This is a genomic window from Paraburkholderia sp. IW21 (genome assembly GCF_041321145.1).
Lineage (GTDB): Bacteria > Pseudomonadota > Gammaproteobacteria > Burkholderiales > Burkholderiaceae > Paraburkholderia.
This window is the reverse complement of the sequence record NZ_JBGGWA010000011.1, coordinates 113,950-170,946: the sequence shown is the minus strand read 5'-3', so window position 1 is coordinate 170,946 and position 56,997 is coordinate 113,950. Positions and strand designations below refer to the sequence as shown.

General features: G+C 63.0%; 52 protein-coding genes, 1 pseudogene and 1 riboswitch (1 of these 54 only partly in view). Of the genes and pseudogenes, 20 read left to right on the top strand and 33 right to left on the bottom strand.

Annotation, left to right across the window (positions count from 1 at the left end; genetic code table 11):
- Positions 1–906, top strand: partial view of an FUSC family membrane protein gene (locus ACAX43_RS24755; protein WP_370711135.1) — the 3' end only. 1,566 nt of this gene lie to the left of the window's left edge; the window shows 906 of its 2,472 coding nt (coding positions 1,567–2,472); its start codon lies off the left edge, out of view; its stop codon occupies positions 904–906.
- Positions 907–921: 15 nt separating this feature from the next.
- Here the strand turns inward: ACAX43_RS24755 and ACAX43_RS24750 are convergent, their stop codons facing one another.
- A complete protein-coding gene (locus ACAX43_RS24750) occupies positions 922–1,134 on the bottom strand; it encodes a hypothetical protein (RefSeq protein WP_370711034.1) in 213 nt (70 codons plus the stop codon).
- Between the two features lie 86 nt (positions 1,135–1,220).
- Positions 1,221–1,703 carry an Lrp/AsnC family transcriptional regulator gene (locus tag ACAX43_RS24745; RefSeq protein ID WP_370711033.1) on the bottom strand — a complete coding sequence of 161 codons (483 nt, stop codon included), beginning with the start codon at positions 1,701–1,703 and terminating at the stop codon, positions 1,221–1,223.
- A 213-nt stretch (positions 1,704–1,916) separates the two neighbouring features.
- On the opposite strand from ACAX43_RS24745, the gene ACAX43_RS24740 reads away from it, so the two are divergent.
- Entirely contained in the window at positions 1,917–2,486 is a 570-nt protein-coding gene (locus tag ACAX43_RS24740; RefSeq protein WP_370711134.1) for a cysteine dioxygenase, read from the top strand.
- Between the two features lie 18 nt (positions 2,487–2,504).
- Here the strand turns inward: ACAX43_RS24740 and ACAX43_RS24735 are convergent, their stop codons facing one another.
- From ACAX43_RS24735 to ACAX43_RS24720, 4 genes are all read right to left on the bottom strand, one after another.
- Positions 2,505–5,117 carry a mechanosensitive ion channel family protein gene (locus tag ACAX43_RS24735; RefSeq protein WP_370711032.1) on the bottom strand — a complete coding sequence of 871 codons (2,613 nt, stop codon included), beginning with the start codon at positions 5,115–5,117 and terminating at the stop codon, positions 2,505–2,507.
- Between the two features lie 189 nt (positions 5,118–5,306).
- A complete protein-coding gene (locus ACAX43_RS24730; RefSeq protein WP_370711031.1) occupies positions 5,307–5,951 on the bottom strand; it encodes an NAD(P)-dependent oxidoreductase in 645 nt (214 codons plus the stop codon).
- A 145-nt stretch (positions 5,952–6,096) separates the two neighbouring features.
- Complete coding sequence (locus ACAX43_RS24725; protein ID WP_370711030.1) at positions 6,097–6,552, bottom strand: Rrf2 family transcriptional regulator; 456 nt, start codon at positions 6,550–6,552, stop codon at positions 6,097–6,099.
- A gap of 87 nt (positions 6,553–6,639) precedes the next feature.
- Positions 6,640–7,116 (bottom strand): hypothetical protein, encoded by a 477-nt coding sequence (locus ACAX43_RS24720; RefSeq protein ID WP_370711029.1) that lies wholly within the window; start codon positions 7,114–7,116, stop codon positions 6,640–6,642.
- Positions 7,117–7,501: 385 nt separating this feature from the next.
- On the opposite strand from ACAX43_RS24720, the gene ACAX43_RS24715 reads away from it, so the two are divergent.
- Positions 7,502–7,828: a hypothetical protein gene (locus ACAX43_RS24715; RefSeq protein WP_370711028.1), complete on the top strand. Its 327-nt coding sequence runs from the start codon at positions 7,502–7,504 to the stop codon at positions 7,826–7,828.
- Here the strand turns inward: ACAX43_RS24715 and ACAX43_RS24710 are convergent.
- The gene (locus ACAX43_RS24710) at positions 7,815–9,572 is read right to left on the bottom strand and encodes an ATP-binding protein (RefSeq protein ID WP_370711027.1); all 1,758 of its coding nucleotides are present in this window, start codon (positions 9,570–9,572) and stop codon (positions 7,815–7,817) included. The two genes, ACAX43_RS24715 and ACAX43_RS24710, sit on opposite strands and share 14 nt — an antisense overlap.
- A gap of 52 nt (positions 9,573–9,624) precedes the next feature.
- Here ACAX43_RS24710 and ACAX43_RS24705 point away from each other — a divergent pair, with 52 nt between their 5' ends.
- Positions 9,625–9,993: a hypothetical protein gene (locus tag ACAX43_RS24705; RefSeq protein WP_370711026.1), complete on the top strand. Its 369-nt coding sequence runs from the start codon at positions 9,625–9,627 to the stop codon at positions 9,991–9,993.
- A complete protein-coding gene (locus ACAX43_RS24700) occupies positions 9,981–11,183 on the top strand; it encodes an ammonium transporter (protein ID WP_370711025.1) in 1,203 nt (400 codons plus the stop codon). Before ACAX43_RS24705 ends, ACAX43_RS24700 begins: the two co-directional genes overlap by 13 nt.
- Before the next feature lie 21 nt (positions 11,184–11,204).
- On the opposite strand, the gene ACAX43_RS24695 is transcribed toward ACAX43_RS24700, so the two are convergent.
- Entirely contained in the window at positions 11,205–11,552 is a 348-nt protein-coding gene (locus ACAX43_RS24695; protein ID WP_370711024.1) for a DUF190 domain-containing protein, read from the bottom strand.
- 111 nt (positions 11,553–11,663) lie between these two features.
- A riboswitch (Fluoride riboswitch) is annotated at positions 11,664–11,725 on the top strand.
- Positions 11,726–11,803: 78 nt separating this feature from the next.
- Between ACAX43_RS24695 and crcB the strand changes: the two genes are divergently transcribed.
- The 5 genes from crcB to ACAX43_RS24670 all read left to right on the top strand — a co-directional run bounded on the left by crcB (position 11,804) and on the right by ACAX43_RS24670 (position 21,771).
- On the top strand, positions 11,804–12,184 hold the full coding sequence (gene crcB, locus ACAX43_RS24690) for a fluoride efflux transporter CrcB (protein ID WP_370711023.1): 381 nt from the start codon (positions 11,804–11,806) through the stop codon (positions 12,182–12,184).
- A gap of 511 nt (positions 12,185–12,695) precedes the next feature.
- Positions 12,696–13,532 carry an IclR family transcriptional regulator gene (locus tag ACAX43_RS24685; RefSeq protein WP_370711022.1) on the top strand — a complete coding sequence of 279 codons (837 nt, stop codon included), beginning with the start codon at positions 12,696–12,698 and terminating at the stop codon, positions 13,530–13,532.
- 361 nt (positions 13,533–13,893) lie between these two features.
- Positions 13,894–15,291: an MdtA/MuxA family multidrug efflux RND transporter periplasmic adaptor subunit gene (locus ACAX43_RS24680; RefSeq protein WP_370711021.1), complete on the top strand. Its 1,398-nt coding sequence runs from the start codon at positions 13,894–13,896 to the stop codon at positions 15,289–15,291.
- Between the two features lie 18 nt (positions 15,292–15,309).
- Positions 15,310–18,444 (top strand): MdtB/MuxB family multidrug efflux RND transporter permease subunit, encoded by a 3,135-nt coding sequence (locus tag ACAX43_RS24675; RefSeq protein ID WP_370711020.1) that lies wholly within the window; start codon positions 15,310–15,312, stop codon positions 18,442–18,444.
- Positions 18,445–18,447: 3 nt separating this feature from the next.
- Positions 18,448–21,771, top strand: a complete 3,324-nt coding sequence (locus ACAX43_RS24670; RefSeq protein ID WP_370711019.1) for an efflux RND transporter permease subunit — start codon at positions 18,448–18,450, stop codon at positions 21,769–21,771.
- A 46-nt stretch (positions 21,772–21,817) separates the two neighbouring features.
- On the opposite strand, the gene ACAX43_RS24665 is transcribed toward ACAX43_RS24670, so the two are convergent.
- From ACAX43_RS24665 to ACAX43_RS24655, 3 genes are all read right to left on the bottom strand, one after another.
- Positions 21,818–22,282 (bottom strand): hypothetical protein, encoded by a 465-nt coding sequence (locus tag ACAX43_RS24665; protein WP_370711133.1) that lies wholly within the window; start codon positions 22,280–22,282, stop codon positions 21,818–21,820.
- A 106-nt stretch (positions 22,283–22,388) separates the two neighbouring features.
- A complete protein-coding gene (locus tag ACAX43_RS24660; RefSeq protein ID WP_370711018.1) occupies positions 22,389–22,952 on the bottom strand; it encodes a peroxiredoxin in 564 nt (187 codons plus the stop codon).
- Between the two features lie 189 nt (positions 22,953–23,141).
- Positions 23,142–24,479 (bottom strand): EAL and HDOD domain-containing protein, encoded by a 1,338-nt coding sequence (locus ACAX43_RS24655; protein WP_370711017.1) that lies wholly within the window; start codon positions 24,477–24,479, stop codon positions 23,142–23,144.
- 295 nt (positions 24,480–24,774) lie between these two features.
- On the opposite strand from ACAX43_RS24655, the gene ACAX43_RS24650 reads away from it, so the two are divergent.
- Positions 24,775–26,589, top strand: a complete 1,815-nt coding sequence (locus tag ACAX43_RS24650; protein ID WP_370711016.1) for a putative bifunctional diguanylate cyclase/phosphodiesterase — start codon at positions 24,775–24,777, stop codon at positions 26,587–26,589.
- 91 nt (positions 26,590–26,680) lie between these two features.
- Positions 26,681–28,138: an HDOD domain-containing protein gene (locus ACAX43_RS24645; protein WP_370711015.1), complete on the top strand. Its 1,458-nt coding sequence runs from the start codon at positions 26,681–26,683 to the stop codon at positions 28,136–28,138.
- Positions 28,139–28,174: 36 nt separating this feature from the next.
- Here ACAX43_RS24645 and ACAX43_RS24640 read toward each other — a convergent pair whose 3' ends face one another.
- Entirely contained in the window at positions 28,175–28,591 is a 417-nt protein-coding gene (locus ACAX43_RS24640; RefSeq protein WP_370711014.1) for a TolC family protein, read from the bottom strand.
- A 28-nt stretch (positions 28,592–28,619) separates the two neighbouring features.
- Positions 28,620–29,999, bottom strand: coding sequence for an EAL and HDOD domain-containing protein (locus tag ACAX43_RS24635; RefSeq protein WP_370711013.1), 1,380 nt, complete (start codon positions 29,997–29,999; stop codon positions 28,620–28,622).
- Between the two features lie 266 nt (positions 30,000–30,265).
- Here ACAX43_RS24635 and ACAX43_RS24630 point away from each other — a divergent pair, with 266 nt between their 5' ends.
- From ACAX43_RS24630 to ACAX43_RS24620, 3 genes are all read left to right on the top strand, one after another.
- Positions 30,266–31,009, top strand: coding sequence for an acetoacetate decarboxylase (locus tag ACAX43_RS24630; protein WP_370711012.1), 744 nt, complete (start codon positions 30,266–30,268; stop codon positions 31,007–31,009).
- Between the two features lie 328 nt (positions 31,010–31,337).
- Complete coding sequence (locus ACAX43_RS24625) at positions 31,338–32,138, top strand: acetoacetate decarboxylase (RefSeq protein ID WP_370711011.1); 801 nt, start codon at positions 31,338–31,340, stop codon at positions 32,136–32,138.
- Between the two features lie 21 nt (positions 32,139–32,159).
- A complete protein-coding gene (locus ACAX43_RS24620; RefSeq protein ID WP_370711010.1) occupies positions 32,160–32,561 on the top strand; it encodes an SDR family NAD(P)-dependent oxidoreductase in 402 nt (133 codons plus the stop codon).
- A 65-nt stretch (positions 32,562–32,626) separates the two neighbouring features.
- Here ACAX43_RS24620 and ACAX43_RS24615 read toward each other — a convergent pair whose 3' ends face one another.
- The 11 genes from ACAX43_RS24615 to ACAX43_RS24565 all read right to left on the bottom strand — a co-directional run bounded on the left by ACAX43_RS24615 (position 32,627) and on the right by ACAX43_RS24565 (position 44,487).
- Positions 32,627–33,421, bottom strand: a complete 795-nt coding sequence (locus tag ACAX43_RS24615) for an ABC transporter substrate-binding protein (protein ID WP_370711009.1) — start codon at positions 33,419–33,421, stop codon at positions 32,627–32,629.
- Positions 33,422–33,692: 271 nt separating this feature from the next.
- A complete protein-coding gene (astE, locus tag ACAX43_RS24610) occupies positions 33,693–34,745 on the bottom strand; it encodes a succinylglutamate desuccinylase (protein ID WP_370711008.1) in 1,053 nt (350 codons plus the stop codon).
- A complete protein-coding gene (astB, locus tag ACAX43_RS24605; RefSeq protein WP_370711007.1) occupies positions 34,729–36,069 on the bottom strand; it encodes an N-succinylarginine dihydrolase in 1,341 nt (446 codons plus the stop codon). Before astB ends, astE begins: the two co-directional genes overlap by 17 nt.
- Positions 36,070–36,078: 9 nt before the next feature.
- A complete protein-coding gene (gene astD, locus ACAX43_RS24600; protein ID WP_370711006.1) occupies positions 36,079–37,542 on the bottom strand; it encodes a succinylglutamate-semialdehyde dehydrogenase in 1,464 nt (487 codons plus the stop codon).
- Between the two features lie 2 nt (positions 37,543–37,544).
- Positions 37,545–38,582 carry an arginine N-succinyltransferase gene (gene astA, locus ACAX43_RS24595; protein WP_370711005.1) on the bottom strand — a complete coding sequence of 346 codons (1,038 nt, stop codon included), beginning with the start codon at positions 38,580–38,582 and terminating at the stop codon, positions 37,545–37,547.
- Positions 38,579–39,637, bottom strand: coding sequence for an arginine/ornithine succinyltransferase subunit alpha (gene aruF / locus ACAX43_RS24590; RefSeq protein WP_370711132.1), 1,059 nt, complete (start codon positions 39,635–39,637; stop codon positions 38,579–38,581). The genes astA and aruF overlap by 4 nt, the downstream gene beginning before the upstream one ends.
- A 54-nt stretch (positions 39,638–39,691) precedes the next feature.
- Positions 39,692–40,927: an aspartate aminotransferase family protein gene (locus tag ACAX43_RS24585; protein WP_370711004.1), complete on the bottom strand. Its 1,236-nt coding sequence runs from the start codon at positions 40,925–40,927 to the stop codon at positions 39,692–39,694.
- Between the two features lie 180 nt (positions 40,928–41,107).
- Positions 41,108–42,157 (bottom strand): GlxA family transcriptional regulator, encoded by a 1,050-nt coding sequence (locus tag ACAX43_RS24580; protein WP_370711003.1) that lies wholly within the window; start codon positions 42,155–42,157, stop codon positions 41,108–41,110.
- 49 nt (positions 42,158–42,206) lie between these two features.
- Positions 42,207–42,998 (bottom strand): ABC transporter ATP-binding protein, encoded by a 792-nt coding sequence (locus tag ACAX43_RS24575; protein ID WP_149672778.1) that lies wholly within the window; start codon positions 42,996–42,998, stop codon positions 42,207–42,209.
- A gap of 79 nt (positions 42,999–43,077) precedes the next feature.
- Complete coding sequence (locus ACAX43_RS24570) at positions 43,078–43,791, bottom strand: ABC transporter permease (protein WP_370711002.1); 714 nt, start codon at positions 43,789–43,791, stop codon at positions 43,078–43,080.
- 6 nt (positions 43,792–43,797) lie between these two features.
- Positions 43,798–44,487 carry an ABC transporter permease gene (locus ACAX43_RS24565; RefSeq protein WP_370711001.1) on the bottom strand — a complete coding sequence of 230 codons (690 nt, stop codon included), beginning with the start codon at positions 44,485–44,487 and terminating at the stop codon, positions 43,798–43,800.
- Between the two features lie 458 nt (positions 44,488–44,945).
- On the opposite strand from ACAX43_RS24565, the gene ACAX43_RS24560 reads away from it, so the two are divergent.
- Together ACAX43_RS24560 and ACAX43_RS24555 are read left to right on the top strand one after the other, a co-directional pair.
- Positions 44,946–45,284, top strand: coding sequence for a helix-turn-helix transcriptional regulator (locus ACAX43_RS24560; protein ID WP_370711000.1), 339 nt, complete (start codon positions 44,946–44,948; stop codon positions 45,282–45,284).
- A complete protein-coding gene (locus ACAX43_RS24555; RefSeq protein WP_370710999.1) occupies positions 45,274–46,551 on the top strand; it encodes a type II toxin-antitoxin system HipA family toxin in 1,278 nt (425 codons plus the stop codon). Before ACAX43_RS24560 ends, ACAX43_RS24555 begins: the two co-directional genes overlap by 11 nt.
- Before the next feature lie 58 nt (positions 46,552–46,609).
- On the opposite strand, the gene ACAX43_RS24550 is transcribed toward ACAX43_RS24555, so the two are convergent.
- The 8 genes from ACAX43_RS24550 to ACAX43_RS24515 form a co-directional block, all read right to left on the bottom strand.
- Complete coding sequence (locus ACAX43_RS24550; protein ID WP_370710998.1) at positions 46,610–47,563, bottom strand: patatin-like phospholipase family protein; 954 nt, start codon at positions 47,561–47,563, stop codon at positions 46,610–46,612.
- Between the two features lie 21 nt (positions 47,564–47,584).
- Positions 47,585–48,136 (bottom strand): hypothetical protein, encoded by a 552-nt coding sequence (locus ACAX43_RS24545; protein WP_370710997.1) that lies wholly within the window; start codon positions 48,134–48,136, stop codon positions 47,585–47,587.
- Between the two features lie 608 nt (positions 48,137–48,744).
- The gene (locus tag ACAX43_RS24540) at positions 48,745–50,346 is read right to left on the bottom strand and encodes a rhodanese-related sulfurtransferase (protein WP_370710996.1); all 1,602 of its coding nucleotides are present in this window, start codon (positions 50,344–50,346) and stop codon (positions 48,745–48,747) included.
- Between the two features lie 469 nt (positions 50,347–50,815).
- Positions 50,816–51,244 (bottom strand): response regulator, encoded by a 429-nt coding sequence (locus ACAX43_RS24535; protein ID WP_370710995.1) that lies wholly within the window; start codon positions 51,242–51,244, stop codon positions 50,816–50,818.
- 20 nt (positions 51,245–51,264) lie between these two features.
- On the bottom strand, positions 51,265–51,897 hold the full coding sequence (locus tag ACAX43_RS24530; RefSeq protein ID WP_370710994.1) for a response regulator: 633 nt from the start codon (positions 51,895–51,897) through the stop codon (positions 51,265–51,267).
- A 247-nt stretch (positions 51,898–52,144) separates the two neighbouring features.
- A complete protein-coding gene (locus ACAX43_RS24525) occupies positions 52,145–52,717 on the bottom strand; it encodes a bacterioferritin (RefSeq protein WP_370710993.1) in 573 nt (190 codons plus the stop codon).
- A gap of 86 nt (positions 52,718–52,803) precedes the next feature.
- On the bottom strand, positions 52,804–52,965 hold the full coding sequence (locus tag ACAX43_RS24520) for a DUF1328 domain-containing protein (RefSeq protein ID WP_006052455.1): 162 nt from the start codon (positions 52,963–52,965) through the stop codon (positions 52,804–52,806).
- A gap of 90 nt (positions 52,966–53,055) precedes the next feature.
- Positions 53,056–53,232 carry a DUF1328 domain-containing protein gene (locus ACAX43_RS24515; RefSeq protein WP_095418798.1) on the bottom strand — a complete coding sequence of 59 codons (177 nt, stop codon included), beginning with the start codon at positions 53,230–53,232 and terminating at the stop codon, positions 53,056–53,058.
- 219 nt (positions 53,233–53,451) lie between these two features.
- Here ACAX43_RS24515 and ACAX43_RS24510 point away from each other — a divergent pair, with 219 nt between their 5' ends.
- Both ACAX43_RS24510 and ACAX43_RS24505 read left to right on the top strand, forming a co-directional pair.
- The gene (locus ACAX43_RS24510; RefSeq protein WP_370711131.1) at positions 53,452–54,855 is read left to right on the top strand and encodes a sensor histidine kinase; all 1,404 of its coding nucleotides are present in this window, start codon (positions 53,452–53,454) and stop codon (positions 54,853–54,855) included.
- A gap of 235 nt (positions 54,856–55,090) precedes the next feature.
- Positions 55,091–55,225, top strand: a complete 135-nt coding sequence (locus ACAX43_RS24505; protein ID WP_370710992.1) for an entericidin A/B family lipoprotein — start codon at positions 55,091–55,093, stop codon at positions 55,223–55,225.
- A 276-nt stretch (positions 55,226–55,501) separates the two neighbouring features.
- On the opposite strand, the gene ACAX43_RS24500 is transcribed toward ACAX43_RS24505, so the two are convergent.
- Positions 55,502–56,302: a DUF4397 domain-containing protein gene (locus tag ACAX43_RS24500; protein WP_370710991.1), complete on the bottom strand. Its 801-nt coding sequence runs from the start codon at positions 56,300–56,302 to the stop codon at positions 55,502–55,504.
- Positions 56,303–56,662: 360 nt separating this feature from the next.
- Between ACAX43_RS24500 and ACAX43_RS24495 the strand changes: the two are divergent.
- A pseudogene (locus ACAX43_RS24495) lies at positions 56,663–56,926 on the top strand (NADPH-dependent 2,4-dienoyl-CoA reductase); the annotation flags it as partial.
- Between the last annotated feature and the right edge of the window lie 71 nt (positions 56,927–56,997).

Genomic DNA, 56,997 nt, shown 5'->3' with positions numbered 1-56,997 from the left:
GCAATCGATACCGTGGTGGGCTGCGCGATCGCGATTGCGGCGAGCCACCTGTTCCCCTACTGGGAATACCGGTTGATGGGCAAGCTCGTCAATAACATGATCGGTGCGACGCGGCAGTATCTCGAAGCGAGCTGGTGGTGGAGCGGTAAGCCGGCCGCCGCGGTAGTCGCAACGGTGACTGAGGCCGGCGCATTTGCGGCCGCCGCGGCGATGGTGGATCCCGCGATCGAATTCGGCACGCCGGCGGTGGCGGTGGCGAACGCCGGGGCGAACGCTGGAGCACATGCGGCCGCAAGTGCGGGTGCCAACGCGGTAGCAAACACGGCTGCAAGCGCGGGCGCGACCACGGTCGGCAACACGACCGCCAAGCCCGCCAGCGGCGCATCCCCCGCCGCCGCGGCCGCTGCGACCGCGCTCGATCGCGACTACCGCTATCGGCTCGCGCGCAAGAACGTCCATGTGGCATTCGCCAATCTCGGCCAGGCGTTCCAACGCATGATGCTCGAGCCGAAGTCCGCGCAGAAGTTCGTCCCGGAACTGAACGGTCTGCTGGTACGCAGCCACGTGCTCGCCTCGCAAATCACGGTGGCCGCGCCGTTGCTGCGCACCTCCACACAGCGGGCCGACGGGGTCTCGCTACAGCCGTTGCAACGTGCCCTGAGCGTGATCCGCGACAATCTGACCGAAGCCGAAGCGGGTAGCGCGCCGCCTGCCGATCAAGGCGAGCAGACCAAACAATTGACGCGCGAACTGGATGCGATGGTGGTCGAGACGGAGAAGTCGCCGGACTACTCGGCGGAAGCCGTGCATGACATGAAATTGCTCGCCCATCAGTGCAAGCAGATGCTGACGGCGTCCGCGCTGATTCGCAAGGATGCGAGCGTGATTCGCCTGCCGGAAGAGTGAAACGACCGCTTCGTCTTATTGCGCGGCGCCGCTCGCAGGCGCCGCGGCGGTAGCAGCAGCCGCCGCCGCGTCCGATGAAACCGACGGCGCCGGCGTGTTCTGACGGTCGAAATCGCGCTTTTCCGTGATGGCGTTATAGAAGAGCGTGGCGATCACCAACAACACCGCGACCACGATGAAAACAGCAATGCCAAAGGTCGGGTTCTTTTTGCGCGGCGGTTTGTTCATGAGGCGGGCTCGGTTCGCGAGGCAGTCGCGGATAGTGTTTGGGAAGGCGGCATTTTACGCCCACTGAGCTTGCACACGGCTTGCAGTCAGCGCCCCTCCACCACCACCGAAGGCCGCACCGGCAGCGCCGTCGAATATTTGATCTGCTCCATCGCGAAGCTCGAACTCACGTCATAAAGCGGAACGGCCGCGATCAACAGCTTGTAGACGCGATCATAGTCGTCGATATCCGACACCACCACGCGCAGAAGGTAATCCGTTTCGCCACTCATCCGGTACACCTCCACCACCTCCGGAATCTCCTGCACCGCACGGGTGAAGGTCTGCGCCCAGACCTCGGTGTGCTGATTGGTCCGCACCGCGACGAACACGGTCGTACCTACGCCGAGCTTGCGCGCATCGCACAACGCCACCTGGGCGCGAATCACGCCCGCCTCTTTCAGCCGCTGCAGCCGCTTCCAGCAAGGCGTTTGCGACAGATTCACGCGTTGCGCCAGCTCGGCGATCGGCATGGTCGCGTCTTCCTGCAGCAGTTCGAGCAGCTTCCGATCGATGACATCCATTCCCATCGTCACACTCCCATAGGAAATTATTCTACTTTCAAGACTCCCGGGGGAATTATATGGAAACTCTTTCTCCGGGCAAACGGGTATAAATGTGGCTATCCAGAAATAGCCGATAAGCAGCCATGCCGCTGCCCAGCAATCATGAGCCAAGACCTCCGTTCAGCAGCCGTCGACCGTTCCGCCACCCACTCCGCGCAGTTTGCCGGGGCGAATGAAATGCCTTCGCACGTGCACCGCAGCGCGCCGCTCGCGCACCTGTGCGACGCGCTCGACGCGATGTTCGAAGCCTGCGCGAAATTCCCCGAGCCTGCGGATTCGACCTTCTTCGCGCGCAGCATGCGCATCGCGCTGTCCGAAGCAGCGGCGAACCCCGCGTTGCTCACGCCGGCGCAACGCGAAGGCTCCGCTGAAAATTACCGGCGTCATCTGCTGGCCGCCGACCCGCACGGCCGCTACGCGATCGCCGCGCTCGTATGGCTGCCGCGACAGGCAAGCCCCGTGCATGCGCACCACACGTGGTGCGGCTACGCGGTGCTCGACGGCACGCTGAGCGAAACGGTTTTCGAATGGAATGGCGCACAGCACTGTGCGAGTGCCACCCGTACACAAGCGCGCAATACCGGAGCCGTGTCGTTCGTGCGCGGCGGCCGGGGCGGCATTCATCGGCTGGGCAATTGCAGCGACGCGCCCGCCGTCTCGCTGCATATTTACGGTGTCGCAGGCGTGCAGATCGCCACGCATGTCAACGACATCGTGCACGCGGCCGATGCACCGGCGCTTGCCTGACACCCACAGCCAGCCTGATCAGCTTTTGCGGCCCGCTTCGCCTGCCGTGGGAATCTGCGGTGGAATCGACTCGGTCTGCCCGGTCGACGGCGGCGCCGGACGCGGTTCGTGCGACACATCGCGCGCCGCCGCCACTGCAGCATGCGCGGCCCGCGCCGAAGCGCCCGTCTCAGCATGTCCATGTGCTTGCCCATGCGGGCCAGACTCGGGCAGCTGATCGTCGTGCAACGGCTGTCCCTCGCTATCCTTCGACGACGTGTACACGCGCATCTGCGGCACCGGAATCTCAATACCGGCTTCGTCCATTTTGCGTTTAAGCCGCAAATTGAAGGCGCGCGCCACGCTCCATTGCTGCAACGGCCGCGTCTTGATCTGCCCCTTCACGACCATCCAGTTCGGATCGAAACGGTCGAGCCCCCACACCTCGATCGGCCCGAGCATTTCGCGCCGATACCGGAAGTCGGCCATCAGATCGGCGCCGACTTCGCGGATCAGTTGCGTGATCTGATCGACCTCGGTCGAGAACGACATCCGCACCTCGAACACGGCATAGGCGAAGTCGCGCGACAGGTTCTTGACGATCTTGATCTGCGAGAACGGAATCGCGTGAATCGCGCCTTGGCCGTCGCGCAAGCGCACGGTGCGGATCGACAGATGCTCGACGGTGCCAGCGTGACCGCCGTCCACATCAATCCAGTCGCCGACCGAAATCGTATCTTCGATGATGATGAACAGACCCGTGATCAGGTCGGTCACGAGCGACTGCGCGCCGAAACCGATCGCGAGACCGATCACCCCGGCGCCCGCGAGGAGCGGCGTCACATTGATGCCGAGGTTCGCCGCGGTCACGATCCCGGCGATCGTCATGATCGACACAAGCAACACGTTGCGCAGCAGCGGCAGCATGGTGCGTGCGCGCATGCTCGGACTGCGCGACTTATTGCGTGGGCCGCCAGGATTGAGGGCTTCGGTGATCGCCGTATCGACCAGAATCCACAGCAGCCAGGCAATGAACACCGTCGCGATGATCGCCGTCACCGCGTGCGCGATACCTCGCGCCGCGACGTTCTCCTCGACCACTTCCGCGAGCGACAAACCCCACAGACGCGCGGCCAGTTCGAAGAAGATCAACCAGATGAAGAGCGTCAGCAGTGTGCCGAAAAAGCGCAGCAAGCGCGTCAGATAGGGCGAGCGGCGGCGCGTGCGCGCACTGCGCGGGCGCGTCATGCGCAGCACGATGGCCGACAGGAAGAAAGCCAGCACCAGCAACAGCGCGGTCACTACGGAAATTTGCAGCACGTTTTCGCTGGAGCCCGAGCCGCCGAGCGTGGCGACCACCGACGCAGTGGCGAGCACCAGCACGGGGACGTGCCAGAGCGAAGCGAGCACGTCGAAGGCGTCGGTCGCGGCCTTGTGATCGGTGCGCTGCTCATAAGGCCGGTTGCGGATCAGATGGGCGACAGGCCGGCGGAACGCCAGCGCGAAATATCCCGTGAGCACGGCGGCCGTCATATTGGCCGCGGTCGAAATCAGGGCGGCGAGATTCGACCCGAGTTGATGTGCGACGTCGTAGTTGACGGCCGCATCGCCGAGCGCGCCGCATACGCCGACCACGAACAGCACGCGCCGCGCGTGATCGATCAGGAGGCGCACCGCAATCCGCCGATGCCCGGAGCCGAACAGCGAAAACATGATCAGACAGATCGACGAAAACACCGCTCCAGCGACAATCGCATAGGCGACCACCATGCCGAGCGTGCGGCCGAGCGCATCGGGCATGGCGCGCACGAACAGCAGCGCCGCGAGGAAGGCGACGATCCACGGCCCGACACGGCGCAGCGCGAAGATCAGCAGCTCGCGCGTAGTGGGATTCGGGTTGAGGCCGGTGACGATGCCAAAGCGCCGGTATAGCCGGTGCTGCAGGTAGATCAGCGCGCCGGCGCACGCGCCCCAGCCGGCCAGCATCGCAAGCATCGAAAAGGCCACGCGTCCGAAGCTCTCATGCCCCTGGCCGGAAACGATCGTGTAAAGCTCGTTGCCGGCCGCATTGAAACGTCCGCCCCAATAGCGCACCGGCGTGCGGCCCTGATGCACATCGGATTCGAACGATGCGATCCCCGACGCGATCGCGCCGAGCAAGCCGGGACTCGGTTGCGCCGGCGCGGGCGGAGCGACGTTTTGCGAGACCTGGCGCAGCTTTTTGAGCTGGGCGACGAGCGCGGTGCGCTGCCGGTCGTTGTCGAGCGTGGCGATCACGCTGTCGAGCGAGTGCGCCAGTTCTGCCTGACTCGCGGGCGACGGCGCGGACGCCGCCTCGGCTGCCGAGGCGGCCGAGGCGGCAGACGCAGGCGTCGCCGTCGCGCTGTTGATCAGGCTCTGCAGGGCCGGAATGACCGGCGTGCTGGCACCGGCGGCTTGGGCGTTGGCGGGCATCCAGCCGAGGCACAGAACCAGCGTGAGGCAGGCCATGGCCGCCCACGCGCCGAACCACGCCGCGACTTGAGCGCGCGCACGGAGCCGAGCGTCGCATCCGGTATGGCCAGAAGGAAAATGGAAGGCGGCGTGAGTCGCCGGTTGCGCGCCGTTGGACGGCGCGGCCCCGGACTCACGCCGCAACGGGCATGACTGCATGGCGATCCGTAAGAAAACGGGAGACGCCAGTGTAGCCGCAGTTTTGCCGCCCGCGACCGAACATGCGTAACCGATTGTTAGGACGCTTGCGTAGGCTCGGCGATAGAAGAACCCCTTCATCCCCGCTCGGCCGTACGAGGCCCTGCGTCACGCGCGGCGAGGCGCAGGGGCGGGCGTGATCCCTCAAACTCAATAAGCCGCCGTCGCGATCTGACGGACGAAACGGCCTTGCTCCAATTCGTCGACGAACGCAATGGCGTAATCCTCCGCTGAAATGCGGCTATTGCCCTCTGTGTCGGCCAGCAGCGCGTTCGCGCCCGTGCGGAACTTGCCGGTGCGCTCGCCCGGCGCAATCAGCGCGGCAGGCGCGAAAAAAGTCCAGTCGAGGTCGGTGATGCCACGGTAGTAATCGAATGCATCGCGGTGGGCCAGCGCGATCGCTTTGTACGCATCCGGGAAACCGTCCGTATCGACCAGTTGCTTGCCCGCCACGTCGAGCGAACCCGCGCCGCCCACCACCACGAGGCGCTTCAGACCGGCCGCTCGCACGCCGTCGACAAGCGCGTGGGTCGCCTTGGTCAGCGCTGCGAGATCGCCTTGCGGAGGCGCATAAGCGCTCGCCACTACGTCATGACCACGCACCGCAACGCCCACGCTCGCGGCGTCGAGCAGGTCGGCCTGCGCGGCTTTCAGATTCGCCACGTCGGCAGGCACGCGCGCCGGATTGCGCGCCAACGCCGTCACCTGATGCCCGCGACGGGCCGCTTCCGCGGCGATCCGCGAACCAATCGTGCCGGTGGCGCCAAACAACGCGATTTTCAACTGTTTGCTCATTTTGAAGCTCCTGAGATTAATTTATATGTAACTGCATTGATTACATATAAAAGGGAAAAAAGAGAGGCCTAAGCCCCCGTCCGTTCTCGGGCGCGCGAGTCCCGGATACTCCACACGCGCCCTGCCGTACTGCTTCTTTGCTACGTCATCCTTGCGGACGCCGCCTGCGTTCACGCGCCCGCTCGGCGCGCACCACGTCAGCAGTGGCATCGGCCAGGGTGCGGGCGCCGAGCGCTGCTTCCATAGCCTGCTGCGCTTCGTCGATGATGCCGCGCAGCACGCCTTGAATATTGCGCCCCACCATGCACGCCGGATTCGGCTCCTCGCGATGCAGCGCCAACAATTGCGCGTCATCCACCGCGCGATATACCTCGAGCAGCGTGATGTTCTCCGGTGCCCGGCCAAGCAGCGCACCACCGCCTGCGCCAAGTTGCGAAGTGGTGAGACCCGCCTCGGCCAGCATGGTCAACAAACGCCGGATCAGCGCGGGATTCGTATTCACGCTGCCCGCGATCATCTCCGACGAGAGCGGCACGCCCGCCTGCAACGACAGCAGGGCGAGCACATGCACCGCAAACGCAAACCTGCTACTCGTATTCAAAGCAAACCTGCCCAGCGACGACAATATGTAACTATGATAATTACATTTAATCCCGCTGTCAAACGGCCGGGCGGACAGGCTGTCATCTCACTTGTCCATCTGTTTTTGCGCATCGCCGGAATCGCCCGATGCCGACGAAGACGCCGAGACCGTTGCCGACGACGCCGTACTCTGCGCCGACCACTCCTGCAACTTGCGGCCGGCCGTCTCGAGCCCCTGGCCGGTCAGCGACGCCGCCTTGCCGAGTTGCACGTTGGTCGCGCTCGCCGCACTTTGCAGATTGGCTTGCGCGGTCGACGCCAGCGAGGCTGGATCGATCGTGATCGACGGCGCGGAGGCCGATTCGAGGTTCTGCTGCGCGGCGGCTTTGGTCGCGTCGACCTGCCGGCCGACGTAGCTGGCCGCCTGATCGAGCTTCTGACCGGCGACTTGCGCTGCGTCGTCGAGCTTGCCGGCGACTTGCCCGGCGGACGCGTCATTCTTCTGACAAGCCGCAAGGCCGCCGAACACGAAGAGGACCACGGCGGCACGGCGCAGCAAAGGTGAACGGATAGATGAAATCATGTTTGAGTGTGAGCCGCGTCAAGCGGCTTCCGCATGCGAAAACGGGCCAATGATACGCCGTTGCGCCACCCGCCCGTTCAAGAAGCGCTGGCGACGCCAAGCAGCGCTGTGTGCTCCGCTGCATCGTCCGCTTGCATCCAGCGGCATTCGAACGAATCCATTGCACGCTCCGTCGCGATTCTGTCAAACGTGTTGGAGTAGGCTGCCTGAGCATTCAATGAGCGTTCGATGTGTTCCGCAGATCAATTGGATGAACTCTGATCCAACGGCGAGCGCCGTGTCTCCACGGCAATGCGCGCTCGCAACTCCCGCGCATTTGAGACTAGTCCGATAGTTCGCAACGGAAGGCTTTCCTATAGTCGTCGGTTGACTTGGGAGTTTTTCGATGGAACTGACTGATTGGATCGTCATTCTTGCCGTCACGTTGATGGCGATTGCTTTTTTCTGCGCGCGCACCTCGGCCGGCTGGTCGCGGGAAAACCGCGCGCGGCGTCTGGCAGGCACGCGCATGCTCGTGCAAGCCGCTTGCTCGCTGTGGGCTGCGCTGCTGATCGTCGCGCACGGCCTGTTCGCGCTGGACGGACTGCTCGGCGTGCACCCCGCTCCGCTCGAGGCACTGGCGAGCGTCGCCATTCTGATTGCCTGCGGCTGCTATTGGTCGATTCGCGGCAGCAAACTGCTCAAACCGCGGCGGCTCTTCACGGCGTACTGATGCCGGGCGGGGCATTGGCGGCATGCGCCACTGCGCCGCCGCTCAGACCGAGGCCATTACGATCACCGAGGCCCGCACGCGCCTCGCGCACATCGCGAACCGCTTGAACCCCGTCGTCCGCCGGCGCGACATGCGTCTCGGCAGTCAGCTGCGCTGACCGCACCTCGGTTTCGGGCAACGACAGATAAAACGTCGTGCCCACCCCCTCTTTCGACTCCGCCCACACGCGGCCCCCGTGCCGCTCCACCACGCGCCGCACAAGCGCGAGGCCGATGCCTTCGCCCGCCGCCACATCGCTGTGCAGCCGTTGAAAGGCGTTGAATAGCCGCGGCAGCGCGATCGCCGGAATCCCCAGGCCGTTGTCGCGCACGTAGAAAATCCGCAGCGAGTGCACGCCCGGCGGCGCCGGCGTCGCACCAATTTCGATCCGGCCTTTGCGCTCCGGGTCCAGATAATTGACTGCATTGCCGATCAGGTTGGCAAACACCTGCTCGACCGCGGTCGGGTCGCCCCAAACCGCGGGCAAATCCTTGACGATGACGTGCGCGCGGCGCGCCCGGATCGACCCTTGCATCGCATCCACCACGCGCGGCACGATATCGCGCACCTCGATCTTCTGCTGCCGGTACTCGACATGGCCGACGCGCGAGAGCCGCAACAGCGCGTCGATGATGTGCGATGCACGCAGCACGGCCGTCTGCAGGAAGTGCAGCGCTTCGCCGATATCCTCATCCACCACCCGTTCGATGCGCCGTCGCGGCTCGGCTGCGAGCGACGACTGACGCACGGCCGCCCGCAGTTCGTCGCAGGCGCGGATCAGTTCTCTCGAGAAACCTTGCAGATTCACCAGCGGCGCACGCAAATCGTGCGACACGCTGTAGATGAACATTTCGTTTTCCTGGGTCTGTTGCCGCAAGCTCTCGTTGATACGCGCCAGTTCGCCAGCGCGGCGCGCGAGATCGGCCTGGAAGCGCGCCTGAATGCGCTCGGCCTCGAGCAGGCGCCGGCTGGTTTCATGCAAAGTCAGATCGAGCCGGGCGATCTCATCGCGGCCCGGGGCGATCGGCGCCAGCGGCTCATTGCCCGCGAGCCGCGCGGCGTTGTCGGACAGTAGCGCGAGCCGGCCGCGCACACCGCGCGTGAACAACCAGACGGCCAGCGCGACGAACAGCAACGAGCCGAACACGGCGGCGACCACCAGCATCTGCTGCCGTTCGCGCGCGGCGTCCGCGGCACTCGAGCGCAACGTATCCAGGTGCCGCTCTTCGCTCTGGAAGGCCACCACCCGCTGACGGAAACGATCGAGCACGTCGGCTGCGGTCAGATCACGGAATCGTTCGAGCAGATCGCGCCGCCGCCCCGAATGCAGCATGTCCTGAACGCGGTCCGACCATTGGCGATACGCCTGCACCGCCTGACGTACCTGCACCACGCGCTCGACTTGCGCCGGGTTATCGGCGACCAGTTCGGTCAGTTGATCGATGCGACGGTCAACGTCCATCCACAACGTGACCGGCGTAGCGAAGCGGGTATCGTTGGCCAGCACCGCGCCGCGCAGCGCCACGGACTCGCCCAGCACCGGCTCGAGAATCGCGGTGGTCTGACGCAGCACCTCTTCGCTATGAATGGCCCAGTGCTCCGCTTGCGCCGAGTCTGACTGCGCCTTGACCAGCCCGGACAGCAGCGCCAGTTCGAAGAGGGCCGGAATTGCGATCAGCAACAGGCCTTTAGTGGTCAGTCTCATGCGTGCGCATTGGAGGTCGGTGGCCGGCAGATCATGCACGGGACGGCACATTATGTCGACGTTTGCGCAGGAAGACAAAGACGACGGGCGGCCGAGCGGGCGTGAGCCGCCAGATACGCTAATGCGCGCAACAAATGCGCACAAACGTCAGGCTTTTGAATTAAACGTAAATCAAATCGAATATTTCGCCCGTAATTGGATCATCTCGCCCGACATGGAACCGCCATGCACTTTTATAGTGCGTCCATGCCCGGTTCGAGGTGCAAACGAAGTGCGTCATCAGATCCATGGCGAGCGAGACAACGCCCATTCCGGTGCGGCTTTGCACCTGATCGATGCCCTGCGGCACAAATTTGGCCCACTTCTTGCGTTCGTTGCCCCTTTTTTTGGCATAAGCGGGACATCTCAATGGAAAGTTTGAAAACCGGCAGCGATACGCTCTTTCTGCTACTCGGCGCCGCCATGGTGCTGGCCATGCATGCGGGTTTCGCGTTTCTCGAACTGGGCACGGTCCGCAAAAAGAATCAGGTCAATGCGCTCGTGAAGATTCTGGTGGACTTCTCGGTCTCGACGATCGCGTATTTCTTCATCGGCTACACCATCGCCTACGGCGTGCAGTTCTTCGGCAGCGCCGAGTCGCTGGCCGCGCACAACGGCTATGCGCTGGTGCGATTCTTCTTCCTGCTGACCTTCGCCGCGGCGATTCCGGCAATCGTTTCCGGCGGCATCGCCGAGCGCTCGAAATTCAATCCGCAACTGTTCGCCACCTTCGTGCTGGTCGGTTTTGTCTATCCGTTCTTCGAAGGGATCGCGTGGAACGACCGCTTCGGCATCCAGACCTGGCTCACGCAAATTTTCGGCGTGCCGTTTCATGACTTCGCCGGCTCGGTGGTGGTGCATGCGTTCGGCGGCTGGGTCGCGTTGCCGGCCGTGCTGCTGCTCGGCGCACGCCACGGCCGCTATCACCGCGACGGCGGTATCGCCGCGCATCCGCCGTCGAATATTCCGTTCCTCGCGCTGGGCGCATGGGTGCTGACGGTCGGCTGGTTCGGCTTTAACGTGATGAGCGCGCAGACCATCGACAAGATCAGCGGTCTGGTCGCGGTCAATTCGCTGATGGCGATGGTCGGCGGCACGCTGACCGCATGGCTCGCGGGCCGCAACGACCCGGGCTTCACGTATAACGGCCCGCTTGCCGGACTGGTGGCGGTGTGCGCCGGCTCGGACGTGATGCATCCGCTCGGTGCGCTCGTCACAGGCGGCATCGCGGGCGTGCTGTTCGTCTACATGTTTACCTGTGTGCAGAACCGCTGGCGCATCGACGACGTGCTCGGCGTGTGGCCGTTGCACGGCCTGTGCGGCGCGTGGGGCGGCCTCGCGGCAGGCATCTTCGGCTTGCACGCGCTCGGCGGCATGGGCGGTGTGTCGTTTGGCGCGCAGCTGGTCGGCACGCTGGGCGGCATCGTGGTGGCGTCGCTGGGCGGCACGCTCGTGTACGGGGCGATCCGAATGACGGTGGGTCTGCGGCTCGACCAGGAAGACGAATACAACGGCGCGGACCTGTCGATCCACAAGATTTCGGCGACGCCGGAGCGCGAAAGCGTCGGCTGACGCGCCGGCCGGAAAATACACCTAGCGGCTCGCCGGATCCTTCGTGTCAACTCGCCCGCCGAGCATGCCGAATTCGATCGGGCTCCGCGTGTAGAACACCGGGACGTTGCCCTGCCGCACCGCGTCGAGCAACGTTTCCGCCTCCGCTTCGGTGACCGCGAAGATCACCTGCTGGGGTTGATCCGCCAGTTCGAAGAAGCGCGCGGCATGCCGCTCGCCCGCATGGCCGACGCCTTCCGCCGCCGCCACGACGGTCGCGCCACGAATGCCGGCGTGCTTCGCGATCGACAGCAACCATTCCACGACCGATTGATGGCCATGGCGCCGATTCTGCTCGGTATAGAACGTGAGCTGGTAGCCCTTCGTCATGTCGGCCTCCCGCGCAGCCGCAATAGCCCCACCGCAAACCCTGCATTTATTCTAGGTCGCGCGCGCGACGACCGCGCCCACCTGTCCCCAATGGGCTCGCCGATGCTAGACTCGCGCGTTGGAGATGGCATTCTCCCTTAACCGCCCTTGTGGCTGATGATGCCTGCTTCGCCCGGATGACTGCGGACGCGGCATCGCGCTGCCTGCTCAGCCCGGTTTGTCGACCTTTTGGTTTCGCCAGGGCACTTTGCATGTATTGGTCTATTCTCGCCGTCGGCATCGGCGGCGCGCTCGGCTCACTGTTCCGCTGGTTCCTCGGCATCCGTCTGAACGGCCTGTTTTCCGCGTTGCCGCTCGGCACGCTTGCCGCCAACGTGATAGCCGGCTACGTGATCGGCATCGCGGTTGCGGGGTTCGCGCGGACGCCGCAGATCGCCCCCGAATGGCGGCTTTTCGTCATCACCGGTTTGATGGGCGGACTATCAACCTTCTCGACCTTTTCTGCGGAAGTCGTGCAGCGCTTGCAGGACGGTCGGCTCGGGTGGGCTGCCGGCGAGATCGCGATTCACGTGGGCGCCTCGCTCGTGATGACGGTGCTCGGCATCGCCACCGTCACGCTGCTGACGCGCTGACGCGCCGGCTGCGCTTCTGGCCTTGCGGCTCGGGATCAGTGAGTGCGCACTGCCGGGCGCATAAAAAAAAGGCGTCACGTTTCCGTGACGCCTTAAAAAGTTCTAGCCATTCCGAGGGCCGTGCTAGAACCTGAGAGCCGGCATTCGAAAGTTTGATCCGTGCGCGATGTGGGACGCGGGCGCCGCGCATAGGCGGGCGGCGTGGACTGTTACGGTGGACTGTTAAAGAGACACTCGACCAGACACTGCGCGGACCACGGTCAGTTCAGGACTTCATTGCAGAACCTGAAACCGTCTTTCGAAATCGGGTTCCATTTTTTATGGTTATGCTGACTAAGTCAAGCAAAATCTGGAGTGGCGTCCTTCGCTGCGGAAAAATATTCCGATACAATGAAACTTCAGAGGAAAAATGCGCTACATGCCCTAATTTTGTGCTGTCGGCGGGCCTTTGCGGGACGGTCTCTGACAGGCTGCGCACACAAAAATTGAAATATAGTTCCAGAAAAGTGACATGAACCGACCGAAGCCCGCCTCGACCGTTGCGGACCCCGCCAAAGACAAAGAGGGCTCAGGCGACGAAGTCACCGCGCTGGCACGCGGCTTGACTGTGCTGCGCTCGATCGCCGCGGCGGACGCGCCCCTCAGCAATCGCGAATTGACGGAGTTGACCGGCATTCCCAAGCCCACCGTCTCGCGAATTACCGCCACGCTCGTCGGCGCAGGCTTCCTGTTCCGCCTGCCTGACAGCGAGCGCTTCGTGCTCACCTCGTCGGTACTGGAACTGAGTAATGGCTTTTTGCGCAACTTCGACATCCGGGCTCGCGCGCGGCCCTTCCTCATCGAACTCGCCGAACGCACCTCGTTGTCCGTGCATCTGGCCGTGCGCGATCGCCTCGACATGGTGGTGATCGACGCGATCCGGCCGCGTTCGGCGGTGCTGGTGTCGCGCCTGGAAATCGGCTCGCGCATGAATCTCAGCCGCACTGCGGTGGGCCGCGCCTATCTGGCGGCGCTCGCTGAACCGGAACGGGAAAAATTGCTGATTGGCTTGCAGGCCGCTGAAGGCGACGACTGGGGGCACATCAGCAGCCGCCTCGCAAGCGCGTTGCAGGAAGCCGCGGAGCAAGGCTTCGCCATTGCCACCGGCGAATGGTACGACGGTCTGAACGCCATCGCAGCGGGGTTCATCGGCCCCTCGGGCGAGCGCTACGCGGTCAATTGCGGAGGCTCTGCCGACCAGTGCCCGCGCGATTGGCTGATATCGCGCGCGGCGCCGGCCCTGCTCGAGTGCATTGGCAAAATCGTTCTCGAGATCGGCGGCACGCCCGGACGCCGCCTGGATAACTGAAGCGCTCAGTGCGCGGCCGCCACGGCATTTTCAATCCATTCTGTAACCTCCGTAATCAAAAGAAAAATACACAGGTGGACGGTTACAGACCTCGCAACGTAGGATCATGCTTTCCCGTCGCGGGGTGCTTGCCGGACGTGCTGCTATCACCCTTCGATAACGGCCCGGCCCCGACCTGCCATGATGCCGCATTGCGCTAACATCCTTGTCCCGCACCCCGGGTAGCATCGCGTTGAACATGCGCGGCGCACCCGCTGTCGAAACCGCCTGTCATGCCGCCTGCGTGCCGGTCCGCTGAGTTGTCCAAGCGGCACGATCGCGCGAGCGGCTCACATCAAAAGCCAGCCACCAGACCGAACCGATGGACGAACAACAAAAGCATTCGGAAACTTCACGCCCCGCGGCTCCCGCTTCCCCACCGTCCTCCAGCGGCCGGCCTGCCGGCAGTCCGGCGGGCACCCCGGTTGCAGCCAAACGCCATCGTGGCCGCAACATCGCATTGATCGTCGTCGCGCTGATCCTCCTCGGCGTCGTCCTGTGGCGCTGGCATCCATGGGGCGGCGGCGCGGGCGCGGCTTCCGGGGCGAGCGGCGCGAGCAGTGGCCGCGCGGGCCGCGGCGGGGCCGGCGGCCTCGCCAACGCGGCGCAGCCGGTTCACGTGGCCCCCGCGACGCAAGGCGAGATGCCCGTGGTGCTGACCGCGCTCGGCACCGTCACGCCGCTCGCCAACGTCACCGTGCTGCCGCAGTTGAGCGGCACGCTGCAGGACGTGTTCTTCAAGGAAGGGCAGATGGTCAAGAAGGGCGACGTGCTCGCCCAGATCGACCCGCGCCCGTATCAGATCTCGCTCGAAAACGCGCAAGGCACCCTCGCGCGCGACGAGGCACTCCTGCAAACCGCCCGCCTCGACCTCAAGCGCTATCAGACGCTGCTCTCGCAAGACTCGATCGCCAGCCAGCAGGTCGATACGCAGGCCTCGCTCGTCCGCCAATACGAAGGCACGGTGAAGTCCGACAAGGCGAACATCGACACCTTCAAGCTCGATCTCGTCTACGCGCGTATCACCGCGCCGGTGTCGGGGCGAGTCGGGTTGCGCCAGGTCGATCCGGGCAACTACGTGACGCCGAGCCTGACCAACGGCATCGTCGTGATTACGCAGTTGCAGCCGATCAGCGTGATCTTCACAACCTCCGAAGACAACCTGCAGCAGATCATCCAGCAGACCCAAACGGGCGCGAAACTCTCGGTCACCGCGTATGACCGCAGCAACACCATCTCGCTCGAAGGCGGCTCGCTCGAAACACTGGATAACCAGATCGACACCACCACCGGCACGGTCAAGCTGCGCGCGATCTTCCAGAACAGCAAGAACCTGCTGTTCCCGAATCAGTTCGTGAATACGCGCCTGCTGGTCAATACGATCAAGGACGCGGTGATCGTGCCCACGCCGGCCGTGCTGAACGGCTCGATGGGCTCGTTCGTGTACGTCGTGAAGCCCGACAACACGGTGACGGTGCGGGCGGTCAAGATCGGTCCGGTGGACGGCGAGCGCACCAGCATTAAATCCGGCCTGCAAGTCGGCGAGCGCGTCGTGATCGACGGGTCGGACCGGCTGAAGGAAGGCGCCAGGATCACGATTCCGGCCGACAAACCGCGCGCCGCCTCGGGCGCGCGTGGAGCGAGCGGCGCGGCCGCGGCCTCGGGGGCGTCCGGCGCACGCGGGCATCACGGCAAACACACGGCGCAAGCCTCGCAATAAAGGCACGGCAACTACCGCATGAATCCTTCCCGCGCCTTTATTCTGCGCCCCGTCGGCACCGCGCTGCTGATGGCCGCGATCATGCTGGTCGGTCTCGTCGCGCTGCGCTTTCTGCCGCTCTCCGCGCTGCCCGAGGTCGACTATCCGACGATCCAGGTGCAGACCTTCTATCCGGGCGCCAGTCCGGACGTGATGACATCCTCCGTCACCGCGCCGCTCGAGCGCCAGTTCGGGCAGATGCCGTCGTTGAATCAGATGTCGTCGCAAAGCTCGGCCGGCTCGTCGATCATCACGCTGCAGTTCAGCCTCGACCTGCCGCTCGATATCGCCGAACAGGAAGTCCAGGCCGCGATCAACGCGGCGGGCAACCTGCTGCCGTCCGACCTGCCCGCGCCGCCGATCTACGCCAAGGTCAATCCGGCCGACGCGCCGATCATCACGCTCGCCATCACGTCGAAAACGCTGCCGCTCACGCAGGTGCAGGATCTGGCGGACACCCGTCTCGCGCAGAAGATTTCGCAGGTGGCGGGCGTGGGTCTGGTGAGCCTCTCGGGCGGTCAGCGCCCGGCCGTGCGGATTCAGGCAAACCCGCGCGCGCTCGCCGCGTACGGTCTGAATCTGGACGATCTGCGCACCACGATTTCGAACCTGAACGTCAACACGCCAAAGGGCAACTTCGACGGCCCGACGCGCAATTACACGATCAACGCGAACGATCAGCTGACCGACGCCGACGCGTACAAGAGCGCGGTGGTCGCCTACAAGAACGGCCGCGCGGTAATGCTGACGGATGTCGCCACCATCGTGCAAGGCGCGGAGAACACCAAGCTCGGCGCATGGGTCAACGGAACGCCGGCGATCATCCTGAACGTGCAGCGCCAGCCGGGCGCGAACGTGATCCAGGTGGTCGACAGCATCAAGGCGCTCCTGCCGCAATTGCAACAGTCGCTGCCCGCCGCGCTCGACGTGGAGATCGTCACCGACCGCACCACTACGATCCGCGCTTCCGTGCGCGATGTGCAGTTCGAATTGCTGATGTCGGTCGTACTGGTCGTGCTGGTGATGTACCTCTTCCTCGCCAACGTCTATGCAACCATCATTCCGAGCCTGTCGGTGCCGCTCTCGCTGATCGGCACGCTCGCTGTGATGTACCTGTGCGGTTTCTCGCTGGACAACCTGTCGCTGATGGCGTTGACCATCGCGACCGGTTTCGTGGTCGACGATGCGATCGTGATGATCGAGAACATCGCGCGTTATGTCGAAGACGGCGATTCGCCCCTGGAAGCCGCGCTAAAGGGCTCGAAACAGATCGGCTTCACGATCATTTCGCTGACGGTTTCTTTGATCGCCGTGCTGATTCCGCTGCTCTTCATGGGCGACGTAGTCGGGCGCCTGTTCCACGAATTCGCGATCACGCTCGCCGTGACGATCGTCATCTCGGCAATCGTCTCGCTCACGCTCGTGCCGATGATGTGCGCGAAGCTCTTGCGCCACACGCCGCCGCATGAAAGCCACCGTTTCGAAGCCAAGGCCCACAAGTCTATCGACTGGGTGATCGCCCGCTACGCGGTCGCGCTCACGTGGGTCCTCGACCGCCAACGCGCCACGCTGTTCGTCGCGCTGCTCACGCTCGTGCTAACCGGCGTGCTGTACGTGGTCATTCCGAAGGGCTTCTTCCCCGTGCAGGACACCGGCGTGATCCAGGCGATCACGCAGGCGCCGCAGTCGGTGTCGTATGCGTCGATGGCCGAGCGTCAGCAGGAACTCGCCGCGCAGATCCTGAAGAATCCGGATGTGGAAAGCCTCACGTCGTTCATCGGCGTGGACGGCAGCAACATCACGCTGAACAGCGGCCGCATGCTGATCAACCTGAAGCCGCGCGACGACCGCAGCGACACGGCGAGCGACGTGATCCGCCAGTTGCAGCAGGACGTCGCGCATATTTCAGGCGCCTCGCTCTACATGCAGCCGGTGCAGGATCTGACAATCGACTCCACAGTCAGCCCGACGCAATACCAGTTCATGCTGACCGACCCGAACATCAGCGAATTCACGACATGGGTGCCGAAGCTGGTCGAGCGGCTGAAGCAGTCGCCCGAACTCGCGGATGTGGCCACCGACTTGCAGAACAACGGCCAGTCCGTCTACATCGAAATCGACCGCGCCACGGCGTCGCGCTACGGCATCACGCCCGCCACCGTGGACAGCGCGCTTTACGACGCGTTCGGGCAGCGCATCATTTCGACCATCTTCACGCAGTCGAACCAGTACCGCGTGATTCTGGAAGCGCAGCCGCAGATGCAGCATTACACCGAGTCGCTGAACTCGATCTATCTGCCCTCTTCCACCTCGTCGGGCGGCCAGGTGCCGCTGTCGTCGATCGCGAGGTTCGTCGAGAAGCCCGCGCCGCTGCTGGTCACGCATTTGAGCCAGTTCCCGGCCACGACCGTCTCGTTCAACCTCGCGCCCGGTTCGTCGCTCGGCGCAGCGGTGAAAGCGATCGGTCAGGCGGAGAAGGACATCGCGTTGCCCGCGTCGTTCCAGACGCGCTTCCAGGGTGCGGCGCTGGCGTTCCAGGCGTCGTTGTCGAACGAACTGTTCCTGATCCTCGCGGCGATCGTCACCATGTATATCGTGCTCGGCGTGCTGTACGAGAGCTTCATTCACCCGATCACGATCCTGTCGACGCTGCCGTCGGCGGGGGTCGGCGCGTTGCTGGCGTTGCTGATCACCGGGCACGATCTCGACATCATCGGCATCATCGGTATCGTGCTCCTGATCGGTATCGTGAAGAAAAACGCCATCATGATGATCGACTTCGCGCTCTACGCCGAGCGCGAGGAAGGCAAGCCGCCGCGCGAAGCGATCTATCAGGCGTGTCTGTTGCGGTTCCGGCCGATCCTGATGACCACGCTCGCCGCGCTGCTCGGCGCCCTCCCGCTGATGCTCGGCATCGGCGCGGGGTCGGAATTGCGCCGCCCGCTCGGTATCGCGATCGCGGGTGGTTTGATCGTCAGCCAGTTGCTCACGCTGTTCACCACGCCGGTGATCTATCTCGCGTTCGACTCGCTCGGCCGCCGTGCGCGTGAGCGTTTCCATCGCGGCGATTCTTCCAGACGCGCTCCGCCGCCCGCCACCGATGCAGGGAACTGAGCGATGAACCTGTCGCGTCCGTTTATCTCCCGCCCGGTCGCCACCACGCTGCTGGCGATCGGCATTGCGTTGGCGGGCATTTTCGCGTTCACGAGGCTGCCGGTCGCGCCGTTACCGCAGGTCGACTTCCCGACCATTTCGGTGCAGGCATCGCTGCCGGGCGCGAGCCCGGACACCGTCGCCACCAGCGTGGCCAGTCCGCTCGAACGGCATCTCGGTTCGATCGCCGACGTGACCGAGATGACCTCGCAGAGCTCGGTCGGCACGACGCGGATCACGATGCAGTTCGGCCTGAACCGCGACATCAACGGCGCCGCGCGCGACGTGCAGGCAGCCATCAATGCCGCCCGCGCCGATCTGCCGGCGAGCCTGCGCAGCAACCCGACGTATCACAAGGTGAATCCGGCCGACGCGCCGATCCTGATCCTCGCGCTCACCTCGAAGACGCTGAGCGCCGGCCAGTTGTACGACTCGGCGGCCACCGTGTTGCAGCAATCGCTCTCCCAGGTGGACGGCGTCGGCGAAGTGGATGTCAGCGGCTCGGCCAATCCGGCGGTGCGCGTTGAACTGGAACCGCAAGCGCTGTTCCACTACGGCATCGGTCTCGAGGACGTCCGCGCGGCGCTCGCGGCGGCCAACGCGAACAGCCCGAAAGGGTCGATCGAGTTCGGCCCGAACCGCGTGCAGATCTATACCAACGACCAGGCGAGCAAGGCGGCGCAGTATAGGGATCTGGTCATCGCGTACCGCAATGGTGCGGCGGTGAAGCTGTCCGACGTGGCGGAAGTGGTCGATTCGGTCGAGGATTTGCGCAACATTGGCCTCTTCAACGGCAAGCGTTCGGTGCTGGTAATTCTGTACCGCCAGCCCGGCGCGAACATCATCGACACCATCGACCGCGTGACGGCGATGTTGCCGCAGTTGCACGCGTCGCTGCCCGCCGACGTCGACATCGCGCCGGCCGCCGACCGCTCCACCACGATCCGCTCGTCGCTGAAAGACACCGAGCGCACGCTCGTCATCGCCGTGGCGCTGGTGGTGATGGTGGTGTTCCTGTTCCTGCGCAACTGGCGCGCCACGCTGATTCCGAGCGTTGCCGTGCCGATCTCGATCATCGGCACGTTCGGCGCGATGTACATGCTGAGCTTCTCGATCGACAACCTGTCGCTGATGGCGCTGACGATCGCGACCGGCTTCGTGGTCGACGACGCGATCGTGGTGCTGGAGAACATTTCACGGCATATCGAGAACGGCGTGCCACGCATGAAGGCCGCGTTCCTCGGCGCGCGCGAAGTGGGCTTCACGGTGCTGTCCATCAGTATTTCGCTGGTGGCCGTGTTCCTGCCGATTCTGCTGATGGGCGGCATTGTCGGGCGGCTGTTCCGCGAGTTCGCGCTGACGCTTTCGCTGGCGATTGGCGTGTCGCTGATCGTCTCACTGACCTTGACCCCGATGATGTGTTCGCGCCTCTTGCGCGAACCGCACGAGAAGAAGGAAGAAGGACGTTTCGGGCGCTGGCTCGAACGCGGCTTCACGTCGATGCACCGCGGCTATGAACGCACGCTCGGCTGGGCGCTGCTGCATCCGCGTCTGATCGTGACGGTCCTGATCGCGACCATCGGGCTGAACGTCTGGCTCTACATCATCGTGCCGAAAGGCTTCTTTCCGCAGCAGGACACTGGCCGGCTGGTGGGCGGCATTCAGGCCGATCAGAGCACCTCGTTCCAGGCGATGAAGGGTAAGTTCTCGGAGATGATGGAGATCGTCGGCAAGAATCCGGCGGTGGACAGCGTGGCCGGCTTCAGCGGCGGCCGGCAGACCAACTCGGGCTTCATGTTCGTTTCGCTGAAGCCGAAGAGCGAGCGCAAGCTATCCGCCGACCAGGTAATCCAGCAACTGCGCGCCCCGCTCGGCGACGTGGCCGGCGCGCGGACCTTTCTGCAGGCGGTGCAGGACATCCGCGTGGGCGGCCGGCAATCGAACGCGCAATACCAGTTCACCCTGCTGGCCGATTCGACAGCGGATCTGTACCTGTGGGGGCCGAAACTCACCGAGGCGCTTCAGGCGCGCCCCGAACTCGCCGACGTCAATTCCGACCAGCAGCAAGGCGGCCTTGAATCGATGGTGACGATCGACCGCGCGACGGCGGCGCGCCTCGGCATCAAGCCCGCGCAGATCGACAACACGTTGTACGACGCGTTCGGCCAGCGCCAGGTATCGACGATCTACAACCCGCTCAACCAATACCACGTGGTGATGGAAGTGGCGCCGAAGTACTGGCAAAGCCCGGATATGCTGAAACAGATTTACATCAGCACCTCGGGCGGCAGCGCGAGCGGCGCACAGACTACCAACGCGCCGGCGGGCACGGTGACGTCGAAGGCCGTCAAGGCGGCGAGCACCTCGTCGACGAGCGCGTCGACGGGCGGCACCGCGGGGACAACCGCCTCGAGCGCCGCGAGTATCGCTGCCGATTCCGCGCGCAATCAGGCGATCAATTCGATTGCGGCGAGCGGCAAGTCGAGCGCCTCGTCGGGCGCGGCGGTGTCGACCTCGAAGGAAACGATGGTGCCGTTGTCGGCGATCGCGAGCTTCGGGCCCGGGAATACGCCGCTCTCGGTGAATCACCAGAGCCAGTTCGTGGCCTCGACGATTTCGTTCAATCTGCCGCCGGGGGTGTCTTTATCGACAGCCACTCAGGCGATCTACGACACCATGGCGCAGATCGGCGTGCCGGGGACGATCCACGGCAGTTTCCAGGGCACCGCCCAGGCGTTCCAGCAGTCGATGTCCGACCAGCCGATTCTGATTCTCGCCGCATTGGCGGCGGTGTATATCGTGCTCGGGATGTTGTACGAGAGCTATATCCATCCGCTCACGATTCTGTCGACATTGCCTTCGGCGGGTGTGGGGGCGTTGTTGGCTTTACTGCTGTTCAAGATTGAGTTCAGCATCATTGCGCTGATCGGGGTGATCTTGCTGATCGGCATCGTGAAGAAAAACGCGATCATGATGGTGGACTTTGCCATTGAAGCCTCCCGCCACGGGTTGTCGTCGCGGGATGCGATTTTTCAGGCTTGCATGCTGCGATTCCGGCCGATCATGATGACGACCTTTGCCGCCCTTCTCGGCGCGTTGCCGCTTGCCTTTGGGCGAGGGGAAGGCGCCGAACTGCGGGCTCCGCTGGGAATCTCGATTGTGGGTGGCTTGATCGTCAGTCAGATGCTCACGCTCTACACCACGCCGGTGGTCTATCTCTACATGGACCGGCTTCGGGTTCGGTGGGAGTCGAGGAAGGCCCGCAGAGCGGGCGCTGCGCCCACGTGATTCTTGCGCCGGGCGGCGCTTGGCACCGCCCGGCGCAACGTGAAACCTAAAGCTTCTGCTCCGTGGCGAGCAAAAAAATCCGCGCCCACTGTTTGGCCTGCCGCTCGTCCTGCATGGGCACAAGCCAAACCTGATGCTTCGCGTCCCTGACCTTCAAAGCGACTTGCGATTGAGCATCATGGCCTTGCGGCGCTGCTTCAAGCAGGTCGGCAAAAATATAATTCCCCTGCTCGCCGCCGAGGCGAATCTCACATAGCCGTTTGCCCGCAGCAAGCCGGACCGAACCCCAACTCCCTTTAAGCTCATGCGTCCAATCGCCATCGCGAATGTTGGGCGCGACCTCCTTCCGACGCCGCCACCAATAAAGCGCCGCGGCAATCAAAAGCACAACGACAAGAACAGCAGCCCCAACCGCAATGGCCAGGCCGAACGCCGCCTGCAAGGCATAAAAAGCCTGCACTGCGCCATACACCAGCGCGATCAGCGCGATCAACGCAACAAGAATCGGCATCATAAGCTCGCTAGACAAAAAATCAGCCTAGCACGGTGCCGCCTTAAACCTCATGGCAAAAAACCATTGCGAAAAATGTGCTGTCGCGCGAGTGCCCGGCTCTACGCTACTGCTGCTTATGCGTTGCCGCCCACTCCTTCACCGCCTTGAGCGTGTTCTCGACGTGCTTCTCCGGCGAGAGGCTCGTGTACTCGTAAATGATCTTGCCGTCCGGCGCGATCACGTACGACACGCGATTGGCCATCGAGCTATGCATCGGCAAGCCCGCGTCATATTCGCCGATCACCTTCGAGTCGGCGTCGGCAGCCACCGGGAATTTGCTGCGGCATTCGCTCACCGAAAACTTCGTCAAGGTGTCGATGTTGTCGTGCGACACGCCGATCACCGTAGCGCCATATTTCTTGTATTCGTCGACGGCGTCGGCAAACTCGTGGGCTTCGATCGTGCATCCCGACGTGAACGCCGCCGGATAGAAATACACCACCACCGGGCCTTTCTTCAACTCCTCGGCCAGCGAATACGTATAAGTCTTGCCGCCCAGCGAAGCCTGCGTGGTGAACTGCGGCGCTACGGCGCCCGGCTTGAGCGTGGCCGAGGCCGTCAGCGAATGCATCGCGAACCCCACCGACAACACGGCGGCGAGCGCCACCGGTATGAGCTTTCTCTTCATCTGCAGTCCCTCGAAACGTTAATGCACGCGGTTGCGCACTGAGCCGGAGGTCGCGGCGTTCAGCCGAATTCCGGCACTCTCAACTCGCTATTGGACCACGTACAGACAAGGTACGTAGGAACCCGCAGAAAGGATGCACGGCGGATGCGCACGGGAAGCACGCTCGCACGCACGATTGCGGCCCAGGCGTCAGGCGACCGCCTCTTGGATATGCGAGCCGAACCACGCCGCGGCGGACAGGTTCAGCTCGGCCAGCACCTCGGGCGTGAGTGAGGCGAAACCCGCCGGCGCATCGGGTCCGGCTGCGATCAAGGTGGGCTCGGCACCCTCCCCGGCCGCTTCGGCAATCCGCAACAAGGTGCCGAGCGCACCGCTCTGCGAGACGATCGCCTCGCGAATCTGCGGTGCAAGGCCGAGTTTCTCGAGTACCGCCGCCGGCGTGCTGCCGAGCACCACATGGATCAGAGAAAAAATACCGGTCATGAAAGCGGCATCGGCAAATTCGTCGTCGGACGGGCGTAGCCGGCCTGCGGCCAGCTCCATGAAGCGCGAGCGCGTGCCGGCCAGTTGCACCAGCGGATCGGCGCGCCACGGCAGATCGCCGCAGTCCGCGTACAGCAACAGTTGCGCCCAGCGCGAAATCTGCCGCGTTCCGGTGGCGATGATGGCCTCGCGCAGCGAGGCGATATTGCGTCCCAACCCGAATCCGCTCGAATTGACGAGGCGCAGCAGTTGCACCACCACGCTAGGGTTCAGCTTGAGCTCCGCCTCGAGCTCGACAATCCCGGCGTCGCGCGACAACAGCGCCAGCAAACGCAGCAGTCCGGGGCGCGGCGAGCGGTTGCGCGGCGCGGCCAATACCTGCGGCCGCGCGAAAAAGTATCCCTGAAACAGATCGAAGCCGAGGTCGCGAGCGAGCGCGAAGTCTTCGCGCGTCTCGACTTTCTCCGCGAGGAGCGTCTTGCCGTGGCTGCGCACCGTCGATGCCAGCCTGGCAAGCACGGGCCGCCTGGTCTGCAGGAAGTCAATCTTGACAATGTCCGCGTACGGCAGCACGGCGAGCAGTTCGTCGGACAGGTCGCTGACGTCGTCGAGCGCCACCTGAAAGCCGGCGCGGCGCAATTCGGTCAGCCGGCGGGCCAGTTGCGCATCGAACTTCACGGTCTCAAGGATTTCGAGCACGAAGCGCTCGGGTGGCATCACATGGACGATGTCGTTAAAGAGCAGCGCGCGGTCGATGTTGACGAAGCCGCGGTGCCGGCCCAGCACCGCCGGCACGCCGATCCCGCCGATCGCGCGGGCCACGACCTGCGCCGTGGCCTGGGCATCGTCGGTGACTTCGGCGTAGTTGTGCGCGCCGGCTCGAAACAATAATTCGTAGGCATTCAGCGCGCCTTCGCGATCGAGAATCGGCTGGCGGCCCAAATAGACGAACTGCGCATCGGACGCCGGGCCGGCGTTTTCGGCACATTGCTCGAGCACCTCGACGTGCCGGGGGAGGGCCCCGACAGAGTGACGTTCAGACATGGATCATCGGTGCAAGTGTTCGGAAAGCTGCGCAGCGACGTCACAGCCGGACTGCACAATGGGTTTGCCGTATTAACGGACGGCAAGCCGCGTCACTTTAACCGAATCGCGCCCGCGACGACGCGGGACGACGCAACCGCTCCCTTACAATTTGTTTTTTGCAGCAGACACTAAAGATTTCCCGGCGCGGGTCGTTATCTCGTTCTGATGGGGCGGCCTGATCCTCTCAACCGCCCAGACACGTCGGGCAGTGAGCCGCCCGCCTGCAGACGAATACAGGTTGCCAGCGACAAACATGGAAGCGAACAGCATCACCGCGCCCCGCCGGGGCTCCTTGCGCACGCTCATCGACCGGCTCCGTGCGTTCGGCCGGCGCGACCCCAGCAAACCGCAGTCGGCCGCAAGCCGCACGGCGCAACTGGAACAGGTAGTCGGCGCCGTCGACCTGCTGGCGCACGTCGATAGCAAACTGCACTTCCTTTATGTTTCCGAAGCCAGCCTGCGCTTCATCGGCTATCACCGCGAGTATCTCGAGACCATCACGCTGCACGATCTCGTGGCGCCCGCCGACGCGCCGCGCCTCGACGCGCTGCTGACGCGCGCCACCGCCACCGGCAATGTCGAGAAGGCCACGCTCGGCCTCATCAAGTCGCTGACCTACCCGATCACCGTCGAACTGCGCGTGGTGCGCAGCAGCCACGACGGCATCGACGGCTATGCGATCGCCGGCTTTGACGTGTCGGCCTGGCGCGCCACCGAGGAACGCTTGACCCAGGCGCTGCATCTGGACCGCCTGACCAACCTCGCCAATCAGTCGGCATTGATCCCCGCGCTGCTCGATGCGCAACAGCAGGCCGACGCCCACGGCACGCCGGCCGCACTGCTCCTGCTCGATCTCGACGACTATCAGCGCGTGAACCGCGCGCTCGGCTACGACGCCGGCGACGAGATGCTGCGCGACACCGCGCGGCGTCTGTTGAATATGACGAGCCCGAGCGAGACGGTGGCGCGCGTAGCCAGCGACGAGTTCGCGATCCTCGTGAAGCCCGCGGCCAGCCGCACCGACGCGGCGGCCGCCGCCGAAACGCTGGCACGGCGTCTGTTGACCGCGATCCAGCAGCCGTATGTGTACAACGGCCAGCAGGTGCATCTGTCGGCGAGCATCGGCATTGCGCTCTACCCCGACGTGCGCCACGCCAACGACGACGCCGCCCACGACACCCACCTGCTGCGCTGGGCCGACCATGCCTTGCTGCAGGCCAAGGGAGCCGGCGGCAACACGCTCGCCTTCTACGTACCGGACGACAACCCCGCCGACGCCGAGCGCCTGAAGTTGGAGGCCGACCTCTACGACGGTGTCCGCAATGGCGAGTTCTCGCTACACTTCCAGCCGATCACGAGCAGCCGCACGCACGGCGTGGTCGGTGTCGAAGCGTTGATCCGCTGGTCGCACCCGTTGCATGGTCTGGTTCCCCCTTCGATGTTCATTCCGCTCGCGGAGTCGATCGGGCTGATCAACTTCCTCGGCAACTGGGTGTTGAAGGTCGCCTGCATGCAGTTGATCCAGTGGGACGCGCGGGGCATCTCGTTGCAATACGTCGCCGTCAACGTGTCGCCGCAGCAGTTCCGCGATCCGCGCTTCAAGGACGCCGTGCGCGAAGCGATCGAATTGACGGGCATCGATCCACGCCGTCTCGTGTTCGAGATCACCGAAAGCCTGCTGATGCACGACCCGGCGCATGCCAAGGTCCTGCTCGAAGACCTGACCGCAATGGGCATCCGCTTTGCCGTCGACGATTTCGGCACCGGCTATTCGAGCCTGGCTTACCTGCAACGATTCCCCTTGGCGAAGCTCAAGATCGACAGGAGTTTTGTCGAGAATCTGCTAACCTCCCGGAACGATCAGGCAATCGTAAGCGCGGTCGTCGGACTTGCGCAAACACTCGACCTCGAACTGGTTGCCGAGGGCGTCGAAACAGAAGCACAACGCGCCCTGCTCACCGAGATGGGATGCGACCATATTCAGGGGTGGCTCGTCTGCAAGGCGTTGCCCTCCGACGAACTCGCGCAGCGTTTCGAAGCGCGCACGCTTCACCTGCATACCGCATAGCGATGCAGGCAAACTTCGTGCGCGGCGGAAGATGCCGGTTTAATGCCAGTGCGGCACTCATTGGAACATGTATGGCTTTGGCGGGACTCACATGGTAAAAGCGGCGGTGCTCGACCGGCTCTGGACGCAAATGAGCGAGCGCGGCGATTTCCCCATGCTGTCGCAGTCGCTGCGCACCACCATGGCGGCGATGAACAACGACGATCTCGACTTCACGGGCCTCGTCCAGGTCGTGTTATCGGATTTCGCCTTGACGCAAAAAGTGCTGCGGCTTGCCAACTCGGCCATGTACATGGCGTTCGGCGGCAACATCACCACCGTGTCGCGCGCGCTGATGGTGCTCGGCATGGATGCGGTCGGCCATCTGGTGGTCGGCCTGAAAATCGTCGATCACTTTCATCACAGCGCGCCGCGCCGCATCGACGCGAAACTTGAACTGAACCGCACGCTGCTGTCCGGCTGCGTCGCCCGCAAGCTGACCGAACGCGGCGATCTGCGCGCCGGTGAAGAAGCCGTGGTCTGCACGCTGATGCGGCAGATCGGCAAGCTGCTGGTGGTGTTCTATCTCGACGCCGAGTGGGATCAGATCCGCCGGCATATGGAGGGCGGCACGCCCGAAGCCGATGCCTGCGTGCTGGTGCTCGGCGTCACGTTCGACGAAATCGGCGCCGAAGCCGCGGTGCGCTGGCGCTTGCCCGACATGATCCGCGCCGGCATGGGCGAGTTCGATCCGCTGGATGCCGAGCAGCCGCGCCAGGTGCAGTGGCTGCGCGCCATCACCAATTATTCGACGGCGGTCGCCGACGTGCTGACTCAGCAGAACACGCCGGACTGGGAACGCGAGGAACGCATCGCCGAACTGGCGCGGGAATACAGCCCCGCACTGAATACCGATCCGGAAGTGCTGCATGAAATGAGCGTCGCGCTCGCCCGTGAAGAAGGTGGCGACGGCGTGATGCGTGAAATTGTCGAGTTGCGCGCCAATGCGGACGCGATTGCACGCGAGGCGCTCAATCCGGAGGCGCGTATCACAGCGGGCGTCGAAGACCTGCGCGGCCTGCCCGACGGCAGTCCGCTCGCCGCCGCGCTCGCGATGGCCGCGGAAACCGTGCTGGCCGGCCTCGGCTTTGCGCGCACGGTCGTGTTCGTCAAGCACAGCAACGGCACCTTCAAGGCCCGCTTGGGCCTGGGTCCGAAAATCGACGCCGCGCTGCCGAAGCTCACGTTCAACGCCGCTTTCGAGCCCGACGTATTTCATCTCGCGATTGCGAACTCGGTCGGCATCTTCATCGAGAACGCACGTGACCCGAAAATGGTCGCGCGACTACCGGAATGGTTCCGCCGCTCGTTCGACGACGCCCGCGCCTTCGTGCTGCTGCCGGTCGGCGATGAAAGCGATCAGACGGTGGCGCTGTTATATGGCGACTGGTCTCACACGCAGGAGCCACGCCGGATCTCGCAGAAAGAAATGAGTGCGTTGAATGAGATGGCCAAGGAGTTAGGACGTTTTTTCGGCCTGGGGCAAATGCAGGAAATGGAGACGATGTGAAGACGTGGCGTGATCGTTGATCACGGTGCTTCACTCTCACCGGTTTTGTATTTGCCCTAAGTCGAGTTCGCCGAGGCTCGCAGCCAGACTCAGGCGTGCGACGAACCAGTCGGACAGTGTTGCGATGCGTTGATGCCTTGCTGCAACAAGTGCGTCTTGTGCGTGCAGCAGTTCAATGATGTTCGCCACGCCGATTTTGTAGCGCGCCTGCGCTGCATCGAACGCCAAGGCGGCGTTCTCCTGTAAAGCCTCCGCCTGCTGCAGGGTTTGCGCACCGGCTCGCACCGCCTCATAGCTTTTCCAGACATTCAGCGCGACCTGCTGTTCGGTTTCGGCGACGCGTCGAAGCCTTGCTTCGCCGTTTTGGAATAGCTTGACTGCGCCTTGCGCCTGACATTGATGGACGACGTCTGCGCCGCCACCGCCCAACCGCGGTTCAATGCACATCAACATCAGCCCATCAACTCGCAGACGAACCCCCTCAATCCTCAATCCTTTCCAACCCCTCCGCGCTCCGATCCGCAACCCCGGCCCACGCCCCCGCCGCCAGCCCCAACTGCGCGATCTCTTCCACCGTCAACGGCTGCAAGCGCGTGCACACGGCATCGATCTCATCCCACGCCCCACGCTCAAGCGCTTCGACCGCCGTCAGCAGCAACCCCAGCACGCCCTGTCGATGCAAGATGCCCGCCTGAATCGGCCGCGATAGCGTCAGCACATTCAACGTGCTTTCGAGTGACCCACCGAACACCGCGTCGACAAACGAAAACACGCCGGTCAGAAACGCCGCATCGGCTTCGTCGCGTCCGGCTTCGGGCAAGCGCTCGATCGCCAGTTCCATGAAACGCGCCCGGGTCGCCGCGAGTTGCAGCAGAGGATCGTCCTCGAGCGCAACCTTCCGGCCATCCGCATACAACAGCAATTGCGTCCAGCGGGCGATCCGATTCGTGCCGGTCGCATTGATCGCCTCACGCAGCGTCGTCACCTTATGACCGACCGCAAGGCCGCTCGAATTCGCAAGCTTCATCAGATGCATCACCAGCACCGGATTCAGTTTGAGTTCCGCTTCGAGTTGCGCGACAGTCGGCTCGCCCGACAGCAGTTGCAGCAGGTTCAGCAACGCGTGCCGCGGCGCGCTGACACGCCGCGTCATCGAGGTCTGCGCGCGCGCGAAGTAGTAGCCTTGAAAACGATCGAAGCCGAGACCATGCGCCGCTTCGAAATCGGTCTGCGCATCAATGCCCAGCGCGATCAGCAGCTTGCCCGCCGACTTGAGCACGCTCGTCAGCTTGGGCAACAGCGCACTCGAGGCACGCGTGAAGTCGATCTTGACGACCTCCGCGTACGGCAGCAGTCGGGCGAACGTCTCGTTGGGCTGCGTCACTTCGTCGAGTACGAAGCGATAGCGCCGGCCGTGCAACTGAACGATGCGCGCGACCAACGCGTCGTCGACCTCGATCGCCGGCGGCAGTTCGAACAGGAAGCGTTCAGCGGGCAGCCGCAGGATCGAGTCGTCGAACAGCATCTCGCGGCTGACATCCACGTAGGCGGGATGGCCGGTGAGCGCACCGCGCACATTGCTCTGAATCAGACCGCGAACGACCGCCCGCGCCACCCGTTGCGCCGGCTCGGGCGCACGGCCCGGCATCGCCTCGGCATCTGCAATCGAATCCGTGGCAGGCGCTGCGGCCGCCTCCGAAGCGGCGGCAGTTGCGACCAACTCCGGTGCGCGCACTTTGATTTCATAGCCGCACAGCATGCCGTCCCGATTCAGAATCGGCTGACGCGCGAAGCTGGCATTCAGTTGCGCATCGTCCGTAGCACTCGTCTGCCTCGGATACCCGATTGCGATGGTGGTCATTCCGGTCCCCTGCTAAGCGCCGCCCAGGCGCGTCCTGCGGTAATTTGGCTTTTTGCGGCACCGATAGCGCACATCCATGGCCCTGAACCCGCGGCGCCGCGGTGCGCCCGGCGATTTTAGCGCAGCCCGCTACGCGCGGACATGTCAACCCCGCAATATCTCGAAATAATGAGATGCCCGTCTCGCTGAAGGCCGGAAAAGAATCGACGATACTCTTGTGCAGTGCAATAGCGTTCCACCACCGCCTTTAACCACCAAGGAAAAACATGGATGTCAAAAGCGTGTTGTCAAATGCCTTCGCGATGCCGATCACGAGCCCGGCGTTTCCGATGGGCCCGTATCGTTTCATCGACCGGGAATTTCTGATCATTACCTACCGCACCGACCCGGACAAACTGCGCGCGCTCGTGCCGGAGCCGCTCGAGATCGGCGAGCCGCTGGTGCACTACGAATTCATTCGCATGCCGGATTCAACCGGTTTCGGCGACTACACGGAAAGCGGCCAGGTGATCCCGGTGTCGTACAACGGCGTCGCGGGCGGCTACACCTTGGCCATGTATCTGGACGACCACCCGCCCATCGCCGGCGGCCGCGAGTTGTGGGGCTTTCCGAAGAAGCTCGCCAAGCCCGTACTCGAAGTCCACACCGACACACTCGTCGGCACACTCGATTACGGCCCGGTGCGCATTGCCACCGGCACGATGGGCTACAAGCATCGGCAGCTGGATCTCGCGCAGCAGCAGAAACGCCTGGAAACGCCGAACTTCTTGCTAAAGGTGATTCCGCACGTGGACGGCACGCCGCGGGTTTGCGAACTGGTGCGCTATTACCTGCAGGACATCACCCTCAAAGGCGCATGGACGGGCCCGGCCGCGCTCCAACTGGCACCGCACGCGCTGGCGCCGGTCGCAGAGTTGCCGGTGCTCGAAATCGTCGAGGCACGGCATCTGATTGCTGATCTGACGCTCGGACTCGGCGAAGTCGTCTTCGATTATCTGCAGCCACGCTAAGCAGCAACGCTTTCGGCACCACCGCGTGCCGATCATCTTGAAACGGCCGCTTGCGGCCGTTTCTTATTTCGAGATGCTAAGTTAAGAACGCGTGCCGATTATCGAAAGGATTTGATGCTGGTATTGCGAATAATCGATGAGACGGCGCACGCTAGAATCAATCCATCACAGCCAAGGGCCGAATCCAAGCCCTTATCAGAGATACGTCTCCCAACTTACAGCCCTTCTTTCATCACACTTACTTCGTTATACGAATTACATAACAAAATACAAATCCCATCGAATAACGAAACCCTCTTCACTTCCACCACCGAGAGCATCCGTCATCATGAAAATAAATTCCGTCTTGCCCACTGCGTTTTCCATGCCGCTCACGAGCCCTGCGTTCCCAACGGGCCCGTACCATTTCGTCGACCGGGAAGTCCTGATCATCACCTATCGCACGGATCCCGCCAGGCTGCGCGCGGTCGTGCCGGAACCGCTCGAGGTGCGCGAGCCACTGGTGCATTTCGAATTCATCCGCACGCCGGATGCCACGGGATTCGGTGACTACACCGAGAGCGGCCAGGTCATCCCGGTGACGTTCGACGGCGTGGCCGGCAGCTACACATTGGCCATGTATGTGGACGATCATCCGCCGATCGCAGCCGGCCGCGAACTGTGGGGCTTTCCGAAGAAGCTCGCGCGACCGGAGCTCGGCGTTCACACCGACACGCTGGTTGGCACGCTCGACTATGGCCCGGTGCGCATCGCCACCGCCACCATGGGCTACAAGCATCACGCCCTCAACCTCGGAAACGAGCGCAAACGGCTGAAAATGCCGAACTTCCTGCTGAAAGTGCTTCCGCATGTGGACGGCAAGCCGCGCGTGTGCGAACTGGTGCGCTACCACCTCGAAAATATCGAATTGAAAGGCGCCTGGACCGGACCGTCGTCACTGCAATTGTCACCTCATGCGCTCGCGCCGGTAGCCGATCTGCCGGTACTCGAAATCGTCGAGGCCCGCCATCTGATTGCCGATCTCACACTCGATGCCGGCGAAAGAGTGTTCGACTATCTGGACCACCCGCAGATCGCTGCTGCGCCCAGCACCCGCCGGGTGCGCGCCTCTTCATTGAGTTTTTTTTGAAACTTAATCAAGTATGTCCAAGTGATTCATGGCGTCATTGGCAAACAGATTGCGCTGGCGCTGAGCAAGCGTCCTGGCGACTGTCGATGTCGCGACCTCAACCGGCAGGGAGTCAAAGAAGTTGTACAACAAATCCGAAAAAGCGGCGGCGCGACCGTCTGCATGGCGATGGACGTCACGAACGAGTACGTCGTCAACAAGGGCATCGAGCGGATGGTCCCACAGTTTGGCGCGCTTGATGTCCTCGTCGCGAACGCCGGCGTCCAGATCCTCAATCCGCCTGAAAGCGGTTCGCTTTCCGACTGGCGGAAGATGCAGGCGGTCCGCTGCGGCGGGGCGATTCTAATCAATCGCCCTAAGTGCACCTGGCGTGCCGGGCGATGGCCCGCAGCGGCGCGCTCGTCGTTCGACCGTGCAGCGTGACGCTCCAATGCAAACCGGCCGCACGAGCGGCCGGTTTGCATACATCGGACAACCACCGTTTAGCCTTACTTCAACACAACCTTCACGTCGAAGTACTTCGCGGCGAAGCGGTCGATCGTGCCGTCGGCCTTAAGGTCCTTGAGTGCCTGGTTCAACGCGTCCTTCAACGCCTTGTCGCCCTTGCGGACGCCGTAGCCCACGCCCGCGCCGAGCAGCTTTTCGTCGGTGACGGCCGGGCCGGCGAATTCGAAGCCTGCGCCTTGCGGCTTCTTCAGAAAGCCCTTCGAAGCGGCTTCCGCGTCCTGGAACGCGGCGTCAAGACGGCCCGATGCGAGGTCGGCGTAGATCTGGTCCTGCGTCTGATACGGCACGACGTCGACACCCGCCGACGCCCAGCGCGCCTTCGCGTACGCTTCCTGAATCGTGCCTTGCAGCACGCCAACGTGCTTACCCTTTAGCGAGACCGGTGTCGGCAGCAGACCACTGCCCTTCTTCGCGATCATCTGATTCGGGATCGTGTAGATCGGATCGGTGAAGTCGATGGCCTGGCGGCGCTGTTCCGTGATCGTCATGTCCGAGTTGATCGCGTTGAACTTACGCGCCTCCAACGCCGGAATCAGGCCGTCGAACGAATTCTCGACCCACACGCATTTCGCTTTCAGCTTTGCGCACACGGCATTGCCGACGTCGATATCGAAACCTTGCAGCTCGCCCGAGGGCGACTTCGATTCGAACGGCGCGTACGATGCCTCGACGCCGAAGCGCACTTCCTTGATATCCGCCGCCGACGCGGAGCCTGCGGTTACCGTTGCCGTCGCGAACAGCGCGAGCGCAGCCATGTTTCGCCAATTCATCTTCATTACGGGTGTTCCTCTACGGTATTGAACAAGACGGAGCCGAATCCGGGCAAGCATGATTGCCGCGCCAAAAATGCGATTCAAACTCGTGCGGCCGGTGTGATGCAGCGCAACAGCCGCGAGGGCGCGATTGTACAGACTTCGCAAAGCACGCCTGGCGGGTGGGGGAAAGAACGCCTGCCACGCGACATCGAATCGAGGCACGGAAAACGTGCAAATTTGTGTCGCGTTCAGGCAAGGTGGCGGCGGAAAAGACGTGAGGCTGCGCGTGCAACTAGACGAGTCCAGCCAGCGTGTCCTGGGTGGTCTCCACCACTAGCAAACCGGCGCGCAACCCCGGCTTGACCGTCGCGTTAGGGAACACGATGCGTTCTTCGTCGTGACGCACGGTATAGCGATAGTCGCCATCGCGTGCGAGCAAGGTGTCCTTCACGAACGGCGTGAAATTCGGCACGTCTGCGGCAAGCAGCAACTCGAAGGCCTCGCTTTGCTTGGTGAGCTGATCGATCACCGTGAACGCGCGCGGCATGGCTGAATGCACGCTGCCATTCGTTCCGGCAAGCAGATGACGAAGCGCTTCATCAGCGCCCGCAAACCGCGCCAGATCGTTCCGGCCGAAGGGGCGCACCTTGCCGAGTTCGAGCGTACACGCTTCGGCACCGCAGGCCTGCGCGGTGAAGTGCGAATAGGTGTTGCCCTTGGTGGTATGCAACAGCACCGCACTGATGTGAGCCTCGCCGAGCCATTCGAACATCGCGCGCGAAAACGGCCTGCCGGTATGCGGCAGCAACGCGAACTGTTCGAACGCGGAAGCGCGGATCGCCGTATGCATGTCGATATGCCAGCGCGCGCCGGGCTCGTCCGATGCAGCGGCGAAGAAGTGTATCGCCGCCTGTTCGAGTGCTGCCGCGCGCGGTGCTTCGCGGCTTTGCGGCACCTGCGTGTGACGTCCGCTGAAGAGGCGGTTCAGATCGTCGTCGCGATAGCGGCACGCGTCCCGCATTGCATCCACGTTGCCGAGAATCACCAGCAGGCGGCACGTCAGCGCGGCGCGGCCTCGTGCGATATCGCGCACGAGATGCGACAGCAGTTCGATCGGCGCGGTCTCGTCGCCATGCACGCCGGCAGACGCGAGCACGCTGCGTATACCCTTGCCGCGCGAAGCCGGCTCGATTTGCAGAACCCCGTCATCGAGCCACGACCAGCGCGCACCGTTGGCGCACGTGCCCTGCGTTTCGAGCGCGCCTGGACGCTTACCAGCCAACGTGTAGGCGAGGAAATCGTCGAGCATCGAAACCTGCATGCCGTGCTCAGCGCTGGAAGTCATACAGCGAACCCAGGCCGAGAATCTGCGTCAACTCATCGAGCGCGGTGCGCGACTCGGCGAGCAATTGCGGATCGGTCAGATCGGACGGTGCGAGACGATCGCGGTAGTGCTTTTCGATCCACGTATCGAGGCGGCCGAACAGCTTGTCGTTGATCCACACGCCAGGCGTCACCGCCGTGCGCTCCGCATCGTTCAGCACCACACGCAGACGCAAACAGGCGGGACCGCCGCCGTTCTTCATGCTTTCGCGCAGATCGAACACGAGCACGTCGTCGATCGGGCCGGTGTGCGAGGTCAGATCGTCGAGGTAGGCGGCCACGCGCGTGTTCTCACGGCACTCCTGCGGCACGACCAGCACCTGCTTGCCGTCCGGACGCGTCAACAACTGGCTGTTGAATAGATACGACGTGACCGCATCGGATACGCTCACTTGCGCGTCCGGCACTTCGATCACGTTGAACCCGGCCTTCAGCCCGGAGAGTTTGGTGCGCAATTCGTCATACACCGCGTTCTGTTCGACAAACGCGAGTTGATGGCAGAAGAGCGTGTTGCGATTGCCGACCGCGATTACGTCGTTGTGAAACACACCGGCGTCGATCACGTCGGGGTTCTGCTGCGCGTACACCGTGGCCGCTTCGTCGAGACCATGACGATGCGCGACCGCACGGCTCGCCTCGAACGTCTGACGTGCCGGAAAACGCTTCGGCTCCGGTCCGCGACGATATTCGCTGCGGCCATACACGAAGAATTCGACGCCACGTGTGCCGTATTCCGCGCTAAAGCGCGTGTGGTTCGCCGCGCCTTCATCGCCGAGCGCGGGTGTACCGGGGAGCGCCTCATGCACCGCGAAACGATCGGCGTCGCTGAAAATCGCGCGCAACGTGCGGCGCGTGGATTCGTGTTCGATCGCGCGATGCAGCTTGCTGCACAGATTAGCCGGCGTGAAATGCACACGGCCGTCGTGCGTATCGGCCGAGGGGCTCACGGTCGCCGCATTCGCCGTCCACATCGCCGAGGCCGAACTCGCCGCCGCCAGCAACTCGGGCGCGTCCCTGGCCACGCGGGCGATCACGGTTGCGTCGTCGCCGGAAAAGCCGAGTTCGCGCAGCAGGCGCATCGAAGGACGTTCCTGCGGCGGCAACACGCCTTGATGAAAGCCGAGGTCGGCCAACTGCTTCATCTTGCGCAAGCCTTGTTTGGCCGCCGCCTTCGGATTCGCAACCGACTTTTCGTTGTTCTGCGACGCGACGTTGCCGAACGAGAGCCCCGCATAGTTGTGGGTCGGGCCGACCAGGCCGTCGAAATTGGCTTCAGTGGCTTGCATCGTCGTTCCTTAGAATTGAAGACCCGGCGAGACGCTCGCGGGCATTTGCAGTTGCGCGCTTTCGACGGAAGCCATCGGATACGCGCAATAGTCGGCAGCGTAGTACGCGCTCGGCCGGTGGTTGCCCGAACGCCCCGGGCCGCCGAACGGCGCCCCCGACGAGGCACCGTTGGTCGGCCGGTTCCAGTTGACGATGCCCGCGCGGATGGTGCGCTGGAAATGCGTCCACAGCGCTTCGTCATCGGCGAGCAGGCCGGCGGAAAGGCCGAATTCGGTGTCGTTGGCGCGTTCGATCGCTTCATCGAAGCTGCCGTAGCGAATGATCTGCGCCAGCGGTCCGAAATGCTCTTCGTCCGGCAGGTCATTCACGGCTGTCACATCGAGAATAGCGGGCGTAACGAAGCCGAGTTTCGGATCGCGCTGCGCCATCTTCAGCAGCGTTTTCGCGCCGCCGGCCAAGAGACGTTCCTGTGCCGCGACCAGACGCGAAGCCGCACGCGCGGAAATCACCGCGCCCATGAACGGTTGCGGATCGGCGTTGTATTCGCCGACGCTGATGCGCGAAGTCACTTCGGTCAGGCGTTCTACAAAGCGGTCGCCGAACGCGTCGTTCGGCACGAAAATACGACGCGCGCACGTACAGCGCTGCCCTGCCGACAGAAACGCCGACTGGATCGTGTGATGCACGGCTGCATCGACGTCCGCCACGGGCCCGATCACGAGCGGGTTGTTGCCGCCCATTTCCAGCGCCAGCACGATTTCCGGGCGACCGCCGAACTGCTTGTGCAGCAATGTTCCGGTATCCGAACTACCTGTAAAGAACAACCCGTCGATCTGACGATGGTTTGCCAGCGCAATGCCCGTCTCTTTCTCGCCTTGGACGAGGTTCAGCACGCCCGCGGGCAGGCCTGCATCGCGCCAGATCTGCACCGTCAAAGCAGCCACGCCCGGCGCAAGTTCCGACGGCTTGAACACAACCGCGTTACCCGCGATCAGCGCCGGCACGATATGCCCGTTCGGCAAATGTCCCGGGAAGTTGTACGGCCCGAACACCGCCACCACACCATGCGGACGATGCCGCAACACAGCCGTCCCGTCCGCCATCGGCGAGCGTTTTTCGCCGGTGCGCTCGTTGTAGGCCTGAATTGAAATCTCGACCTTCGCCGCCATCGAAGCCGCTTCAGTGCGCGCTTCCCACAGCGGCTTGCCGGTCTCGCGGCCAATCGCTTCGGCGAGCGCTTCCTTGCGTTCCGTCACGAGCGCGGCAAAGCGGCGCACCACGCCGCAACGTTCGTCGAGGCTCAACGCGGACCACGCCGCGAACGCACGGCGTGCGCTGCGCACCGCACGATCGACGTCGTCCGCTGACGCGCTGTTGCCTTCCCAAACCGCCGTGCCCGTGCCCGGGTTACGCGACGCGAATGCGGGTCCTGTGCCGGCGGCCCATTCGCCGTCGATGAAAAGCTCGCTCATGATCATCCTTGTTTGTGTTTCAACGGCAGCACCCGCACCGGGTCGCCTGCCTTGACGTCGAGTGCGGCGGCCTCGCCGGCGCTCATGCGGAACACGCCGTCTTGCGGCACACCCGCTGCCGCGCCCACCCGAAAATCGCCCAGCGACGTATTCGATACCAGAGAGCGCGGTGCATCCTGCGGCGCGCCCGCCGGCACATCGGCGATCTCGACCTGCACCACGACGCTTTCGCGCACCGTGCGCAAATCGGCGATATGGCATTCGAGCACCGGGCCCGCGTCGAAAATATCGACGTGATTCTCGTAACGCAGCCCTTCCGATTCGAGCATGCGACGCGCCGGAATCGTGTCGCTATGCGTGAGGCCCACGCATTCCTGCGCTTCTTCAGGCAACAGTTCCACATACACCGGATAACGCGGCATCAGCTCGGCGAGAAACGCCTTGCGGCCGTGCGAGCTCAGATAGTCCGCCGCGTTGAAATCGATCTGGTAGAAATGCGAGCCCACTGCGCGCCAGAATGGCGAGGTGCCTTCCGCATCGAAATGGCCACGCAACTCCGCGCACAAACGCTGCGGAAAACGCTCGCGAAACTGCGCGAGGAACATAAAGCGCGAACGCGACAGCAAGCCGCCGACGCCGCTCGTGCGGTAACGCGGGCTCAGGAACAGCGAACACACTTCGGCGTAGCCCGTCAAGTCATGCGAGATGTTCAGCGCGCGCATACGCGTCCAGATACCGAGGTCCTGGCTCGCATGCACCACGGTGCTCACGCGATAGTTGTAGAACGGTTGCTGCAGACCGACCGCGGTTTCGATTCCGCATACGCCGGCCACGTCGCCGGTGTCGGTGTCTTCCATCACGAAGAAGTAACCGGCTTCGTGCGGCTCGGCTTTGTCTTCCATCGTGCGGCGGGCACGTTCAACGCGCGCCGCCAATGCATCGCGATCCGGCTTGAAGGTGGTGAGACCAGGGCCGGTCTCCTGCGCAAGCCGCATGAGCGCGTCCACATCGCCTCGTTGCACAACGCGAACGACGATCATTGTGCGTCTCCCGTCAATTCTTCCTGATGCGGCTGATGCAGTGGCACGCAGCGTACCGCGTCGCCCTCCTGCACGCCGAGTGCGGCACGCGCCGCATGCGATAACGACGCGCCGGCTGCCTTGCCGCCCGACAGTTCACCGAGCACGCAGCGGAATTCGCCGTCCGCACCGTTATGTGCAATCAGATACGTCGAGCCGGCAGCGGCCGCATGGGCCTCATGCACCACGCGCGTTTCATTGCGCGTCACGCACGCACTGCGGTCCACCTGCGCGGTCAACACCGGGCCCGCATCGAAAATATCGATGAAGCGATCCGTCTCGAAGCCTTCTTCGAGATGAATCTCATACGCGAGCAGCGCCTTCGAATCCGGCTCGCCGAGCACACGCTGCGCAGCTTCCGGCAGCAACGGCACATAAATCGGATAGGTCGGCATCACCTCGGCGATAAAGGTGCGGCTGCGGCCGCCCGATTCGATTTCGATGTCGGCGAAATTGCGGCCGAAGAACTTGCGGCCCACCGCTTCCCAGAACGGGGACACGCCTGAGTCGTCGGTCACGCCGAGCAGCAGCGAGAACACCTCGGAGGTGAAGCGCTTGCGATTGGCCGCGATATACATCATCCGCGCCCGCGACATCAGATGCGCGGCCGCATCGCCACGCAGCGACGGATCGATGTAGTAGCCCGCCAACCGGCTCTTGCCGGTCAGTTCATGCGACATGGTCAGCGCGTGAATCTTGCGGTTCACGTGCAATTCGCGCGACGCATGAATCAGCGCGTCATTGCGAAATGCGTAGAACGGGTCCGAATAACCGGCCGCGGCGACGATGCTCGCCGTGCCCATCAGCTTGCCGCTCTGCGCATCCTCGAGCACGAACAGATAGAACTCCTCGCCCGGAAAATCGACGTCCGCGCGAAACGAGTCTTCCGACAACGCGACGCGCGCTTCAAGCGCACGACGGTCGTGCGGCAGCGAATGCAGCACCGGTTGGGCGGTGCGCGCCATATGTTCGAGCGCATCGAGATCGGCGAGGCGGCCGGGGCGTACGAAGAGCATCATCGTTCCTGTTGAATGTGACGCATGATCAATGCAATAACCGGGCGCTATGGATCACTTCGACGCCGCTTCGGCTTTCGCGCCGACGATCTCTTCGATAGCCTTCGCGAGACGCGCGAAGCCTTCGTACATATCGTCGAGCGGCATGATCAACGACGGCACGAAACGCAGCACGTCCGGACCCGCCATCAGCATGATCACGCCGTGCTGGCCCGCGGCCGTGACGAAATCTTTCGCGCGGCCCTTGAACGCATCGGTCAGTTCAGCACCGATCAACAGACCCTTGCCACGCACTTCCTTGAACAGGCCAAAGCGTTCGTTGAGCTTCGCGAGTTGGCCCTTCAATGCCTCGCTACGCGTACGCACGCCTTCGAGCACCTTCGGATTGCTGATCAGCTCAACCACCTTCTCCGCGATCGCCGCGCCCAACGGATTGCCGCCGTAGGTCGTGCCATGCACGCCGACCTTGAAATGCGCGGCCAGTTCGTTGGTGGTCAGCATCGCACCGATCGGGAAACCGTTGCCGAGCGCCTTCGCGGTGGTCAGGATGTCCGGCGTCACGCCGGTTTCCTGGTACGCGTAAAAATAGCCGCTACGGCCCACACCCGTTTGTACTTCGTCAAAAATCAGCAATGCGCCGTGCTGATCGCACGCTTCGCGCAGCGCCTTCAGGAACGCCGGATCGGCCGGGATCACGCCGCCCTCGCCCTGGATCGGCTCGACGATCACCGCACAGGTTTTTGCGCCGATCGCCTTCTTCGCGGCTTCGATATCGTTGTACGGCAGGTGGATGATGCCGGCCGGCACCGGGCCGAAGCCTTCCGAATACTTCGGCTGGCCACCCACGCTCACCGTAAAGAACGTACGGCCATGAAACGATTGCGTAAACGAGATGATTTCGACTTTGTCCGCGCCATGACGCTCGAACGCGACGCGGCGCGCCAGCTTCAGCGCCGCTTCGTTCGCTTCCGCGCCCGAATTGGCGAAAAACGCGCGGTCGGCGAAGGTCAGGTCTTCGAGACGTTTGGCAAGACGCAGCACCGGTTCGTTGGTGTAGCCGTTACCGATGTGCCACAGCTTGCCACCCTGCTCGTGCAAGACTTTCAGCAGTTCGGGATGCGCATGACCCAGCGCGGTCACGGCAATGCCGCCGGCGAAGTCGATATAGTCACGGCCTTGCGTATCCCAGACGCGTGAGCCGAGACCGCGATCCGGCACGAAGGCGGCGGGCGAAAACACCGGCACCATCACTTCGTCGAAGGTCTGGCGTGTCACAGTCAGGTCGTTCATGGCAAATCCTCGTTCCAGGTGAGAGGTAATACACGTAGTGTAGGAAACCGCACGCGATACGTCTTGCGCATACGCGACGCTTTCTATGAGCTTCCGCGCGGGTATGTCGCGGGTACGTCACGGGCAGGCCGCAAACAGCGCGCTTCCCGGCCGTTTATTTCGCTTGCTTATTCGACTTGCTTATTCCGCCAAGTCGGGACGCTCGATCAACGCACCCGGCCGCGGCTCACTGGCAAGAACGCCCGTCGCACCCGTCTGCTTATCGATCCAGTTGCGACGATCCTCGCGCGGTGTGACACCAAAGCGTTCGCGGTAGGCATTCGAAAAGTGCGCCGCCGACGAAAAGCCGCAAGCAAGACTGATCTGCACCACCGATTTGCTGGTGCGCTGCAATTGCGTGCGCGCTTTCGAAAGCCGCAACCCCAGGTAGTATTTGGACGGCATCGAGCCGAGATACTGGCGAAACAGGCGCTCCAACTGACGCCGCGACACGCCGACGAGACCCGCGATATCGTCGGTGGTGAGTGGGTCTTCGATATTCGCTTCCATCAGCAGCAGCGCATCGTTCAGGCGCGGATGACGCTCGCCCGGCGCGGTCACGAAAGGAATGCGCTGCCGCTCCTCGCCCGCGCGCAATACGCCGACGCCCAGCGTATCCGCGATCCGATCGGCCAACTCCGGGCCATGATCGCGGCCGATCATGGCCAGCATGAAGTCGACCGTCGCCTGACCGCCCGCACACGTTGCCCGATCACGGTCGATTTCGAAGATCTGTTGAGTGACGATCGAGCGCTCGAACTGCTCGGAGAACTGCTGATAGGTTTCCCAATTGATGCTCACGCGATAGCCGGACAACTGCCCCGCCATCGCAAGCCACCAGACGCCGTGATGAATCCCGGTGACGAGCGGCGTGCGCTGCCCGACGCGCGACAAACGCGCAAGAAACAGGCGGTAGTCGGCAAACTGCTGAAACCGTTCGCTGACGATGATCAGCCAGTCGCACGAGATCGCGTCGCCGAACGCAGCGTCGGCCGGCCAGTGCGCGCCGCCCGACAAAGGCACCGCGCGGCCGTCCCATGAACACACCTGCACGCGGTATAGCGCCCGGCCGTCGATTTCGTTGGCGAGATTGAGCGCGTCGACAATCGGCCCGACGCCCGACATCGACACCGGCGGCAAGGCGACGATTGCGACCTGCGTGGTGCGAGCCGGGTTGGACGTGCGAGCCATCACTGATGAGTTAAACGCGAGTAAAAACGCAAAAAACGCGAGCCGCGCGTTATTTCAGACTGCCGGACAGGAACTGCTTGAGCCGTTCGCTGCGCGGCGTGGTCAGCACTTCGGCAGGCAAGCCCTCTTCTTCGGTGCGGCCCTGATGCAGGAACATCACATGGTTCGACACGTTGCGCGCGAAACCCATTTCGTGCGTGACGACGATCATCGTGCGGCCTTCTTCGGCGAGCTTCTGCATCACCTTCAGCACTTCACCCACCAGTTCGGGGTCGAGCGCGGACGTCGGCTCGTCGAACAGCATCACGTCGGGATTCATCGCCAATGCGCGCGCAATCGCCACGCGCTGCTGCTGCCCACCCGACAGATGCGACGGATACTGCTTTTCCAGGCGCGGCGCGAGGCCGACCTTCTCGAGATATTCGCGTGCCCGCTCTTCCGCCTCGCGGCGCGACATGCCGAGTACATGAATCGGCGCTTCGACGATGTTCTCGATCACGTTCATGTGCGCCCACAAGTTGAAGTGCTGGAACACCATGGCGAGCTTCGTGCGGATGCGTTGCAACTGCTTGTGATCAGCCACTTCCAGATTGCCGGCCCGGTCGGTTTTCGTTTTGACCGTTTCGCCGTCGACGACGATCTGCCCGGCGTTCGGCCGCTCCAGAAAATTGATGCAGCGCAGGAAGGTACTCTTGCCCGATCCGCTCGCGCCGATGATGCTGATCACGTCGCCCTTGTTCGCGTTGAGCGACACGCCCTTGAGCACTTCATTGTCGCCGTAGCGCTTGTGGATGTCCTGAACGGCGAGCTTGCAAGCTTCGGTTTGAGTCGTGTGGAGCAAGATGCTCTCCCTTTGAATAAACGGATGAATCTTCGTGACGGCGCCCTTCAAACGCGCCGCTTGATGCCAACCAGCCCGCTCAGTGCGTACGCACCGCCAGGTAACCGAGCCAGTGACGCTCCGCACGGCGGAACAAAGCCACCAGCGCGAACGACACTACCAGGTAAATCAGCGCCGCAAGGCCAAACGCGTCGAACGACTGATACGTGGCGGAATTTGCATCGCGCGCCACCTTCAGGATGTCCGGCACCGTGGCCGTGAACGCGACCGTGGTGGCATGCAGCATCAGGATCACTTCGTTACTGTACAACGGCAACGCCCGGCGCAGCGCGGACGGTATCACAATGCGGCGGTACATCGTGAACCCGCTCATGCCGTAGGCACGGGCCGCCTCCACTTCGCCGTGCGAAGTCGAACGGATCGCACCGGCGAAAATCTCGGTGGTGTACGCACACGTGTTCAAAGCAAAAGCCAGAATCGCGCAGTGAAAACCGCTGCGGAAGAATGCGTCGAGCAACTGATGCGAACGCACGAATTCGAGGCTGTACATGCCCGTGTAGATCAGCAGCAGTTGCACGTACAACGGCGTGCCGCGAAACACGTAGGTGTAGAGACGCACCGGCGTCGACAGCCAGCGCTTCTTCGACACGCGCGCCACCGCCAGCGGAATCGCCACGAAAAACCCGATCCCGATCGAAGCCACCAGCAGCCACAGCGTGACTGCCAGCCCGGAGATACGCTGACCGTCCCAGTACAGAAACGCGCGCCAGAATTGATTGAGAATGTCGATCATGGTCGTTTAGAGCTCCGCGTGCCGTACGCCGATCGAATAGCGCTTGTCCAGCCAGATCAGCACGAGATTCGACGCGGTGGTGATCGCCAGATAGATCAGCGCGGCGACCAGGATGAAGAAAAACATGTTGAAGGTGCTCTTGCCCGCGTCCTGCGCGGCTTTCACCACGTCGGCCAGACCGATGATCGACACCAGCGCCGTGGCCTTGACCAGCACCTGCCAGTTATTGCCGATACCCGGCAGCGCGAAGCGCATCATCTGCGGAAACAGGATGCGCGTGAACACGCGTGCGCCGCTCATGCCGTACGCGCTGCCCGCTTCGAGCTGACCGCGCGGCACCGCGAGAAACGCGCCGCGGAAGGTCTCGGTGAAGTACGCGCCGTAGATGAAGCCGAGCGTCAGCACGCCGGCCACGAACGGATCGATATCGAACTGCGGCAGACCGAGCGCGTCGGTCAGATTGTTGACGGCGATCTGGATGCTGTAGAACAGCAGCAACATCAGCACGAGATCGGGCACCGAGCGGATCAGCGTCGTATAACCGGTCGCGATCGCCCTGAGCGGGCGGTTGAAGGAGAGTTTCGCCGCCGCGCCCGCGAGGCCGAGCAGCACCGAGGCTGCCAGCGACAGGACGGACAGCTCGATCGTCTGGATCGTGCCGGCCAGCAACACCGGACCAAAGCCGTAAAGGAACACGCGTGTCTCCATCCAGGTTTATTGAGGATGTCACGGACGGCGTCGGCTTGTGCCTGCCTGACTCATCCGGCATGGCGCGGAGTCTCGCAAGCGAAAATTAATTACTCAAAGCCGGGCAGTGATTTTGTTGCGTCGCAACAAAGTGCCGTTTGCCGCGCCTGGAGGCGTGCAGAGCTTGGTTTTGCGGGGGATATCGTTTGGCAGGGCCGGTGGCGTGCCGTGAGCGCTGCCGCGATTTAGCAAGTTTCGGGTCGCTTTTTCGATAGATGGGGCACGCTGCGTGCTGCCCAAAACGGGCGCCAAAAATTCAGACATGACTCATATACGAGTCATGAAGGCTATTCGTGATTCATTTACGAGTCATTCATTGTCTTTTCATATCTTCCCGTTCATAATGATTCACAAACGAGTCACAAAGGCCTTTTGTGACTCATATATGAGTCACAAAAGGCATCTTCATGCTCCCATCAGCTAGTCGCCCTGCCTCTCGCTACAGTCTGGACGCCGCCCTGCTGCTCGGACAATTGATTCGCCGCGCGCGTCTTGAGCGAAAGATCACGGCAGCACAGTTGGCGGAACGAGCTGGCCTGTCCCGCAGTCTCGTGCAGCGGATCGAAAAAGGCGATCCGTCCTGTTCGATCGGCGCCGCCTTCGAAGCCGCGGCAGTCGTTGGCTTGCGTCTTTTTGATGCCACCCAGTCGAGCCTGACATCCGCCATCCAGGCTAACGCAGAGGTACTGACGCTGCTGCCACGCGCCGTGCGCGCACCTCGCATCGAAACGAAAGATGATTTCTGACACCTATAAGGAGGCCTTTGTCTGGGTCTGGTTACCCGGCGCAACCGAACCGGTGGTCGCCGGCCGGCTAGCTGCTGTCGGCGACCAGATTCTGTTCAACTACGGCCAGAGCTACCTGGCGCGCGAAAACGCCATCCCGCTCTACCTGCCTGAGTTACCGCTGCAGCGCGGGACGATATCGTTGCCCAACGGCCTGTCGATGCCGGGTAGCATCCGCGACGCGGCGCCGGACGCATGGGGCCGGCGCGTCATCGTCAATCGCAAGCTTGGCGTGCGTGGGCGCCAGGTTGATACCACCGAACTCGACGAACTGACCTATCTGCTGGAGTCCGGTTCGGATCGCATCGGCGCGCTCGACTTTCAGTTGTCGGCGACCGAATACGTGCCGCGCGAAACGGCCACGGCCTCCTTCAGCGATCTGCTGAATGCAGTCGCAAGCGTCGAGCGTGGCGTACCGCTTAGTCCCGACCTGGAGCGCGCGCTGTTTCACGGCAGCTCGATTGGCGGAGCACGCCCAAAGGCGATGATCACCACGCACAACCGGAAATTTATCGCGAAGTTTTCGTCGCAGAGCGACGTCTACAGCGTCGTGAAGGCCGAATACATGGCGATGCGCCTCGCGTCCGAAGTTGGCATCCACGCCGCGCCGGTGACCCTCAAGCACGTCGGCGGCAAGGATGTGCTACTCATCGAACGGTTCGACCGCGTGCGCGCCGCGCAAGGCTGGCAACGCCGTGCAATGGTGTCGGCGCTGACGTTGTTCGAGCTGGATGAGATGATGGCGCGCTACGCGAGCTATGAGGACCTCGCCACGCTGATCCGCCATCGTTTCAGCGCCCCGAGAGCCACGCTCAAGGAGCTATTCGCACGCATGCTCTTCAACGTGCTGTGCGGCAACACCGACGACCATGCGCGCAACCATGCCGCCTACTGGAACGGCCGCGAGTTGGCGCTCACGCCAGCCTACGACATTTGCCCTCAGGCGCGCGCGGGCAATGAAGCCACCCAGGCCATGCTGATCGTTGGCAACGAGCGGCTCAGCCGGATCGAAACGTGTTTGAAGGCGGCGCCGCAATTCCTGCTGACGAACGAAGATGCCATTGCGCTGGCCCAACACCAGATCGAGGTGATTTGCGATCGTTGGAACCCGATCTGCACGGAGGCGCAACTGAGCGAGGTCGATCGTAACCTGATGTGGCGCCGCCAGTTTCTCAATCCGTTCGTGTTTGAAAGCGCACCGCCAGCGCTCGCCGCGTTAGTTCAATAGATTGGGCAATAACGCCATATCGCCCAGAACCCGCTACGACCGGGTGGTTCGACCGCCCTTAGTCAATCCCCAACCTGGCCCGAATCGCCGGCAACATATATTCCACCGCCGCGCGCCCTTCTTCTATCGCCGGCCCCGCCCGGTGAAAGTCGAAAATCCCCATGCCGCCCAGCCGCGGCTGAATCAGGATATCCGCCGGCTCGCCGGCCAAGCGGCTGCGCGAAATTCGCACCTGCATGATGTCGATGCTTTGCGCGATCGAACTGAGCATGGACGGCACGCGCGCGCTCGGCGGCGGCGGCACGCGCACATCGCTGGTAGCAAGAGCGTCGGCGGGTGCAAGCCAGCGCGGCCACGGTTTGCCGTTGCGGCGCAGCGCGACCGGCGGCGGCTCAGCCGGATCGAGCGCCGGCGTATCCACCACCGCACCGCCGAAATCGCGGCCATTCAGAATATCGTTGTTCAAATCTACGGCGATCACGCAGTCCGCCCGCATGCCGCGCGCCACCGAGACCGGCACCGGGTTGCTCAAACCGCCGTCCACCAGCCACACGCCGTTGTGCCACACCGGCGTGAAAATTCCGGGAATCGCAATCGAGGCGCGCACCGCGTCGAGCACGCTGCCGTCCTGCAACCAGCTCTCGCGGCCCGAATCGAGTTCCGTGGCCACCGCCGCGAACGGCATGTTCAACTGCGCAATCGAGCGGCCGTCGAATTTGTCCGCGAACAGCTGGATCACCTTGCGCCCACCCAGCAAGCCGCCCGAAAACCGCAGATCGAGCAGCCGCACCACTGTTTGCCAGGTGAGTCGTGACACCCATTCTTCGAGCCAGTCGAGGTCGCCATTCGCATACACGGCGCCGACCAGCGCGCCGATCGACGTGCCGCACACCACGTCCGGCTTGATGCCCGCATCGTGCAACGCGCGAATCGCGCCGATGTGCGCCCAACCGCGCGCGGCACCGCCACCCAACACCAGCCCGATCCTGCTGTATCGACGTCGACGTATCATCCGTTCCCTGCCTTCTTTCGGCTACCGCCCGCGTATCACGTCGGAGCGCGATGTCGTGTACACCTTCTGATACTGATCGAAGTGCACGTTGAAAATGCCTTCTTCGGTCACACCGCCCTCACGCCACTTCCAGCTCCATACGGTTTCCGGCTTCAGTGGAAACACCGCGATCTGGCCAGGCTTGCCGAGCAGGCGGCGCACTTCGTCTTCGCTCATGCCGATGCGAATCTTCCCGAAGTTGTCGCCCGTCAGCACTTGCGTGATGGATTGCAATTTGCCTTCACGGTCGATATCGACCATGTAAGTGTTCAGCCCTTGCGGGCCGCGCGGATATTCGAAGCGCTTCGAGCCATCGGTGAATGTGCGCTCGGTTTCCGGCTTGCCCATCTGATCGCGGATCTGCGCCTCGGTCGTGACGCCGGGCGTCATACCCTTGAGCAATAACGCATCCGGCTTGACGGCGTTGAATAATTCCTTGAGTTTTTGCACGGCACGGTCGCTCTGTTGGTCGTCGCAACCGGTCAGTGCAACGCACGCGGCCAGCATGGCGACGGTAAGCAGTTTGAGGCTCACAGCAAGTTTCCTGTACGGATGCGGACCAGCAATTCGCCCACATCCCGTTGTGTAGGGTGTCCCCAAGGGGGACTTCCTTTCGGGCGTGCTTACAGGATAACCGCGCACGGAAAAAACCGCGAGCGAGGGCGGCAAGGCGACTGTGGGCCATCGTACGATGGTGACTTGTGGCGGAATGCGATGGCGCGGCGAGGTATCGGAAAACCGGCGCCACAAGCAAAAAGGCGACGCTGTGCAAAGCGTCGCCAGGTCGGTCGATACGGTCAACCGGGAAAGTGAAGGCAGCCGAACAGCTGCCTGAAACGCAGCACCGCGGACGACGCGCAGCGGCCTGGTCCCGGGCGAAGCGGTGAGAGACCTTGGCCTCTGACCTTGCGCCCTCGCCGGAATGACAGACCGCTGCTTGTTTGGTCGCCCTGGTCCCTCGATAAGCCTTCAAGTGCAGCTAATCTAAACGGATTGGCGGATTTAGACGAGAGCGCGTTTACACCGAATTGGCAGATGATTCACGGTTGATGGCACCGTCAACGGGGCATTCATGGAGGGACTCCGGCAGGCCGCGTCAAGGCAAAGGGAAGCAGCGAGCGAAGCTCGCTCGAGCAAGCCCCTCAAATCACACGAAAACCGTGTGTCCCATCGCGCCCAAGTTGTGCGACGAGACCGTACTCCCATTGCAGATACGCGTTCATTGCTTCGCGTGCGTTATCGGTTCCCTCATACGGACGCCGATAACGATCGATGCGCGGCGATGCGAGGCGCGTCTCGCCGCTTTCGACCGGTAAGTCCGCTTCGATCCACGCACTCGTACCGCCACTCAGCACCTGCACCGGCTTGGCCGCCAACACCGCCAACTCAGGCGCGGCGAAGCGCGCAAGCAGACTGCTGCCGCAAGTCACCACATAACGTTTTGCATCGGGCAGCTTGCGCAACGCTTCGTCGAGTTGCCCGCGAATCGCAAACCACGCGCCCGGAATATGGCGTTTCACATAATTCGCGCTGCTCGTGAAATCCAGCACGACCGTGCCGGGCGATTGCAGCAGCGTGACCAGTTCAGCCGGCGTGATCTCATCGACGGCAGGCGGTGTGGGTGCATGGCGCGCCGCGGGCGCAACGCCTTTTTCGCTGAAGTCAGAAGCCGTCAGGCCATCGACCACATACACCTCGACGTTCATCTGCGCGAGCCACGACGCGGTCATGTTCGCGCGCGCCCCGTCGTTGTCGGCGAGGATCACGCGCGCGCCGCGCACCGGCGCGAACATGTCGGTCTCCTGCACCAACTGCCCGCCCGGCGCACTGCGAAAACCGGGCACGTGGCCCGCTTCGTATTCTTCGGGCGTGCGCACGTCGAAGCGATACACGGTGCGTACCGCTTCGCCGACCCAGCGTCGCGCTTCGTCGCGCGAGGTGCGGCCCACTTGCGCACGGTCCGCCACCTGGCGCGCTGAATCAGCGGCGGCGAGCCGGCACTTATCGTCGACGATCGGATCGAAGCGGCGCGAGCTGCCGTGCGCGAGCGCCTGACCGGCGAGGGTCCAGCCGATGGTGCCATTGCGCAGCGCCGCGACAGGATTCGGCACGCCTGCATTGATCAGCGACTGCGCGCCGATAATGCTGCGCGTGCGCCCCGCGCAATTGACAATGATCCGTGTGGACGGATTTGGGGCGAGCTGCCGCGCGCGCAGCACCAGCTCAGCGCCCGGTACGCTGATGCTGCCCGGAATATTCAGGGTCTGGTATTCGTCGAAGCGGCGCGCGTCGAGCACCACCACATCGGCTTCGCGATCGAGCAACGCCAGCACCTGCGGCGCCGTCAGCGACGGCGTATGCCGCTCGCTTTCGACCAGTTCGCCGAACGCCTTGCTCGGCACGTTGACGTCCTGGAACAGCTCTCCGCCGGCGTCCCGCCAGCCTTGCAAACCGCCGTCGAGCAGCGCGACGTTGCCATAGTGCAACTCGCTCAGACGCCGCGCCGCGCGTTCGGCGAGCCCTTCGCCAGCGTCGAACACGACGATCGGCACATCGCGGCGCGGCAAGCGCACGGGCGCCTCCAGTTCGAGCCGCGACAGCGACAGATTTGCAGCGAACAGCGGATGGCTGCGCGCGTGCGGATCTTCCTCGCGCACGTCGACGAGTGCGATTTCCTCGCCCTCGAGGAGCGCGCGGCGCACGCCTTCGAATGATCGGGTACGGAACTCTTTAACGAAACTCATGAGATCGGGGACTCCTGCGAGACATTCCGGATATTCGGCAATACGTCGTTCGAGTAGCCGGAGATAAACGTCTTTCGGCCGCCGCCGGCCCATCCAGCGCGCCGTTGGCCGTGATGCGATAACTTCGAGCAATTTCCGCGCCGCATAACACGCCGATCGAAACCCATACGGCGTGAGCGGGAAACGCACCTTGCTCGGTACGACGGCCGCTTAAGCTACGGTGAGGAGTGCCTTGGGGCTCATCGAATCAAGCGAGTTTGAACGCGAGATGGAAGTGGGGCCTGGCTTGTCTGGGTGGCCCTGGATAAGAAAGAGCGCGAGGGGTGTATGCGGCATCGAGTCTGGGGGATCACAGCCAGCACACGGACAAGGCGCGGAAGGCACGCGCCGAGGATGATCTTGAGTAGGCCCAGTGCGAACACCCGGTTAGGACGACTGGCCTTGTCATCGTCACGCGCGCAAAAACCACTTACCGCCCCCCCCTCGCAAACGCATACTCATGCAACGCATCAATCACCCGATCAAACTCAAACGATTTATCGTAAAAGTGCCGAACCCCATACTGCTCACACCGCGCCCGATAAGCCGGCAACGCATGATTAGTCAGCACCGCAGCAAAAACCGCATCGATCAGCCCCTCGCGCTGCAAGTAAGCCAGCACCGGCACCCCTGACCCCTGCTTCAACTGCAAGTCCACAATCACCGCATCAAAAGCCTCATCGCTCAACAGCGCAATAGCCTCATCGGCGGAATCCGCGTACGCGGCCACCTGCAGCAAACCGGAGGCGTCGATCGCCTCGACCAGGCTTCTTCGGATCAGCGGCGAATCCTCGATCAACAGCACGCGCAACGGCGCGGGACCGGCTGGCTCGGCAACGGTGTTCGATTCGCTGTTCATCGGTGTATCTCGATCGTTCATTATTCGATCAAGCCGTTCTTGATCGCGTAATAAGTCAGATCGGCATTGTTCGCCAACCGCATCTTCTCCAACACGCGAGCCCGGTAAGTACTCACCGTTTTCACGGACAAATGCAATTCCTCCGCAATGTCGGTCGGAATCTGCCCCGCCGCGAGCTTGCAGAAAATCTGGAACTCGCGCTCCGATAGCGCTTCGTGCGGCCGTCCCACGGCGGGCTTGTCGAGGTTGTCGGCAAGCGTGTCGGCCACCGCTTCCGACAGATAACGATGCCCCCGAGCCACCGCGCGGATTGCCCGCACAATCTCATCGGGCTCGCAGTCTTTGTTCAGATAGCCGTTCGCGCCCGCGCGCAGCAGGTTGATCGCGTATTGACTCTCCGGATAGCCCGACAGAATCAGGACGCCCTGCTCGGGGCGCACCTGCTTGATCACACGTAACGTGTCGATGCCGTTCTTGTCGGGCATCGCGATGTCGAGCAGCACGACATCGAACGCCTGCTCCCGCACGAGGCTAATGGTTTCGTCGCCGGTCGCGGCTTCCGCCGCGACGCACATGTCCGGCTCGTCAGCGACGAACTGTCTGAAACCACCTCGGACGATCGCATGGTCGTCAGCTATCAACACTCGAATCATCGTTTGGTTGTCCGGGCAATAGGATTGCTCCAAAGCAGACATTGTAATGATCTCCGGGCACGCTTTCGCCGAAGACGTGGCGACACAGCCGCAGACACGCAGCTGTAGCAGCACAGCGGCCCATGGCCGCGCGGGAAACCATTCAGACCGCCCACGCCCGCCGCATCGCTCGCACAGACGCCGCGGCCAAAGCGGCATGCCGCTCGCAATGGCCCCGGGATGCGCTCGTGCATCCGCTTGTGTATCGTTACTCGCGGCCTTCGAGCAGATCTGCCATATCGTCGGCATGCTCTTCTTCGACAGCGAGAATTTCTTCGAACATACGGCGCGTCGTCACGTCCTTCTCGCCGAGATAACGCACGATCTCGCGATACGTATCGATCGCAATGCGCTCGGCGACCAGATTCTCGCGAATCATGTCCGTCAGATTCTCACCTTCCTTGTATTCCGAATGCGAACGCGTCTTCAAGCCGTCAGGTGCAAAATCCGGCTCGCCGCCAAGCTGTACGATGCGCTCGGCAATAAGGTCGGCGTGCTCCTGCTCTTCCGCCGCATGCTCGGCGAATTCCGCGGCCACGGCCTCGGAGTTGATGCCTTTGGCCATGAAATGATGGCGCTTATAGCGCAACACGCAGACAATCTCCGTGGCCAGCGAGTCGTTGAGCAACTTCAGCACCGTCGCGCGGTCCGCGCCGTAGGTTTGCGTGACGGCACCATCCGACATGTGCTTGCGCGCGTCATCGCGGATCTTCTTGATGTCCATCACGAACGGATCGCTGGATTGAGATGCCGCGCCGTGGGCGCCAGATGACTTCGACATTGAATTTCTCCTTTATCCTGTATGGGGGAATTGCGCATCACGCACGAATCGCGCCTGATGTGCCGCTACAAGGACGAACTGCCCGTCTACGTTCGGAATACGCCGAGCAGCAGCGTGACCACGAACACGACAAGGAAAATGTAGAACAGAATCTTCGCGATTTCAGCCGCCCCGGCTGCAATCCCGGTAAAGCCGAACACAGCCGCAATGATCGCAATCACGAAAAAGACGATGGCATAGTGAAGCATGGCGACTCTCCTTCTTGTTGGTATCCGCGCAAAGCGAACCGCTCTCTCACGGCGGGCGAAAGCGGCGCACACCCTCCTCGTTGAGCGGCGCTAGTCGACGATTTTCTTCGTCACCACGAAGCCGAGTACGAGGAACACCACGCACAGAATCACGAACACGACAAACAGGAACTTCGCAATCGCCGCCGCGCCCGCGGCTACGCCGGTAAAGCCAAGAAGGCCGGCAATCACCGCCACGACGGCAAAGAACAATGCCCATTTCAGCATGATGGCTTCCTCCAGAATGAATCATTGAACAATCAGGTTCATCCTATCGATCAGCGGAGGTGGGCGCATTCCGATGCACTCCGGTTTTCGTGTGAGAATCCGCTTACATTGGATTACGGCAGCGTTACGACGTTACACTCATGCCCAGCTTAGGAGCCGAATGTGCCGAACGTGCCGAACACGCAAAACCCAAGGGCCGCAGCGCGACTCAGTGACTGGATGCGCAATCGCAGTTGGGCGATTGCGATGACCGTGGCGATTGTCATCACCGTCGGCGGCCTCGTGATTCTCGAGACGGCGCGCGAGCGCATTACCGCCGAATACGAAACCGCGCTCGAGGCGCGCGACGTGACCGTGCAACTGAGCACGCTCGCGAATCAGTTATCCCGCCTGAGCGCGCACCAGAGCGACTTTCTTCTGACGAAGCAGGATGCCTCTGCTGAAGGCTTTTGCGCCACCGCCGGGCGGATCCGCCAGAGCGAGCAGCAGTTGAACCGGTTCTACCGCAGCGGCAACGCAGACAGTGCCGAGCTCGCAAGCTTCACCCAGATTCGCGGACTGATCGAAGCGCGCATCGGTGCAGGCGCTGCTGCATTGCAACGCGCGGCGTCGCATCCGCTCGCTCTCGGCGCCTGCGGTAGCGCGATCGAGGCCAATCCCGCCGATGCCGCGCTGGTCGACAGCACGCTCACGCTGCTGCGCGACAACGAGGAGCGCCGCGCGCAGCACGCCCTCGACGCAAGCCGCGCCGACCAGCGTATCTCCACGCTGTGCGCGGCGGGGCTGTCAGCGCTGAACATCGTGCTGTTCATCCTGCTGTTTCGCAATCTCGGCATCCAGATCGATCGCCAGGCGCGCGTGCAGCGTCAACTGATCACGCAACAGGAAGAACTCGATCAGCTCGTCAATGAACGCACGCGCCAGCTCGAAGCGCTCGGCTGGCATTTGCAGGCAGTCAGCGAAAACGAAAAGACCCAGCTCGCGCGCGAACTGCACGACGAGCTCGGCGCGATTCTGACCGCGAGCAAGATGGATGTGGCCTGGGCCAACCGAAAACTGAAGGACAGCGAGCCGGACATCTCGGAGAAGCTCAAGCGCGCGCTCGCTAATCTCGACCAGGGCATTGCGCTGAAGCGCCGCATCATCGAAGACATGCGGCCCACCGTGCTGGCGAACTTCGGACTCGTCACCGCGCTGCGCACGCTCGCCGACGAAGCCGCGCAGCGCAACAACTGGACACTCGAATCGCACCTGCCCGCCGACGACATCCAGCTCGACGAGCAAACCGAGATCGCACTCTTTCGCGTCGCGCAGGAGTCACTCACCAACGCCGCCAAGTACGCACGCGCCTCGAAGGTATCGATCGCCTTGCAGGTCGGCGACGGCCAGGTGACCCTGCATATCGCCGACAACGGCGTCGGCATCATGCCCGCCGATCTGAAGCGCACGCACACCCACGGGCTGCTCGGCATGCGTCAGCGCGTCGCCGCGCACGGCGGCCGCTTCGATATCCGGCGCGGCGTGCCGAACGGCACCGACATTCATGTGGTGATGCCGAGTGTCAGTACCGCAACACCGTCGGTCGATCTACCGCCGGCGACGCCGTCGCGAACGTCCGTCTAGCAAGGCTTTGCGACGCATTGCAGCCGCAGGTGTAGGACTGCGCCGACGCAAACACCGGAGCACGCCTACAACAAAATCGCAGCGCAACTGACAGCGCTGCCTCCGCCCTTTTTTTAACATGCAATCAGACCGGATCGACTGGCGTAAGCCCCGGTCGGACGACCGCTAGCCCAGCTAGCACGTGCCGTGAAACATGGGCACGTCAACCGATGCATTCTTGACCAGGAGAACTTTCATGAATCGACTGATCGCTTTGCTTCTCATTGCAGGGACGGCTGCGCTCGCGGGCTGCAACACAATGGCGGGGGCCGGACAGGATATTTCGAAGGGTGGCCACGCCATCACGAATTCGGCCGAAGAGGCCAAGTAAGGTACCGGTTGACGGCCCGGCGGGTTGCCGGGCGGTGTCTCCCTAGTCCGTCGCGGGCAACCGCTGCGGGCTTTTTTTATGGCCGGCCTGTACGCAGTGCATCGTGCTGCGTCTCCGCACGCGGAATTGCGTCTATCGAGCGGATTGCCCCCTCCCGTTGCCACGCCCGCAAACAAAACGGCGATCCCCTTGCGTGGATCGCCGCATGTCCTCCCCAGGACAGATGTTTATTGTGTATCCGCAGCCTGCTATGCACGCAGGCTTGCGTCCGCGAGCTTATTGACCCGTCAGCGTATTCGACAACTCAACGCTCGGCGTGGTGGTGTTGCCGTTCTGCGCGACCAGCAGATGAATCTGCCCCGGCTTGACTGGGCTGAGTGCACCGGCCGTCGGCACCGACGTCACCAGCCAGTCAGCGTTGTTCGACAGCGAGAAAGACGGCGACTGGAAGATCGGCGTCTTGCTGCCCGCCACTGTCGCGATCAGCACATATTGGCCGCCGGATACGTAGATCGAATCCTGGCCGCTTGCCGGGACGGCATTCTTGAACGACACGCCCGCCATCGTCGGACTGACATTGGTGATGTTGTTGGTGCCGGCTGCCGGGACCAGATACAGGTCGAGGTCGGTCGCGTTAGCCGATGCGTTGAAGCCACGCAGGCGCGCGCTATTGGACAGGAGACCCTTGTCGAACGGATCGTCGATCAGGCCGATATCCGGCGCAGTCAGCGCCGGCAAAGCCAGCACCGTGTATTCGTGACCCTTCGCGACATTGGGGAAGTTGCCGCTGGCGAGAGCCGTCGTCGTGCCGGTAGCCGAGTAGGCGACCGTCGTCGAACCCGTGTTGATGTTGGTGAAGTTCGTCACGCCCTTATAGGCGATATTCGTCTGTCCCGAGGGTGCGGTGCCGTTCACGAGGAAGTCGACTGCCGGGCCGCCAGGGATTGCGTGGATGAAATGGATCTGCGGATTGGTCAGCCCGAGTTCCTTGCCTACGTCGCTGGAGCCGCCGCCACCGCAAGCGCTAAGAACAGATGCAGCCGCTACCACAGCCGCCATGGTTCGGATCAGTTTCATTGTATTCACCTATATCGATGTTGGGCCCGCGACCCGTTGATTTGCGGGCGTTCCGCTTCGGACATCGTGCCGCCGGAAACCGTGTTCGTTGATCGTTTGAACGGTTCCAGCCAGGCTCTCCGAAATGAATCGCCCCTCCTATCCCTGCTGCACATCGCGCCTGGTTTTTATGAGCGGCGCGGTCCGTGTCAATGGACGCTCGCATTCAGCAATGCGTGTGCCGGGGGGGCGATATGGCTGAGGGAAACGGAAGAATGTCTTATGGAACAGCGCGTTGCGGGGATTAGAAACTTTCCCCGGACGGTTGGCCTGAAGCGCGGTGTATTGTTCGTGCGCACCCAATACTTACATGACCCCTGCATGTCTTACCAACACTTGCTCGCCGAACTCGACCTCGGCTTCACTCGCTTGCGCAACCGCGTGGTGATGGGTTCGATGCACACCGGCATGGAAGATCGTTTCTGGCATTACCCGAAACTCGCCGCATATTTTCGCGAGCGCGCGAAAGGCGGGGTGGGCCTGATCGTCACCGGCGGAATCTCGCCGAACGGCGCCAAACGGCCCAACGGAGCCAAGGTTCCACGCTATCACGTGATCGGCGGCGCAAAGGTCGCCACGGAACTGGATGCGAAACGCGCGATTCGCGAAGGCGCGGAAGTGGCCGCGGCGCTTTGAAGCAGCGGCGACCGGGCGAC

Excerpts from the sequence above, each read along its gene's own strand:
- ACAX43_RS24625 (WP_370711011.1), top strand. The coding sequence starts at position 31,338 with ATGAAAATAAATTCCGTCTTGCCCACTGCGTTTTCCATGCCGCTCACG.
- ACAX43_RS24650 (WP_370711016.1), top strand. The coding sequence starts at position 24,775 with ATGGAAGCGAACAGCATCACCGCGCCCCGCCGGGGCTCCTTGCGCACG.
- ACAX43_RS24660 (WP_370711018.1), bottom strand. The coding sequence starts at position 22,952 with ATGAAGAGAAAGCTCATACCGGTGGCGCTCGCCGCCGTGTTGTCGGTG.
- ACAX43_RS24685 (WP_370711022.1), top strand. The coding sequence starts at position 12,696 with ATGAACCGACCGAAGCCCGCCTCGACCGTTGCGGACCCCGCCAAAGAC.
- ACAX43_RS24710 (WP_370711027.1), bottom strand. The coding sequence starts at position 9,572 with ATGAGACTGACCACTAAAGGCCTGTTGCTGATCGCAATTCCGGCCCTC.
- ACAX43_RS24720 (WP_370711029.1), bottom strand. The coding sequence starts at position 7,116 with ATGATTTCATCTATCCGTTCACCTTTGCTGCGCCGTGCCGCCGTGGTC.
- ACAX43_RS24560 (WP_370711000.1), top strand. The coding sequence starts at position 44,946 with ATGCTCCCATCAGCTAGTCGCCCTGCCTCTCGCTACAGTCTGGACGCC.
- ACAX43_RS24550 (WP_370710998.1), bottom strand. The coding sequence starts at position 47,563 with ATGATACGTCGACGTCGATACAGCAGGATCGGGCTGGTGTTGGGTGGC.
- ACAX43_RS24730 (WP_370711031.1), bottom strand. The coding sequence starts at position 5,951 with ATGAGCAAACAGTTGAAAATCGCGTTGTTTGGCGCCACCGGCACGATT.
- ACAX43_RS24640 (WP_370711014.1), bottom strand. The coding sequence starts at position 28,591 with ATGTTGATGTGCATTGAACCGCGGTTGGGCGGTGGCGGCGCAGACGTC.
- astD (WP_370711006.1), bottom strand. The coding sequence starts at position 37,542 with ATGAGCGAGCTTTTCATCGACGGCGAATGGGCCGCCGGCACAGGACCC.
- ACAX43_RS24675 (WP_370711020.1), top strand. The coding sequence starts at position 15,310 with ATGAATCCTTCCCGCGCCTTTATTCTGCGCCCCGTCGGCACCGCGCTG.
- ACAX43_RS24570 (WP_370711002.1), bottom strand. The coding sequence starts at position 43,791 with ATGATCGACATTCTCAATCAATTCTGGCGCGCGTTTCTGTACTGGGAC.
- ACAX43_RS24525 (WP_370710993.1), bottom strand. The coding sequence starts at position 52,717 with ATGTCGAAGTCATCTGGCGCCCACGGCGCGGCATCTCAATCCAGCGAT.
- ACAX43_RS24615 (WP_370711009.1), bottom strand. The coding sequence starts at position 33,421 with ATGAAGATGAATTGGCGAAACATGGCTGCGCTCGCGCTGTTCGCGACG.
- ACAX43_RS24700 (WP_370711025.1), top strand. The coding sequence starts at position 9,981 with ATGGAAAGTTTGAAAACCGGCAGCGATACGCTCTTTCTGCTACTCGGC.
- astA (WP_370711005.1), bottom strand. The coding sequence starts at position 38,582 with ATGATCGTCGTTCGCGTTGTGCAACGAGGCGATGTGGACGCGCTCATG.
- ACAX43_RS24740 (WP_370711134.1), top strand. The coding sequence starts at position 1,917 with ATGCCTTCGCACGTGCACCGCAGCGCGCCGCTCGCGCACCTGTGCGAC.
- ACAX43_RS24630 (WP_370711012.1), top strand. The coding sequence starts at position 30,266 with ATGGATGTCAAAAGCGTGTTGTCAAATGCCTTCGCGATGCCGATCACG.
- ACAX43_RS24745 (WP_370711033.1), bottom strand. The coding sequence starts at position 1,703 with ATGGGAATGGATGTCATCGATCGGAAGCTGCTCGAACTGCTGCAGGAA.
- astB (WP_370711007.1), bottom strand. The coding sequence starts at position 36,069 with ATGCAAGCCACTGAAGCCAATTTCGACGGCCTGGTCGGCCCGACCCAC.
- ACAX43_RS24665 (WP_370711133.1), bottom strand. The coding sequence starts at position 22,282 with ATGCCGATTCTTGTTGCGTTGATCGCGCTGATCGCGCTGGTGTATGGC.
- ACAX43_RS24500 (WP_370710991.1), bottom strand. The coding sequence starts at position 56,302 with ATGAAACTGATCCGAACCATGGCGGCTGTGGTAGCGGCTGCATCTGTT.
- ACAX43_RS24510 (WP_370711131.1), top strand. The coding sequence starts at position 53,452 with ATGCGCAATCGCAGTTGGGCGATTGCGATGACCGTGGCGATTGTCATC.
- ACAX43_RS24670 (WP_370711019.1), top strand. The coding sequence starts at position 18,448 with ATGAACCTGTCGCGTCCGTTTATCTCCCGCCCGGTCGCCACCACGCTG.
- ACAX43_RS24750 (WP_370711034.1), bottom strand. The coding sequence starts at position 1,134 with ATGAACAAACCGCCGCGCAAAAAGAACCCGACCTTTGGCATTGCTGTT.
- aruF (WP_370711132.1), bottom strand. The coding sequence starts at position 39,637 with ATGCTCTTCGTACGCCCCGGCCGCCTCGCCGATCTCGATGCGCTCGAA.
- ACAX43_RS24695 (WP_370711024.1), bottom strand. The coding sequence starts at position 11,552 with ATGACGAAGGGCTACCAGCTCACGTTCTATACCGAGCAGAATCGGCGC.
- ACAX43_RS24580 (WP_370711003.1), bottom strand. The coding sequence starts at position 42,157 with ATGGCTCGCACGTCCAACCCGGCTCGCACCACGCAGGTCGCAATCGTC.
- crcB (WP_370711023.1), top strand. The coding sequence starts at position 11,804 with ATGTATTGGTCTATTCTCGCCGTCGGCATCGGCGGCGCGCTCGGCTCA.
- ACAX43_RS24585 (WP_370711004.1), bottom strand. The coding sequence starts at position 40,927 with ATGAACGACCTGACTGTGACACGCCAGACCTTCGACGAAGTGATGGTG.
- astE (WP_370711008.1), bottom strand. The coding sequence starts at position 34,745 with ATGACTTCCAGCGCTGAGCACGGCATGCAGGTTTCGATGCTCGACGAT.
- ACAX43_RS24680 (WP_370711021.1), top strand. The coding sequence starts at position 13,894 with ATGGACGAACAACAAAAGCATTCGGAAACTTCACGCCCCGCGGCTCCC.
- ACAX43_RS24735 (WP_370711032.1), bottom strand. The coding sequence starts at position 5,117 with ATGCAGTCATGCCCGTTGCGGCGTGAGTCCGGGGCCGCGCCGTCCAAC.
- ACAX43_RS24505 (WP_370710992.1), top strand. The coding sequence starts at position 55,091 with ATGAATCGACTGATCGCTTTGCTTCTCATTGCAGGGACGGCTGCGCTC.
- ACAX43_RS24540 (WP_370710996.1), bottom strand. The coding sequence starts at position 50,346 with ATGAGTTTCGTTAAAGAGTTCCGTACCCGATCATTCGAAGGCGTGCGC.
- ACAX43_RS24715 (WP_370711028.1), top strand. The coding sequence starts at position 7,502 with ATGGAACTGACTGATTGGATCGTCATTCTTGCCGTCACGTTGATGGCG.
- ACAX43_RS24645 (WP_370711015.1), top strand. The coding sequence starts at position 26,681 with ATGGTAAAAGCGGCGGTGCTCGACCGGCTCTGGACGCAAATGAGCGAG.
- ACAX43_RS24555 (WP_370710999.1), top strand. The coding sequence starts at position 45,274 with ATGATTTCTGACACCTATAAGGAGGCCTTTGTCTGGGTCTGGTTACCC.
- ACAX43_RS24530 (WP_370710994.1), bottom strand. The coding sequence starts at position 51,897 with ATGATTCGAGTGTTGATAGCTGACGACCATGCGATCGTCCGAGGTGGT.
- ACAX43_RS24655 (WP_370711017.1), bottom strand. The coding sequence starts at position 24,479 with ATGTCTGAACGTCACTCTGTCGGGGCCCTCCCCCGGCACGTCGAGGTG.
- ACAX43_RS24520 (WP_006052455.1), bottom strand. The coding sequence starts at position 52,965 with ATGCTTCACTATGCCATCGTCTTTTTCGTGATTGCGATCATTGCGGCT.
- ACAX43_RS24535 (WP_370710995.1), bottom strand. The coding sequence starts at position 51,244 with ATGAACAGCGAATCGAACACCGTTGCCGAGCCAGCCGGTCCCGCGCCG.
- ACAX43_RS24635 (WP_370711013.1), bottom strand. The coding sequence starts at position 29,999 with ATGACCACCATCGCAATCGGGTATCCGAGGCAGACGAGTGCTACGGAC.
- ACAX43_RS24705 (WP_370711026.1), top strand. The coding sequence starts at position 9,625 with ATGTCGACGTTTGCGCAGGAAGACAAAGACGACGGGCGGCCGAGCGGG.
- ACAX43_RS24515 (WP_095418798.1), bottom strand. The coding sequence starts at position 53,232 with ATGCTGAAATGGGCATTGTTCTTTGCCGTCGTGGCGGTGATTGCCGGC.